The 41,182-nt window shown below is 62.4% G+C and carries 44 protein-coding genes; 19 read left to right on the top strand and 25 right to left on the bottom strand.

Annotated elements, in window-relative coordinates; genetic code table 11:
* Positions 1 to 66: 66 nt before the first annotated feature.
* Positions 67 to 372 carry an IS3 family transposase gene (locus J4E53_RS30780; RefSeq protein WP_060738273.1) on the top strand — a complete coding sequence of 102 codons (306 nt, stop codon included), beginning with the start codon at positions 67 to 69 and terminating at the stop codon, positions 370 to 372.
* Positions 369 to 1,205, top strand: a complete 837-nt coding sequence (locus J4E53_RS14805) for an IS3 family transposase (protein WP_060738274.1) — start codon at positions 369 to 371, stop codon at positions 1,203 to 1,205. The genes J4E53_RS30780 and J4E53_RS14805 overlap by 4 nt, the downstream gene beginning before the upstream one ends.
* A gap of 264 nt (positions 1,206 to 1,469) precedes the next feature.
* Here the strand turns inward: J4E53_RS14805 and hisC are convergent, their stop codons facing one another.
* The 10 genes from hisC to J4E53_RS14755 form a co-directional block, all read right to left on the bottom strand.
* On the bottom strand, positions 1,470 to 2,522 hold the full coding sequence (hisC, locus tag J4E53_RS14800) for a histidinol-phosphate transaminase (protein WP_103309015.1): 1,053 nt from the start codon (positions 2,520 to 2,522) through the stop codon (positions 1,470 to 1,472).
* A 1-nt stretch (position 2,523) separates the two neighbouring features.
* The gene (gene hisD, locus J4E53_RS14795; protein WP_103309013.1) at positions 2,524 to 3,861 is read right to left on the bottom strand and encodes a histidinol dehydrogenase; all 1,338 of its coding nucleotides are present in this window, start codon (positions 3,859 to 3,861) and stop codon (positions 2,524 to 2,526) included.
* Positions 3,862 to 3,984: 123 nt separating this feature from the next.
* Positions 3,985 to 4,620, bottom strand: a complete 636-nt coding sequence (gene hisG, locus J4E53_RS14790; RefSeq protein WP_047228656.1) for an ATP phosphoribosyltransferase — start codon at positions 4,618 to 4,620, stop codon at positions 3,985 to 3,987.
* A gap of 129 nt (positions 4,621 to 4,749) precedes the next feature.
* The gene (gene murA, locus J4E53_RS14785; RefSeq protein WP_018614024.1) at positions 4,750 to 6,015 is read right to left on the bottom strand and encodes a UDP-N-acetylglucosamine 1-carboxyvinyltransferase; all 1,266 of its coding nucleotides are present in this window, start codon (positions 6,013 to 6,015) and stop codon (positions 4,750 to 4,752) included.
* Positions 6,016 to 6,037: 22 nt separating this feature from the next.
* Positions 6,038 to 6,277 (bottom strand): BolA family protein, encoded by a 240-nt coding sequence (locus J4E53_RS14780; RefSeq protein WP_007953556.1) that lies wholly within the window; start codon positions 6,275 to 6,277, stop codon positions 6,038 to 6,040.
* 114 nt (positions 6,278 to 6,391) lie between these two features.
* The gene (locus tag J4E53_RS14775; protein WP_072410951.1) at positions 6,392 to 6,697 is read right to left on the bottom strand and encodes a lipid asymmetry maintenance protein MlaB; all 306 of its coding nucleotides are present in this window, start codon (positions 6,695 to 6,697) and stop codon (positions 6,392 to 6,394) included.
* Between the two features lie 8 nt (positions 6,698 to 6,705).
* Entirely contained in the window at positions 6,706 to 7,359 is a 654-nt protein-coding gene (locus J4E53_RS14770; RefSeq protein ID WP_060739150.1) for a phospholipid-binding protein MlaC, read from the bottom strand.
* Between the two features lie 11 nt (positions 7,360 to 7,370).
* Positions 7,371 to 7,838: an outer membrane lipid asymmetry maintenance protein MlaD gene (gene mlaD / locus J4E53_RS14765; protein WP_003178020.1), complete on the bottom strand. Its 468-nt coding sequence runs from the start codon at positions 7,836 to 7,838 to the stop codon at positions 7,371 to 7,373.
* A complete protein-coding gene (mlaE, locus tag J4E53_RS14760; protein WP_072346977.1) occupies positions 7,838 to 8,635 on the bottom strand; it encodes a lipid asymmetry maintenance ABC transporter permease subunit MlaE in 798 nt (265 codons plus the stop codon). Before mlaE ends, mlaD begins: the two co-directional genes overlap by 1 nt.
* Complete coding sequence (locus J4E53_RS14755; protein ID WP_092205009.1) at positions 8,635 to 9,444, bottom strand: ATP-binding cassette domain-containing protein; 810 nt, start codon at positions 9,442 to 9,444, stop codon at positions 8,635 to 8,637. Before J4E53_RS14755 ends, mlaE begins: the two co-directional genes overlap by 1 nt.
* A 273-nt stretch (positions 9,445 to 9,717) precedes the next feature.
* On the opposite strand from J4E53_RS14755, the gene J4E53_RS14750 reads away from it, so the two are divergent.
* The 10 genes from J4E53_RS14750 (at position 9,718) to J4E53_RS14705 (ending at position 16,722) form a co-directional block, all read left to right on the top strand.
* Positions 9,718 to 10,692, top strand: coding sequence for a KpsF/GutQ family sugar-phosphate isomerase (locus J4E53_RS14750; RefSeq protein ID WP_060739153.1), 975 nt, complete (start codon positions 9,718 to 9,720; stop codon positions 10,690 to 10,692).
* The gene (locus J4E53_RS14745; RefSeq protein WP_060739154.1) at positions 10,693 to 11,217 is read left to right on the top strand and encodes an HAD family hydrolase; all 525 of its coding nucleotides are present in this window, start codon (positions 10,693 to 10,695) and stop codon (positions 11,215 to 11,217) included.
* Between the two features lie 7 nt (positions 11,218 to 11,224).
* Positions 11,225 to 11,794 carry an LPS export ABC transporter periplasmic protein LptC gene (gene lptC, locus J4E53_RS14740; protein WP_060739155.1) on the top strand — a complete coding sequence of 190 codons (570 nt, stop codon included), beginning with the start codon at positions 11,225 to 11,227 and terminating at the stop codon, positions 11,792 to 11,794.
* A complete protein-coding gene (gene lptA, locus J4E53_RS14735) occupies positions 11,781 to 12,326 on the top strand; it encodes a lipopolysaccharide transport periplasmic protein LptA (protein WP_060739156.1) in 546 nt (181 codons plus the stop codon). The genes lptC and lptA overlap by 14 nt, the downstream gene beginning before the upstream one ends.
* Entirely contained in the window at positions 12,326 to 13,051 is a 726-nt protein-coding gene (gene lptB, locus J4E53_RS14730) for an LPS export ABC transporter ATP-binding protein (protein WP_060739157.1), read from the top strand. The genes lptA and lptB overlap by 1 nt, the downstream gene beginning before the upstream one ends.
* Before the next feature lie 164 nt (positions 13,052 to 13,215).
* Positions 13,216 to 14,709: an RNA polymerase factor sigma-54 gene (locus J4E53_RS14725; RefSeq protein WP_060739158.1), complete on the top strand. Its 1,494-nt coding sequence runs from the start codon at positions 13,216 to 13,218 to the stop codon at positions 14,707 to 14,709.
* A 76-nt stretch (positions 14,710 to 14,785) separates the two neighbouring features.
* Positions 14,786 to 15,094: a ribosome hibernation-promoting factor, HPF/YfiA family gene (gene hpf / locus J4E53_RS14720; protein ID WP_003178005.1), complete on the top strand. Its 309-nt coding sequence runs from the start codon at positions 14,786 to 14,788 to the stop codon at positions 15,092 to 15,094.
* Positions 15,095 to 15,106: 12 nt separating this feature from the next.
* Positions 15,107 to 15,571 (top strand): PTS IIA-like nitrogen regulatory protein PtsN, encoded by a 465-nt coding sequence (gene ptsN / locus J4E53_RS14715; protein WP_060739159.1) that lies wholly within the window; start codon positions 15,107 to 15,109, stop codon positions 15,569 to 15,571.
* 2 nt (positions 15,572 to 15,573) lie between these two features.
* Positions 15,574 to 16,431: an RNase adapter RapZ gene (rapZ, locus tag J4E53_RS14710; protein WP_018613998.1), complete on the top strand. Its 858-nt coding sequence runs from the start codon at positions 15,574 to 15,576 to the stop codon at positions 16,429 to 16,431.
* A 15-nt stretch (positions 16,432 to 16,446) separates the two neighbouring features.
* Positions 16,447 to 16,722, top strand: coding sequence for an HPr family phosphocarrier protein (locus J4E53_RS14705; RefSeq protein WP_060739160.1), 276 nt, complete (start codon positions 16,447 to 16,449; stop codon positions 16,720 to 16,722).
* A gap of 197 nt (positions 16,723 to 16,919) precedes the next feature.
* Here J4E53_RS14705 and J4E53_RS14700 read toward each other — a convergent pair whose 3' ends face one another.
* From J4E53_RS14700 to pmbA, 6 genes are all read right to left on the bottom strand, one after another.
* Entirely contained in the window at positions 16,920 to 17,810 is an 891-nt protein-coding gene (locus J4E53_RS14700; RefSeq protein WP_060739161.1) for a ZIP family metal transporter, read from the bottom strand.
* A 19-nt stretch (positions 17,811 to 17,829) separates the two neighbouring features.
* Positions 17,830 to 18,453 (bottom strand): superoxide dismutase, encoded by a 624-nt coding sequence (locus tag J4E53_RS14695; protein ID WP_060739162.1) that lies wholly within the window; start codon positions 18,451 to 18,453, stop codon positions 17,830 to 17,832.
* A gap of 2 nt (positions 18,454 to 18,455) precedes the next feature.
* Positions 18,456 to 18,896, bottom strand: coding sequence for a hypothetical protein (locus J4E53_RS14690; protein ID WP_060739163.1), 441 nt, complete (start codon positions 18,894 to 18,896; stop codon positions 18,456 to 18,458).
* Between the two features lie 27 nt (positions 18,897 to 18,923).
* Positions 18,924 to 20,300 (bottom strand): aspartate ammonia-lyase, encoded by a 1,377-nt coding sequence (locus J4E53_RS14685; protein WP_103309012.1) that lies wholly within the window; start codon positions 20,298 to 20,300, stop codon positions 18,924 to 18,926.
* Positions 20,293 to 20,688, bottom strand: coding sequence for a hypothetical protein (locus J4E53_RS14680; RefSeq protein ID WP_053118468.1), 396 nt, complete (start codon positions 20,686 to 20,688; stop codon positions 20,293 to 20,295). The genes J4E53_RS14685 and J4E53_RS14680 overlap by 8 nt, the downstream gene beginning before the upstream one ends.
* Before the next feature lie 280 nt (positions 20,689 to 20,968).
* A complete protein-coding gene (gene pmbA / locus J4E53_RS14675) occupies positions 20,969 to 22,315 on the bottom strand; it encodes a metalloprotease PmbA (RefSeq protein ID WP_060739165.1) in 1,347 nt (448 codons plus the stop codon).
* Between the two features lie 108 nt (positions 22,316 to 22,423).
* Between pmbA and yjgA the strand changes: the two genes are divergently transcribed.
* Positions 22,424 to 22,948: a ribosome biogenesis factor YjgA gene (yjgA, locus tag J4E53_RS14670; RefSeq protein ID WP_003197830.1), complete on the top strand. Its 525-nt coding sequence runs from the start codon at positions 22,424 to 22,426 to the stop codon at positions 22,946 to 22,948.
* A gap of 158 nt (positions 22,949 to 23,106) precedes the next feature.
* Here yjgA and tldD read toward each other — a convergent pair whose 3' ends face one another.
* The 8 genes from tldD to mreB form a co-directional block, all read right to left on the bottom strand.
* Positions 23,107 to 24,549, bottom strand: a complete 1,443-nt coding sequence (tldD, locus tag J4E53_RS14665) for a metalloprotease TldD (protein ID WP_003197828.1) — start codon at positions 24,547 to 24,549, stop codon at positions 23,107 to 23,109.
* Positions 24,550 to 24,554: 5 nt separating this feature from the next.
* Positions 24,555 to 25,418 carry a carbon-nitrogen hydrolase family protein gene (locus tag J4E53_RS14660; protein ID WP_060739167.1) on the bottom strand — a complete coding sequence of 288 codons (864 nt, stop codon included), beginning with the start codon at positions 25,416 to 25,418 and terminating at the stop codon, positions 24,555 to 24,557.
* 138 nt (positions 25,419 to 25,556) lie between these two features.
* Positions 25,557 to 29,360, bottom strand: coding sequence for a YhdP family protein (locus J4E53_RS14655; RefSeq protein WP_103309010.1), 3,804 nt, complete (start codon positions 29,358 to 29,360; stop codon positions 25,557 to 25,559).
* Between the two features lie 60 nt (positions 29,361 to 29,420).
* Positions 29,421 to 30,878 carry a ribonuclease G gene (gene rng / locus J4E53_RS14650; protein WP_018613976.1) on the bottom strand — a complete coding sequence of 486 codons (1,458 nt, stop codon included), beginning with the start codon at positions 30,876 to 30,878 and terminating at the stop codon, positions 29,421 to 29,423.
* A 56-nt stretch (positions 30,879 to 30,934) separates the two neighbouring features.
* Entirely contained in the window at positions 30,935 to 31,531 is a 597-nt protein-coding gene (locus J4E53_RS14645; protein WP_103309008.1) for a nucleoside triphosphate pyrophosphatase, read from the bottom strand.
* A 198-nt stretch (positions 31,532 to 31,729) separates the two neighbouring features.
* Positions 31,730 to 32,218, bottom strand: coding sequence for a rod shape-determining protein MreD (gene mreD / locus J4E53_RS14640; RefSeq protein ID WP_003197820.1), 489 nt, complete (start codon positions 32,216 to 32,218; stop codon positions 31,730 to 31,732).
* Positions 32,215 to 33,354: a rod shape-determining protein MreC gene (mreC, locus tag J4E53_RS14635; protein WP_103309007.1), complete on the bottom strand. Its 1,140-nt coding sequence runs from the start codon at positions 33,352 to 33,354 to the stop codon at positions 32,215 to 32,217. Before mreC ends, mreD begins: the two co-directional genes overlap by 4 nt.
* Positions 33,355 to 33,495: 141 nt before the next feature.
* Positions 33,496 to 34,533, bottom strand: a complete 1,038-nt coding sequence (gene mreB, locus J4E53_RS14630) for a rod shape-determining protein MreB (RefSeq protein ID WP_002555108.1) — start codon at positions 34,531 to 34,533, stop codon at positions 33,496 to 33,498.
* Positions 34,534 to 34,747: 214 nt separating this feature from the next.
* On the opposite strand from mreB, the gene gatC reads away from it, so the two are divergent.
* The 6 genes from gatC (at position 34,748) to J4E53_RS14600 (ending at position 40,001) form a co-directional block, all read left to right on the top strand.
* Positions 34,748 to 35,035 carry an Asp-tRNA(Asn)/Glu-tRNA(Gln) amidotransferase subunit GatC gene (gene gatC, locus J4E53_RS14625; RefSeq protein ID WP_020297123.1) on the top strand — a complete coding sequence of 96 codons (288 nt, stop codon included), beginning with the start codon at positions 34,748 to 34,750 and terminating at the stop codon, positions 35,033 to 35,035.
* Positions 35,036 to 35,051: 16 nt separating this feature from the next.
* Positions 35,052 to 36,503 carry an Asp-tRNA(Asn)/Glu-tRNA(Gln) amidotransferase subunit GatA gene (gene gatA, locus J4E53_RS14620; protein ID WP_018601844.1) on the top strand — a complete coding sequence of 484 codons (1,452 nt, stop codon included), beginning with the start codon at positions 35,052 to 35,054 and terminating at the stop codon, positions 36,501 to 36,503.
* A 10-nt stretch (positions 36,504 to 36,513) separates the two neighbouring features.
* Positions 36,514 to 37,959, top strand: a complete 1,446-nt coding sequence (gene gatB, locus J4E53_RS14615) for an Asp-tRNA(Asn)/Glu-tRNA(Gln) amidotransferase subunit GatB (RefSeq protein ID WP_103309005.1) — start codon at positions 36,514 to 36,516, stop codon at positions 37,957 to 37,959.
* Between the two features lie 176 nt (positions 37,960 to 38,135).
* On the top strand, positions 38,136 to 38,513 hold the full coding sequence (locus J4E53_RS14610; protein ID WP_060739171.1) for a septal ring lytic transglycosylase RlpA family protein: 378 nt from the start codon (positions 38,136 to 38,138) through the stop codon (positions 38,511 to 38,513).
* A 49-nt stretch (positions 38,514 to 38,562) separates the two neighbouring features.
* A complete protein-coding gene (locus J4E53_RS14605) occupies positions 38,563 to 39,624 on the top strand; it encodes a calcium/sodium antiporter (RefSeq protein WP_103309004.1) in 1,062 nt (353 codons plus the stop codon).
* Positions 39,621 to 40,001 (top strand): carboxymuconolactone decarboxylase family protein, encoded by a 381-nt coding sequence (locus J4E53_RS14600; RefSeq protein WP_025211835.1) that lies wholly within the window; start codon positions 39,621 to 39,623, stop codon positions 39,999 to 40,001. Before J4E53_RS14605 ends, J4E53_RS14600 begins: the two co-directional genes overlap by 4 nt.
* Before the next feature lie 135 nt (positions 40,002 to 40,136).
* On the opposite strand, the gene J4E53_RS14595 is transcribed toward J4E53_RS14600, so the two are convergent.
* On the bottom strand, positions 40,137 to 41,078 hold the full coding sequence (locus tag J4E53_RS14595; RefSeq protein ID WP_060739173.1) for an AEC family transporter: 942 nt from the start codon (positions 41,076 to 41,078) through the stop codon (positions 40,137 to 40,139).
* Positions 41,079 to 41,182: the final 104 nt, after the last annotated feature.

Genomic DNA, 41,182 nt, shown 5'->3' with positions numbered 1-41,182 from the left:
CTGAACTGGCCTAATAATTCCGGACACCTCTTAAGGGCGATATGATTTCGCCAACTTGGAGGTTCCATGAACGAAAGAAAGGTCTATACCCGCGAGTTCAAGCTGCATGCTGCCAGCATGGTGCTTGATGATAACTGCCCGGTACCAGAAGTTTGTGCATCTCTGGACATCGGACCCACCGCTTTACGGCGCTGGGTTGATCAGGTTCGTAAGGAACGCGAGGGCCAGCCAGTTAAAGGCACCAAGGCGATTACTGACGATCAGCGCCAGATCCAGGAGCTAAAAGCCAAGATCAAGCGCATGGAGATGGAAGCTGAAATCCTAAAAAAGGCTACCGCTCTCTTGATGTCGGATCCCGATCGTTTCCGATGATCGCAGAGCTAAGAGAGTCATTTCCGACGGCCGTGGTGTGTCGTGTTTTCGGCGTGAAGCGCAGCAGCTTTTATGAGTGGATTCAGCGGCGATCCAAGCCGCGGATCAGACGTGAAGAACTCAGGCTGAAAGTCGTTGAACTGCACAGTGAAAGTCGCGAAGCCATGGGCTCCAGGATGATCAGCAAGGGCCTGAAATCGCAAAATATTGCAGCGGGAAGAAGCCTGGTCAGAGCGCTGATGAGGGAAGCCAACATTGTCAGTAAACAACGCCAGCCGCATCCATTTAGATCCAAAGGCGTGGAGGCATTTGTCGCGCCTAATCGGCTCAAACGCAACTTCAAACCGACTGCAATCGATCAGGTTTGGTGTGGCGACGTTACCAGCCTGATGGTGGGTAAACGCTGGATTCATCTGGCCATCGTGATCGATTTGTTTGCTCGCAGGGTTATTGGTTGGGCTTTTTCTCTGGTTAATGAGGCCAACCTAGTCAGCAAAGCGCTACGCATGGCGACAGCTGTACGAACGTGTCCTCCAGGGCTGATGTTTCACTCAGACCAAGGATGTCAGTACACCAGTCGCAAGTTTCAAGAAGAACTGACCCGCCACGGCATTGTGCAAAGCATGAGTCATCGGGGACAGTGCTGGGACAACGCTCCAATAGAGCGTTTTTTCGGCACACTGAAGTCAGAGTGGGTACCTCGCAACGGCTACAGCCTGATCGAGGAGGCAAAAACGGACATGGTGCGTTTCTTCATGTACTACAACCGCACCAGGCTCCACAGCTACAACAACTACCTGTCGCCAATAGCCATGGAGCAAAAAGCGGCATAAACACCGTAATCGGTGTCCGGGATTACTTGACCAGTTCAGCCTGCTCGCGATAGCGTCAGTTCAGCCACCATGAAGTGACTGGCACTACGCCTTCGCGAGCAAGCCCGCTCCCACAAGGGATTGGCGCTGGAACGCCGATATTGCGAACACCCCAAACAACTGTGGGAGCGAGCTTGCTCGCGATAGCGTCAGTTCAGCCACCATGAAGTGACTGACACTACGCCTTCGCGAGCAAGCCCGCTCCCACAGGGTCAATGCAGGGTTTCAGAGTTCGCCGAGGGCTTCGATCAGGGCCTGGTTCTGCTCCGGTGTGCCAATGCTGATCCGCAGGAACTGGGCAATCCGCTCCTGCTTGAAGTGCCGCACGATCACCCCCTGCTCCCGCAGTTTCGCCGCCAAGCCCGCCGCATCGTGCCGGGGGTGGCGGGCGAAGATGAAGTTGGCCGCCGAGGGCAGCACTTCAAAGCCCTTGGCTTCCAATTGGGTCACGACCCATTCACGGTGCTCGATGACTAACCGGCAGGTCCGGTCGAAATGCTCGCGATCATCGAACGCCGCCGCGCCGCCGACGTTCGCCAGGCGATCCAGCGGGTAGGAGTTGAAGCTGTTCTTGATCCGCTCCAGCGCTTCGATCAGGTCCGGATGCCCCACCGCCAGGCCCACGCGCAGCCCCGCCAGCGAGCGGGATTTGGACAATGTCTGGGTCACCAGCAGGTTCGGATAACGATCCACCAGGCTGATGGCCGTCTCGCCGCCGAAGTCGATGTAGGCCTCGTCGACCACCACCACCGAATCCGGGCTGGCCTTGAGGATCCGCTCGACCGCGTCCAGCGCCAGCAGGCAGCCGGTGGGCGCGTTCGGGTTGGGGAAAATGATCCCGCCGTTGGGCTTGGCATAGTCCGCCGGATCGATCCGGAATTGTTCATCCAGCGGCACGGCGTCGAACGGGATGCCGTACAACCCGCAATACACCGGATAGAAGCTGTAGCTGATGTCCGGGAACAACAGCGGCTGGTCATGTTGCAACAAGCCGTGAAAAATGTGCGCCAGCACTTCATCCGAGCCATTACCCAGGAACACCTGGTTGCTCTGCACGCCGTAGTAGCGGGCCACGGCGCCTTTGAGCAGGTCACTGTTGGGGTCCGGATACAGGCGCAGATTGTCGTTCAGTTCGTTCTGCATCGCCGCCAGGGCCTTGGGCGATGGGCCGTAGGGGTTCTCGTTGGTGTTGAGCTTGACCAACCGGGTCAGCTTCGGTTGCTCGCCCGGCACGTAGGGCACCAGGTTCTTGACGAACGGGCTCCAGAATTTACTCATTTCAGTTCCCCTGCCCTTCAACGGATTGCTCATCAAGAATACGGTACTCGGCGCTGCGGGCGTGGGCGCTCAGCGATTCGCCACGGGCCAGCACCGAGGCGGTCTTGCCCAGCTCGGAAGCACCCTGCTCGGAGCAGAAGATGATCGACGAACGCTTCTGGAAGTCATACACCCCCAGTGGCGACGAAAAGCGGGCGGTGCCGGAAGTCGGCAACACGTGGTTGGGCCCCGCGCAATAATCGCCCAGTGCCTCGCTGGTGTGGCGGCCCATGAAGATCGCGCCGGCGTGGCGGATCTGTGGCAGCCAGGCTTGCGGATCGGCAACGGACAATTCCAGGTGTTCCGGCGCGATGCGGTTGGCGACCTCGATGGCCTGCGCCATGTCATCGACCTTGATCAGTGCCCCACGGCCGTTGATCGAGGTGTTGATGATCTCGGCGCGGTCCATGGTCGGCAGCAGCTTGTCGATGCTGGCGGCGACCTTGTCGAGGAACTCGGCGTCCGGGCTGACCAGGATCGCCTGGGCGTCTTCGTCGTGCTCGGCCTGGGAAAACAGGTCCATGGCGATCCAGTCCGGATCGGTCTGGCCGTCGCACACCACGAGGATTTCCGAAGGGCCCGCGATCATGTCGATGCCGACCTGGCCAAACACGTGACGCTTGGCGGTGGCGACATAGATATTGCCCGGCCCGACCACCTTGTCCACCCGTGGCACGCTTTCGGTGCCATAGGCCAGCGCAGCCACGGCCTGGGCGCCGCCGATCGTGAATACCCGGTCCACCCCGGCAATGCAGGCCGCGGCCAGCACCAGCTCGTTGATTTCACCCCGCGGGGTCGGGACGACCATGACCACTTCGGTCACGCCGGCGACCTTGGCCGGGATGGCGTTCATCAGCACCGAGGATGGATACGACGCCTTGCCGCCCGGCACGTACAGGCCGGCGCGGTCCAGCGGCGTGACTTTCTGGCCCAGCACCGTGCCGTCGGCTTCGGTGTAGCGCCAGGAGTCCTGTTTCTGCCTTTCGTGATAATCACGTACCCGCGACGCGGCTTTTTCCAGGGCTTCGCGCTGGGGCACGGTGATCCGGGTCAGGGCCAGTTCCAGGCGCTCGCGCGGCAGGATCAGGTCGGCCATGGACGCCACTTGCAGGCCGTCGAATTTCTGGGTGAATTCCACCAGTGCCGCATCGCCACGCTCGCGCACCGCCTTGATGATCTCCAGCACCCGCTGATTGACCGAGTCGTCAGACACGCTTTCCCAGCTCAGCAGATGATCCAGATGATGTGCGAAATCCGGATCGGCAGCGTTGAGTCGGCGAATCGAAGTGGGAGCGGTCATAGCGAGGGCCTCATTAATGGCAAATGCTCAGGCGCCCTAAGCTACCAGTCCATTCGCGTGGGCACCTGAGAAAATTGGCTATGACACGGATAGACGGGCGCGACTCAAGGTCGCGCAGGTGAATCAGCCGCGGTGTCGCGATTCCACTGCCTTGCGCAGGGTATCGATCAGAGCCTGGATACGAGCATGCTGCATTTTCATCGACGCCTTGTTGACGATCAGCCGGGAGGTGATGTCAGCAATGAAATCCTGGGGTTCCAGACCGTTGGCCCGCAGGGTGTTGCCGGTGTCGACCACGTCGATGATCTTGTCCGCCAGGCCGATCAGCGGCGCCAGCTCCATCGAACCGTACAGCTTGATGATGTCGACCTGACGGCCCTGCTCGGCATAATAACGCTTGGCAATGTTGACGAACTTGGTCGCCACGCGCAAACGCCCCTTGGGCTCCGGCGCGCCGACTTTACCGGCGGTCATCAGCTTGCAACGGGCGATCCGCAGGTCCAGGGGCTCGTACAGGCCCTGGCCGCCGTATTCCATCAGCACGTCCTTGCCGGCAACGCCCAGGTCGGCGGCACCGTGTTCCACATAGGTCGGCACATCGGTGGCACGCACGATCAGCAAGCGCACGTCGGCCTGGGTCGTGGGGATGATCAGCTTGCGGCTCTTGTCCGGATTCTCGGTCGGCACGATGCCCGCTTCAGCCAGAAGCGGCAGGGTGTCGTCAAGGATGCGGCCCTTGGACAGTGCGATGGTCAACATGGGAAACGTCAGTCCTTATCAAGGTACTCATGCCCGGTCGCAAGCGGCGCCGGACACACATCGAGGGCGCAAACACCCTCGATCTGAAACGAAATCAACGGACGCGTCCCTGCGCCCATGCAGCCGGAACTAGCCCGGCACGCGTCGGATCTTGGCGCCGAGCATCTGCAGTTTTTCTTCGATGCACTCGTAGCCACGGTCGATGTGGTAGATACGATCGATCAGGGTATCGCCTTCGGCAACCAGGGCCGAGATGACCAGGCTGGCCGACGCCCGCAGGTCGGTGGCCATGACTGGCGCGCCCTTGAGCTTCTCGGTGCCAGTGACGATGGCCGTGTTGCCTTCGACCTGGATCTTGGCGCCCATGCGGTGCAGTTCGTAGACGTGCATGAAGCGGTTTTCGAAGATCGTCTCGATGACCGCGCCCGTGCCTTCGGCAATGGCGTTGAGGGAGATGAACTGCGCCTGCATGTCGGTCGGGAACGCCGGGTATGGAGCGGTCCGCACGTTGACAGCCTTGGGCCGCTTGCCGTGCATGTTCACTTCGATCCAGTCTTCGCCGCAGGTGACTTCGGCACCGGCTTCCTTGAGCTTCTCCAGGACGGCTTCGAGGATGGTCGGATCGGTGTCCTTGACCTTGACGCGGCCACCGGTGACAGCAGCGGCCACCAGGTAGGTACCGGTTTCGATCCGATCCGGCATCACCTTGTAGGTGGCCGAATGCAGGCGCTCGACGCCATCGATGGTGATGGTGTCAGTGCCGGCACCGCTGATCTTGGCGCCCATGGCGATCAGGAAGTTCGCCAGGTCGACCACTTCAGGTTCGCGGGCAGCGTTTTGCAGCACGCTGCGGCCCTTGGCCAGTGCGGCGGCCATCATGATGTTCTCGGTACCGGTCACGCTCACGGTATCGAAGAAGAAGTGCGCGCCGCGCAAGCCGCCTTCCGGCGCCTTGGCCTTGATGTAGCCACCTTCGACGTCGATCACCGCGCCCATGGCTTCCAGGCCGCGGATGTGCAGGTCCACCGGACGCGAGCCGATGGCGCAGCCGCCAGGCAAGGCGACTTCGGCTTCACCGAAACGGGCGACCATCGGGCCCAGTACCAGGATCGACGCACGCATGGTTTTCACCAGCTCGTACGGAGCGATCAGGGTCTTGATGGTGCGTGGGTCGATCTCGACGCTGAGCTTCTCGTCGATCACCGGCTCGATACCCATGCGGCCGAACAGCTCGATCATCGTGGTGATGTCGTGCAGGTGCGGCAGGTTGGCCACGGTCACAGGACCATCGCACAGCAGGGTTGCGGCCAGGATTGGCAGGGCAGAGTTCTTTGCCCCGGAGATACGGATTTCGCCATCAAGACGAACGCCGCCGGTAATAATCAGTTTATCCATAAGAATCTCGAGGCCCTTGGGCTCAGGTGCGCTCGGCCCAGGCCGCGCTGCTGAAAAATTTCATCGTGACCGCGTGGATGCTGCCATCGGCAATCCATGGGTTCAAATGGGCATAGATGCTCTGCTGACGCTTCACTGGGCTCAATGCCGCCAGTTCATCGCTGATCACATTCAGCTGGAAGTTGCAGCCTTCGCCTTCAACTTCCACCTGCGTACCAGGCAGCTTTCCTTCAAGGAAGCTCTTCACTTCTACAGCCTGCATGCTCAACCTCAATCGGCGCCCTGTGCGCGCGGGTCGCACATCATACAAAAAAGCCCCGCGCCTGCGAACCCCGCGAAGCAGGACTCTGACGGGGGGACTTTTCCAACAATGTGGTCAGGAGTGCGCCAACAGCTCGGTCAGCTCGCTGACCTGGGCTATTTCGCGCATGTCTTCGGGCATCCCACGGATGCTCCACGTTTTGCCGGCCGCCTTGGCGTCCCGCATGAAGCACAGCAGCAGCGACAAGCCGACACTGCTGGACTTCTGCACCGCCGAGCAGTCAATGACCACCTCGGCGGCACCGACGGACTTGATCAGCGCCTGGCCCTGCTTGCGCAAGGCCGGGCCGGTGCGGTAGTCCAGCACGCCACTGAGCAGCAGCTCACCGGCGCCGCCCAGACGAACGGCCGACTCACTCACCGACTCGATCATTGTTCCTGCTTCTCTTTGGCTTCTTCGGTCACTTCCTTGGCCTTGGCGACTTCACCGGCCCAGCCGTCGATGGTCTTGTCCAGGTCGTTGCCATTGCGCTGCATCGCGTCGGCGAACTGATCGCGGAACAGCTTGCCAATGTTGATGCCGTTGATGATCACGTTGCGCACTTTCCACTCGCTGTTGATCTTCTCCAGCGTGTAGGACACAGGGTAGACCGCGCCATTGTTGCCCTTGACCTGCATGTCGACGCTGGTGCGGGTGCCGCTTTCGTCCTTGGCCGGGGAAACGGTGATGCCCTGGTTGTTGTATTCCAGCAAGGCGTTGCCATAGAACTGCATCAGGCTGCGCTTGAAGTTCTCCTGGAAGCGGGTCATCTGCGCCGGGGTTGCCTTGCGCGAGTACTTGACGGTCATGATGCTCTTGGAGATGCCATCGGCGTCCACCACAGGGCCGACGATGCCATTCAGCGCGTCATAGAACGCGCTGGGGTCCTGCTTGTATTTCTCTTTATTGGCGGCAAGGTCCGCCAACAACCGGGTGGTCGTGTCCTGGATGATGTCATGGGCCGAAGGCGCGGCCACTGCGTTGGCCATCAACGGCAGCGCCGCGAGCAGCACCAACAGGCTACGTCGCAAGATAGAGATCATTCAAAAGCTCCTCATTTGGCGTCTTTGCTAACGGTATTGAGCAGGAATTTACCGATCAGGTCCTCGAGCACCAGGGACGACTGCGTGTCATGGATGACGCCGCCGTCCTTGAGCACGGTGTCTTCCCCTCCCACGCTGATGCCAATGTATTTCTCGCCCAGCAGCCCGGCCGTGAGGATAGATGCAGTGGAGTCAGTCGGCAGGTTGTCCACGCGCTTTTCCAGCTGCAGCGTCACCCGACCGGTGAAATCCTCGCGGTTCAGATCGATTGCCGTGACCTTGCCGATGGTCACACCGGCCATGGTCACCTTGGCTCTGACCGTCAAACCGGCGATATTGTCGAAGTTGGCATAAAGTTTATAAGTATCGGTGCTTGCCGTCGGCGCCAGGCCACTGACCCGCAAGGCCAGCAGCAGCAAAGCCAGGATGCCAGCCAGCAAGAAAAGGCCGACACCGATTTCCAGGGTGCGGTTTTGCATCAGAAATCTCCAAACATCAAGGCGGTCAGAATAAAGTCAAGGCCCAGGACCGCCAGCGAGGCGTACACCACGGTCTTGGTTGTGGCACGGCTGATCCCCTCTGAAGTGGGCTCACAGTCATAGCCTTGAAACACGGCGATCCAGGTCACGACGAACGCGAACACGGCACTTTTGATCACGCCATTGAGGACATCGTCGAGGAAGTCGACACTGTTTTGCATGTTCGACCAGTAGGACCCTTCATAGACCCCCAGCCAGTCGACGGCCACCCAGGAGCCGCCCCAGATCCCCACGACGCTGAAAATCATCGCCAGCACCGGCAGGGAAATGAAGCCGGCCCACAGGCGCGGGGCAATGATGTACTTGAGTGGGTCGACACCGATCATTTCCAGGCTGGACAACTGCTCGGTGGACTTCATGTTACCGATTTCAGCCGTCAGCGCCGAACCGGCTCGCCCGGCGAACAGCAGCGCCGTCACCACGGGGCCCAGCTCACGCAGCAGCGTCAGGGCGACCATCTGCCCCACCGCCTGCTCCGAACCGTAGCTGGACAAAATGCTGAAGCCCTGCAGCGCCAGCACCATACCGATGAAGATCCCGGAGACCACGATGATCACCAGGGACATCACGCCCACCGAGTGCAACTGCTTGACCAGCAGGCCAAAGCCGCCGCCTGTCGCGTTGCGACCGAGCAAGGCGTGCATCAGGAACAGCGAGGAACGGCCCAGCACCGCCACCACATCGATGCCGGAGCGACCGAACAGACGAATTCTTTCCAACAGTGATTTCTTGCGCATCAGCGCTTCCCCAGCAGATCGGTACGGTAATCCGTGGCCGGAAAATGGAACGCCACCGGCCCGTCCGGATCACCCTTCATGAATTGGCGAATACGCGGGTTGTCCGAATCCGCCAGTTCCTGCGGTGTGCCCTGCCCCAGCACCTGGCCATCGCCGACCACATAGATGTAGTCGGCAATGCTGGCGGTTTCGGCCAGGTCATGGGAGACCACGATACTGGTGATGCCCAGTGCATCGTTGAGCAGGCGGATCAGGCGCACGAGCACACCCATGGCGATCGGGTCCTGGCCGACGAAGGGTTCGTCGTACATGAGGATCTTCGGATCGAGGGCAATCGCCCGCGCCAGCGCGACCCGCCGCTTCATGCCGCCGGACAGCTCGTCGGGCATCAGGTCGATGGCGCCACGCAGCCCGACGGCCTGCAACTTGAGCAGGACGATGTCGCGGATCATCTCTTCCGGCAGGTCGGTATGGACCCGCAGCGGAAACGCCACGTTCTCGAACACATCGAGGTCGGTGAACAGCGCGCCGCTCTGGAACAGCACGCCCATGTGCTTGCGCGCATCGAACAGGTCGCTGCGAGACAATTGGGGAAGATTCTGGCCATTGACCCAGACTTCGCCGGCGCTGGGACGCAGCTGCGCGCCCATCAGCCGCAGCAGCGTGGTCTTGCCACACCCGGAGGGCCCCATGATGCCGGTGACCTTGCCCCGTGGTATGCGAATATCGATGTCATTGAAAATGCTGCGCGTCCCTCGCTTGAAGGACAGTCCCTTCAGCTCGACCGCGTAGGCGTTGTCGGCACTCATCTAAACTCCTTGCGATGCAGCCTCACATTCGAATGCCCTGGGCAGCCGACAAGCGCCGGCACCGCCGGGCACGCGAACCGGCGGCGAACTATATCACTGCAACAGCCAAGCGCCCAAGGCCAACGCCCCGCCCGTTAAGCCTGGCTTAAGGTAAAAGCCACATTTTATGTCAAACGTTGCGGCCCCTTGAACAAAGCATGACGAACTTACGTGAGGGAATTGTTCATTACCGCTATAATCGCCGCCTTTTCATCGGGCTATACGATTTCAGACATGAGCCAATCCAGCGACCTGATTCAATCGGCACAACGTACCATCCGCCTCGAGCTCGAAGCCGTGCAAGGCTTGCTGCCCCATATCGACGCTGATTTCGTACGCGCCTGCGAGATGATTCTGGCCAGCAAGGGCCGCGTCGTCGTGGTCGGCATGGGCAAGTCCGGGCACATCGGCAACAAGATCGCCGCCACCCTCGCCAGCACCGGCACCACGGCCTTTTTCGTCCATCCGGCCGAAGCCAGTCATGGCGACATGGGCATGATCACCCGGGACGACATCATCCTGGCCCTGTCCAACTCCGGCTCCACCAACGAGATCATCACCCTGCTGCCGCTGATCAAGCGCCTGGGCATCCAGTTGATCAGCGTGACCGGCAACCCCGACTCGCCGCTGGCCAAGGCCGCCGAAGTGAACCTCAATGTGCATGTCGAGCACGAGGCCTGCCCATTGAACCTGGCGCCAACCTCCTCCACCACCGCGGCCCTGGTCATGGGCGACGCCCTGGCCGTGGCGCTGCTGGAAGCCCGGGGCTTCACTGCGGAAGACTTCGCCTTTTCCCATCCCGGTGGCGCCCTCGGCCGTCGCCTGCTGCTGAAAGTCGAAAACGTGATGCACGCCGGCCAGGAACTGCCACAGGTCGTGCGCGGCACGCTGCTCAAGGACGCGCTCATGGAGATGACTCGCAAGGGCCTGGGCATGACGGTTATTCTCGAAGCCGACGGCAAGCTCGCCGGGATCTTCACCGACGGCGACCTGCGTCGCACCCTGGACCGCACCATCGACATCCACAGTGCGACCATCGAGCAAGTCATGACCCCCCACGGCAAGACCGCCCGCGCCGAGATGCTCGCCGCCGAGGCCCTGAAAATCATGGAAGACCACAAGATCAGCGCCCTGGTGGTCGTCGATGACGAAGACCGTCCGGTGGGCGCCCTGAACATGCACGATCTGCTGCGTGCGGGAGTCATGTAAATGAACACAGACCTGTTGCAACGTGGCAAAGCCATCAAGCTGGCCGTGTTCGATGTGGACGGCGTGCTGACCGACGGCCGCCTGTACTTCCTCGAAGACGGCAGCGAATTCAAGACTTTCAACACCCTCGACGGCCAAGGCATCAAGATGTTGATGGCCGCCGGCGTACAGACCGCTATCATCAGCGGCCGCAAGACCCCGGTGGTCGAACGGCGTGCGAAGAACCTCGGCATCCCGCACCTTTACCAGGGACGCGAAGACAAACTGGTGGTGCTGGACGAGCTTCTGGGTCAACTCAACCTAAGCTATGAACAGGTGGCCTACCTCGGTGACGACCTGCCAGACCTGCCGGTGATTCGCCGGGTCGGCCTGGGCATGGCGGTCGCCAACGCGGCCAGCTTCGTGCGCGAGCATGCCCACGGCATCACCACGGCGCGAGGTGGCGAAGGTGCTGCCCGCGAATTCTGTGAACTGATCCTGCGCGCCCAGGGCCGCCTCGAAGCGGCCAACGCCGCGTACCTGTGAGCCATTTATGCTGAGCAAAAAGATTCGCACCATTGTGGTGTTTGCCTGTATCGCGGCGATTTTCGCCGCGGTGGGCTATTGGAACATCAGCCCCGAACGGTTTCTCGACCAGCCTGCGGCCCAGGTCGAGGAACGGATCGACTGGTACGCGACCAACACCCATACCCTGCAGTACCTGCCCGACGGCAAAGTGCAGTATGAGATGACGTCCGACAAGGTTGACCACGTAAAGGCCACTGACATTACGCTGGTCACCAAGCCGGACCTGAACATGTTCCGCGGCACCGAATTCCCGTGGCACGTGCAGAGCGAGCACGCCGAAGTCAATTCCGGCGGCACCGAAGTGGAGCTGATCGACTCGGTACGCGTCGCCCGAACCGACGAGAAAAACCGCACGACCATCATCACCAGCACACGCATGACCGTGTTCCCACAGCAAGAATATGCGCAGACCGAGCAACCCGTTAGAATCGACGGCGCCGGGGGTGTATCGACCGGCACGGGCATGAAAGCGTATTTGAAGGAAAGCAGGATACACCTGCTATCGAACGTAAGAGGACAGTATGAAGCTCGCTAAAACCCTCCCTATTTTGCTCAGTCTGGGCGCAGCACTGGGAAGCGCGAGCGCCTGGGCTCTTCCCAACGACCGCGACCAGCCTATCCGCATCCAGGCCGACGACGCCCAACTCGACGACAAGAATGGCGTCGCCACCTATAAAGGCGACGTGATCATCACCCAGGGCTCGATGAAGGTCACCGGCAACACCGTGACCATCACCCGCACCCCGACCGGCGATATCGATGTGGTGACCTCGGTGGGCAACCTGGCCTATTTCGAGCAGCTGCAAACCGCGGGCGATACCAAGCCGGTACAGGGCTACGGGGTCACCATCCAATACCACGCCTCCCAGGACCGCGTGGTCCTGATCGACCGTGCCAAGGTCGTCGACAAGGACAACAACGTCACCCAGGGCGAGAAAATCGTCTACGACACCGTCAAGAAACTGGCCAGCGCCGGCCGCGCCACCGGCAGCAAAGTGACCGAGCAGCGTCCGCGGATCGACATGGTGATCCAGCCTAAAAAGAAAACCGAGCAGAAGGCCCAGTAATGGCAACTCTGAAAGCCCAGCACTTGGCCAAGAGCTACAAGGGCCGGCAAGTCGTGCGTGATGTCAGCCTGTCCATCGACAGCGGCCAGATCGTCGGCCTGCTCGGCCCCAATGGCGCGGGCAAGACCACCTGCTTCTATATGATCGTCGGCCTGGTCCAGGCCGATCAGGGTCGCGTGCTGATCGACGACCTGGATGTCAGCCACCAGCCGATGCACGGCCGGGCGAAGGCCGGCATCGGCTATTTGCCGCAAGAAGCGTCGATCTTCCGCAAACTGTCGGTTGCCGACAACATCATGGCGATCCTCGAGACCCGCAAGGAGCTCGACAAGGCCGGCCGTCGCCAGGAGCTGGAAAGCCTGCTGCAGGAATTCCACATCAACCACATTCGCGACAACCTGGGCATGAGCCTGTCGGGTGGCGAACGGCGCCGTGTGGAAATCGCCCGCGCCCTGGCCACCGCACCGAAGTTCATCCTGCTCGACGAACCGTTCGCCGGCGTGGACCCGATCTCGGTGGGCGACATCAAGCAGATCATCCATCACCTCAAGGCCAAGGGCATCGGCGTGCTGATCACCGACCACAACGTGCGCGAGACCCTGGACATCTGCGAAACCGCCTACATTGTCAATGACGGCCAATTGATCGCCGAAGGTGACTCCGCCGCGATCCTGGCCAACGACCTGGTCAAGGAAGTGTACCTGGGCCATGAGTTCCGCCTGTAAGCACACGTGTCTGGCGAATTGCCCGGGCGTCGTTTAATTTTATTATGGCGACGCTCTAGGCAAACACTTCGGTTTCAGGCATATAATTTGCTTAAGTTTGGCGCTCCGGCGCCCTGTAGTGGATGGCGCATGTGCGCCGGCGAATAAGGTGTTAAGCCCCTGCCATGAAACCATCGCTAGTCTTGAGAATGGGCCAGCAGCTGACGATGACACCGCAGCTGCAACAGGCCATCCGCCTGCTCCAATTGTCGACCCTGGACCTGCAACAGGAAATCCAGGAGGCCCTGGAGTCCAATCCGATGCTCGAACGCCAGGAAGAAGGCGACGACTTCGATAACACCGACCCGCTGGCCGACAACGTCGAGCAGAAGACCAATACCGAGATCCCGGAACCGTCCTACCAGGAAACCGCCCCGACGGTGGATAACCTCGAGGATGGCGAATGGAACGAGCGCATCCCCAACGAGCTGCCCGTGGACACGGCCTGGGAAGATGTCTACCAGACCAGCGCCAGCAACCTGCCCAGCAGCGATGACGACGAGTGGGACTTCACCACCCGCACCTCGGCCGGCGAAAGCCTGCAAAGCCACCTGCTGTGGCAACTGAACCTGGCGCCGATGTCCGACACCGATCGCCTGATCGCCGTGACCCTGATCGATTGCATCAACAACCAGGGCTACCTGGACGAGACCCTCGAAGAAATCCTCGAAGCCTTCGACCCCGAGCTCGACATCGAGCTGGACGAGATCGAAGCCGTCCTCCATCGCATCCAGCAATTCGAACCGGCCGGCATCGGCGCCCGCAACCTGGGCGAGTGCCTGCTGCTGCAACTGCGCCAGTTGCCTGCCAAGACGCCATGGCTGGCCGAAGCCAAGCGGTTGGTCACCGATTACATCGACCTGCTGGGCGGTCGCGACTACAGCCAGTTGATGCGGCGCATGAAGCTCAAGGAAGATGAGCTGCGCCAGGTCATCGAGCTGGTCCAGAGCCTCAACCCGCGCCCCGGCTCGCAGATCGAATCCACGGAGCCTGAGTACGTGGTCCCCGATGTGATCGTGCGCAAGCACAACGATCGCTGGCTGGTGGAGCTCAACCAGGAGTCGGTGCCCAAGCTGCGGGTCAACGCCCAGTACGCCGGCTTCGTCAAGCGCGCCGACACCAGCGCCGACAACACCTTCATGCGCAACCAGTTGCAGGAAGCCCGCTGGTTCATCAAGAGCCTGCAGAGCCGCAACGAAACCCTGATGAAAGTGGCCACCCAGATCGTCGAACATCAGCGCGGCTTCCTGGAGTACGGCGATGAGGCGATGAAACCGTTGGTCCTGCATGACATTGCCGAGGCAGTGGGCATGCACGAGTCGACGATTTCCCGGGTGACCACCCAGAAATTCATGCATACCCCCCGGGGCATCTATGAATTGAAATACTTTTTCTCCAGCCATGTCAGCACCTCCGAAGGCGGCGAATGCTCGTCCACGGCCATCCGCGCGATCATCAAAAAACTGGTGGCCGCGGAAAATCAGAAAAAGCCGTTGAGTGACAGCAAGATCGCTGGTTTACTGGAGGCACAAGGCATTCAGGTGGCCCGCCGTACCGTCGCCAAATACCGCGAATCCCTCGGGATCGCGCCTTCGAGCGAACGCAAGCGGTTGATGTAACAGGCCACGCCACAGCGTTCCAGTGGCAGGCATTTCTGCCTGCCGCTTTATGCACTGGCAACGAAGGAGAAGCTGTATGCAAGTCAACATCAGTGGACACCAACTGGAAGTGACCGAACCCCTGCGCACCTACATCGGCGAAAAACTCGACCGGTTGGAGAGGCATTTCGACAAGATCACCAACGTGCAAGTCACGATGAACGTCGAGAAGCTGCTGCAGAAAATCGAAGCCACGCTGCATATCCCCGGCGGAGAAGTGGTCGCCAACGCAGAGCACACAGACATGTATGCCGCGATTGACCTGCTGACCGACAAGCTGGATCGCCAACTCAAAAAGCATAAGGAAAAGACCCAGAGCCTCCTCCAGGGCGCGACCGGTCGTTAACCCCCCCAATCCATGATCCGACTAGAAAAGATCCTGACCCCCGGCCGTTCCCTAGTGAACGCGCCGGGCGGCAGTAAAAAGAAAGCCCTCGAACAAACTGCCAACCTGATCCACCGCGAGGTACCGGATCTGGGAATGCAGGACGTCTTCGAGGCGCTGGTTGCCCGTGAAAAACTCGGTTCCACCGGTTTTGGCAACGGCATCGCCATTCCCCATTGCCGCCTCAAGGGTTGTACCGCGCCCATCAGCGCACTGTTGCACCTTGAAGCTCCCATAGATTTCGACGCCATCGACGGCGCCCCGGTCGACCTGCTGTTCGTATTGCTGGTTCCGGAAGCGGCGACCGATGCGCACCTCGAGCTGCTGCGCCAGATCGCCAGCATGCTGGACCGCAAGGAAGTGCGCGAAAAACTGCGCAGCGCGCCAAGTAACGAAGCTCTGTACCAGGTGGTCCTGGACGAGCAGAACGGTCATTAAACATGCGCATGATCATCGTCAGTGGCCGCTCCGGCTCCGGTAAAAGCACGGCCCTCAACGTGCTTGAGGACAGCGGCTACTATTGCATCGACAACCTGCCCGCCGGCCTGCTGCCGGAACTGGCCGAGCGCGCCCTGATCCACACCGAGCTGGCGCAGCCGCTGGTGGCGGTGTCCATCGATGCGCGCAACCTGCCGAGCCACCTGTCGCGCTTTCCCGAACTGCTCGAGGAAGTACGCAGCCGGCATATTCAATGCGATGTGTTGTACCTGGATGCCGATGAGGAGACGCTGCTCAAGCGTTTTTCCGAAACCCGCCGGCGTCACCCGTTGAGCAACGCCAACCGCTCCCTGGCCGAAGCCATCGAGGATGAAAGCCAGCTGTTGGGGCCGATCGCCGACCTGGCGGACCTGAAGGTCAACACCACGCACCTGAACCTGTATCAGTTGCGCGACACGATCAAGCTGCGCCTGCTGAACCAACCGGAGCCGGGCACGGCGTTCCTGGTGGAGTCGTTCGGCTTCAAGCGTGGCATGCCGGTAGACGCCGACCTGGTGTTCGATGTGCGTTGCCTGCCCAACCCTTATTGGAAACCGGAACTGCGCGAGCAGTCCGGGCTCGATCAGCCGGTGATCGACTACCTGGCCGCACAGCCGGACGTCGAGGAAATGTACCAGGACATCTCCAGCTACCTGCTCAAATGGCTACCCCGCTTTGCCGCCAGCAACCGCGCCTATGTCACGATCGCCATCGGCTGTACCGGCGGTCACCACCGCTCCGTCTACCTGACCGAACGCCTGGGTCAGCTCCTGCAACAATCCCTGAAGAATGTCCAGGTTCGCCACCGCGACCTCAGCTAAAGGATTCACACCGCGATGCCTGCTCAGGAAATTGAAATCATCAACAAGCTGGGTTTGCATGCCCGAGCGTCGGCCAAGTTTGTCGGAGTCGCGGGACAGTTCAAGGACACCACCATCAGGGTCGGCCGCACGCCGGAGTCCACGGTCGACGGTAAAAGCATCATGGCAATGATGATGCTCGCCGCCGGCAAGGGCACCAAGATCCACCTGAGCACTGAAGGGGATCAGGCGCAGGAAGCGATGAATGCCTTGGTAGACCTGATCAACCGATACTTCGACGAAGGCGAATAACGGCCCCAGGACTCGAATCGAGCTTGTTGTGGCAACGGGATTTTTTGTGGGAGCAAAGCTTGCTCGCGATGGAGGCGACTCGGCAACTCCGAAACCGAGGCGCCTGTATCGCGAGCAAGCTTTGCTCCCACTGATCCCTTCGCCACAGATAATAAATCCCTTCTCCGCAGGTGTCGGTGTTCTCAACGCCTTCGCTGTCACGCCAACGCCGTATCCAGCACCATCATCAGGCAAAACCCCACCAACAACCCCAGGCTCGCCAGTTTCTCGTGACCATTGCGGCGGGATTCGGGAATGACTTCGTGGGTCACCACCAGCAGCATCGCCCCAGCCGCCAACGCCAGGCCCAGGGGCAAGAGCATCTCGGCCAGGCTCACCAACCAGGCGCACAGCAGCGCGAACACGGGCTCGACCAACCCTGACGCCGCGCCAATCAGGAACGCCCTGACCCGCGACATACCCGCCGTGGCCAGCACCAGCGCGATCACCAGCCCTTCAGGGACATCCTGCAAGGCGATGCCCATCGCCAGGCTGTCGGCATCCGGCATGCCGCCGCCCGCCGACACGCCTACCGCCATGCCTTCTGGAATGTTGTGGGCGATGATGGCGAACACGAACAACCAGATCCGCGGCGCAATGATCGGGCGTCCCGGTGCCGCCACCAGCCTTTCGGGGCTGGCCGAGACCTTGCGGTCCACCAGGTACAGCCCGAACGCCCCCGACAGAATGCCAAAGCAGATAAGGCCGCTGGCCGCCCAAGGCGTGAATCCCAACTGCTCGGCCGCGGCAATGCCCGGCACGATCAGCGAAAACGCCGTGGCCGCGAGCATCACCCCGGCCCCGAAGCCCAGCAGCGAATCGCTCACGGCCTGGGGCATGCGCCGAATGACCAGCACCGGCACGGCCCCCAGCGCGGTGCCCAAGGCACAAAGTCCGCCGCCCTGAAGGGCTCGCAACAGCCTGGGCTCCAGGTCCAGCCACGCCAGGCCTTGGGCCGCCAACAACGTCATCCCGGCCAACAGCAGCAATGACCCCAAGGCATAGCGGAACATCCGCCCGCTTCCAATCGCCAGTGTTTGAGTATCCATAGTCAGCCTTGGAGGGTGTTCATGAAGGACTCGACGCCAGCGCCGCCTGATAGCGTCGGGCGACTTCAGGCCAATTGATCACGTTGTAGAAGGCGCTGATGTATTCCGGACGACGGTTCTGATAGCGCAGGTAATAGGCATGCTCCCAGACGTCCAGGCCAAGAATCGGCGTGTTGCCATTCATCAGCGGACTGTCCTGGTTGCCGCTGCTTTCCACCACCAGGGTCTTTTGCGGGGTCACGCTCAACCACGCCCAGCCGCTGCCGAAACGGGTCAGTGCCGCTTTGGTGAACGCTTCCTTGAAACGCTCGATACCACCCAGTTGCGCATCGATCGCGGCCGCCAGGGCGCCCTCGGGCAGGCCGCCGCCCTGGGGCGTCATCACCTCCCAGAACAACGAATGATTGGCATGGCCACCGCCCTGGTTGATCACCGCCGCCTTCAGGCTTGGCGGCAACTGCTCCACGCTGGACACCAGTTTTTCGACGGGCCATCCGGCGTATTCGGTGCCGTCCACCGCCGCGTTGAGGTTATTGATGTAGGTCTGGTGGTGCTTGGTGTAGTGGATCTCCATGGTTTGCGCATCGATGTGCGGTTCCAGGGCGTCGTAGGCGTAGGGCAATGCAGGCAAGGTAAAAGCCATGTTCAATGAACTCCATGATGAAGAGGGGCATTGCGCTGCCGGGGCGTAGCGGCATTGCAATGCAGCAGGCGCTGGGTGCGTGGGTACTCACCGTGCTCGCTGATGAAATTCAGCAGTTCGACGTAGGTCTTGTGGCTCTGGCGCTGAGCGGCGGCGCGCAGGGCCGGAGCCAGGCGTTCGTCCTGCATCGTCTGCAACAACCGTTGGTGGATCGCACACAAGTATTCGGCGCTCTCCTCCGGCTGGTTCAGGCGCAAGTGCAGGTCCGCCAGGTTGTGATGGGAGACGACGCAAGCAGCGACCGCTTCGTCGGCATCCGCCCAGCGCTCGAACAACACTTGGGCCAGCGCCAGGGCTTGCAGGTAGGCTTCGCGGGCATCCACCAGCTCGCCCAGCATGAAACAGCGATTGGCCCGTTCGATCGTACGTTTCCAGTGTTCCATGGTGAGTCCTCCACACAGGTGTCGGGGTTACACGCCGCCAGCGGTGAGCTTCTCCGGGTCCAGCAGGACTTCGAGTTCGCTGCGAGACAGGTCGGTGTGTTCCAGGGCGACATCGATGACTGGTCGGCCTTGCTGATAAGCCTTCTTGGCGATTTCAGCGGCCTTCTGGTAACCGATGATCGGATTCAGCGCGGTCACCAGGATCGGATTGCGCGACAACGCCTCCTTGAGCCTGGCTTCGTTGACCTTGAACGTGGCGATGGCCTTGTCCGCGAGCAAGCGGCTGGCGGTGGACATCAGGGCGATGCTGCTCAGCAGGTTCTGGGCGATGATCGGCAACATCACGTTCAATTCGAAGTTGCCCGATTGACCGGCAATGGTGATCACCGTGTCATTACCGATCACCTGGGCCGCGACCATCGCAGTGGCTTCAGGAATGACCGGGTTGACCTTGCCGGGCATGATCGAGGAGCCCGGCTGCAGGCCTTCGAGTTCGATCTCGCCCAGGCCCGCCAGCGGCCCGGAGTTCATCCAGCGCAGGTCGTTGGCGATTTTCATCAGCGACACGGCCGCGGTCTTGAGCTGCCCGGAAACCGCCACGGCGGTGTCCTGGGAGCCGATCAGCGCGAACAGGTTCTTGCCCGGGGTGAATTGCACCTGGGTCAATTGCGTCAGTTGCTGGCTGAACAACTCGGCGAAGCGTGGATGGGCATTGACCCCAGTGCCGACCGCCGTACCGCCCTGGGCCAGGGATTGCAGGCTCGGCAGCAGGTCCTGCAAGTGGCCGATATTGGCCTTGAGCTGTTGCGCCCAACCGTCGAGCACCTGGCTCAGGCGCACCGGCATGGCGTCCATCAGGTGGGTGCGGCCAGTCTTGATGAACGGGTGGACTTCTTCGGCCTTGCGCTCGATCACCTGCACCAGGTGCAACAACGCCGGCAGCAGTTGCTCATGCAAGGCCAGCGCGGCGCTGACATGAATGCTGGTGGGGATGATGTCGTTGCTGCTCTGGCCGCAGTTGACATGGTCGTTCGGGTTGATCGCCTCTCCCAGCAGGCCGCTGGCGAGGGTGGCGATCACTTCGTTGGCGTTCATGTTGGAGCTGGTGCCGGAGCCGGTCTGGAAGATATCCACCGGAAAATGATCCATGAAACGGCCTTCGAGCAGCCCCAGGGCGGCATCGACGATGGCCTTGCCCTGGGCCGCACTGATCTGTTCCAGCTCCACGTTGGCCCGGGCGGCCGCAGCCTTGGCCAGGATCAGGGCGCGGATGAACTGCGCCGGCATGCGCTGGCCGCTGACCGGGAAGTTATCCACGGCACGCTGGGTCTGGGCGCCATAGAGGGCGTCCACCGGGACCTGCAGCTCGCCCATGCTGTCGCGTTCGATACGGGTATTACTCATCGGGAGATCCTTGCACCAGTTCAATAAGGGGAATCGATGGCGCCAGGGCGCAGGTCGCCAGCGCCCAGGCATGGCTCTGCCAGCGCTTGAGGCGGCAGCGGCACAGTGATTGGCGTTCGAGGTCACGCAGGGGGCGCCAGGCCTGGTCGAGGCAGAGGCTGCGCCAATGCCAGGGCAGCGCGACATCCGAGGCGGTGTCGAGCAACAGGCGGAAGGCGGTTTCGGAGATCATCCACGGCGAGGTGGCGGTGCAGCAGGCCAGATAGCGGCCCTCGGCCAGGTAGTGCTCGATCAACCGCGGCTCGTCCGGGTTCATCGCGCAACGGATCTGACGGCTCATCCAGCGCCAGCTTTCAAGGTAGGGTTGTTCGTGCAGGGCAGAACTCATGACCGGGGCTCACTCGGCGAATGAGATTCATTATTAGATGATAATAAGAAGCAACACAACTGTAAGTCGGTACAAAATTCACCGTGGTGAGGGAGCTTGCTCCCGCTGGTCTGCGAAGCAGACCCTGTCTATCAGGGCCTTCACGTCTTTCGCTGCTGTTGAGATTTTTGCGGCTGCTGCGCAGCCGAGCGGGAGCAAGCTCCCTCGCCACAGGGGTCTGCGAACATAAAAAAAGGCGCGTCACCCCATGGATGACACGCCTTTTTTCTGCGATTGAGGGTCAGCTACCCGCCACCGTCATCCGCTCGATCAGTACCGAGCCGGTGCGGATGTTGCTGCGCAGTTCCAGGTCATTCCCCACGGCCACGATCTGCTTGAACATGTCGCGCATGTTCCCGGCGATGGTGACTTCCTGGACCGGGAACTGGATCTCGCCGTTCTCGACCCAGAAACCCGCCGCGCCACGGGAATAGTCGCCGGTGACCATGTTCAGGCCGTGGCCCATCAGTTCCGTCACCAGCAGGCCCCGGCCCATGCGCCGCAGCAGGGCGGCCTGGTCTTCTTCGCCATGGGTCACGAACAGGTTATGCACGCCACCGGCATTGGCGGTGCTCGGCATGCCGAGTTTGCGCCCCGAATAGGTGCCGAGGATGTAGGACACCAGCTCGCCTTTTTCCACGAACGGCTTGGCATAGGTGGCCAGGCCATCGCCATCGAACGCCGAGCTGCCCATGGCCTGCATCAGGTGCGGACGCTCGTCGATGGTCATCCATTCCGGGAACAGTTTCTGGCCCAGTGCGCCTTCGAGGAACGACGATTTGCGGTACAGGTTGCCGCCAGACACCGCCGACAGGAAGCTGCCGAACAGGCCACCGGCCAGCTCGGCAGAAAACAGCACCGGCACTTCGCAGGTCGGCACCGGCCGTGCACCCAGGCGGCTGGCCGCCCGTTGCGCGGCTTTCTGGCCGATGCTCACCGGATCCGCCAACAAGGTGCCCTGACGGTTGACGTCGTACCAGTAATCACGCTGCATCTGGCCGTTGGCTTCGGCGATCATGACGCAACTGAGGCTGTGGCGGGTCGATGCATAACCGCCGATGAAACCGTGGCTGTTGCCGTAGACGCGGCAGCCCTGGTGGGTATTTAGCGTCGTACCGTCGGCATTCTTGATCCGCGAGTCGGCATCGAACGCCGCCGCTTCGCAACGCAGTGCCTGTTCGATGGCCTGTTCAGGGGTGATGTCCCAGGCGTGAAACAGGTCGAAGTCCCGCAGTTCCTTGCACATCAGCGCGGCATCGGCCAGGCCCGAGGCTTCGTCTTCGGAGGTGTGCTGGGCAATCGCCAGTGCCGCGGCGACGGTTTCGCGAATAGCGTCCGGGCCACTGGCCGACGTGCTGGCCGAGCCTTTGCGCTGGCCCACGTACAAGGTGATGCCAAAGCCCTGGTCGCGATTGAATTCGACGGTTTCCACCTCGCGCTGGCGTACCGACGTCGACAGGCCCTGCTCCAGGGACACCGCCACCTCGCACGCACTGGCGCCTTGTCGCTTGGCCTCGGCGAGGATCTGCTCGACTTGTTCCTGCAGTGCCGGCAATGCTTGCGGGCCGACGCTTTGAACTGCACTCATGGTGTTCTCCACTCAAATTCTGTTTTCGGTGATGGCCATCGAGCGACCGGGCCGGACAAGCGGCCCCCGACTGGTTATCATGGCGGCGTTTCTTTGCGGACTGCCACCATGGTTGATTCTTACGACGACTCCCTCTACGAGGGTGAAAAAAGCAAATCCCAGGTCAAACGCGAGCTGCATGCTCTGGTTGACCTCGGCGAGCGCCTGACAACACTCAAGCCTGACTTGCTGGCCAAATTGCCTTTGACCGACGCCTTGCGTCGGGCCCTGGCCGATGCGCCCAAGCACACCGCGAATATCGCGCGTAAACGGCACCTGCAATTCATCGGCAAACTGATGCGCGATCAGGACACTGACGCCATCCTGGTGCTGCTCGATCAACTCGATGCCTCCACCCGGCAGTACAACGAACGCTTCCACAACCTGGAGCGCTGGCGCGATCGCTTGATCGCAGGCGACGACGGCGTGCTGGAAAAATTCGTCATCGACTACCCGGAGGCCGATCGCCAGCAATTGCGCTCCCTGATCCGTCAGGCCCAGCACGAACTGGCGCAGAACAAGCCACCGGCTTCGAGCCGTAAAATCTTCAAGTACATCCGTGAGCTGGACGAGACTCAACGCGGCTTGCGCTGATCGCTCACTGGCTCACCAAACCCTTGCCGGGGTCGCAATTACCGTGGCGAGGGAGCTTGCTCCCGCTCGGTTGCGTAGCGACCGCGTTGGGGCTACTGCGTAGCCCTGCGGGAGCAAGCTCCCTCGCCACGGTGATTCACGCAAGCCCCTGAATATTTTCATGCGCCCGTGCCACCCACGGTAATCGCATCGATCTTCAGGGTCGGCTGGCCGACGCCAACCGGCACCGATTGCCCGTCCTTGCCACACGTCCCCACCCCGCTGTCCAGCGCCAGGTCGTTACCGACCATCGACACCTTGCTCATCGCCTCCGGCCCGTTGCCGATCAGGGTCGCACCCTTGACCGGCGCGGTGATCTTGCCGTCTTCGATCAGGTAGGCCTCGCTGGTGGAGAACACGAACTTGCCGCTGGTGATGTCCACTTGGCCGCCGCCGAGGTTGGCGCAATAGATGCCTTTTTTCACCGAGGCGATGATTTCCGCCGGGTCGCTTTGGCCACCCAACATGTAGGTGTTGGTCATGCGTGGCATCGGCAGGTGCGCGTAGGACTCACGACGGCCGTTGCCGGTGCGGGCCACGCCCATCAACCGGGCGTTGAGCTTGTCCTGCATGTACCCCTTGAGCACCCCGTTTTCGATCAACGTGGTGCATTCGGTTGGCGTACCTTCATCGTCGACGCTCAGGGACCCACGACGTCCGGCCAGGGTGCCGTCATCAACGATTGTGCAGAGTTTCGAAGCGACCATTTCCCCCATGCGCCCGCTGTAGGCCGAACTGCCCTTGCGGTTGAAATCGCCTTCCAGACCGTGGCCCACCGCTTCGTGCAGCAGCACACCGGACCAGCCGGAGCCGAGCACCACCGGCAATGTGCCGGCCGGGGCCGGGATGGCTTCCAGGTTGACCAGGGCCTGGCGCAGCGCCTCACGGGCGTAGCCCATGGCGCGGTCTTCACTGAGGAAATAACGGTAATCGGTGCGCCCGCCACCGCCATGGCCGCCGCGCTCACGGCGACCGTTCTGTTCGACGATCACGCTGACGTTGAAGCGCACCAGCGGCCGCACGTCCGCCGCCAGGCCGCCGTCGGTGGAAGCCACCAGGATCCGCTCCCAGACCCCGGCCATGCTGACCGACACCTGCTGGATGCGCGGGTCGAGGGCGCGGGTGGCGACGTCGATGCGCTTGAGCAATTCGACTTTCTCGGCGCGGCTCATGACTTCCAGCGGGTTGTCCGGGGCATAGAGCTGCGCAACGTCCTGGCTGCTGAACGCCTGGACCGTGCCATTCTGCCCGGCGCGGGAGATCGAGCGGGCCGCACGGGCCGCAGCGCCGAGGGCTTCGAGGGTGATGGCGTTGCTGTAGGCAAAACCAGTCTTTTCCCCGGACTGGGCGCGCACGCCCACACCCTGGTCGAGGTTGAAACTGCCTTCCTTGACGATGCCGTCTTCCAGCGACCAGGACTCGGAAATCTGGCCTTGGAAATACAGGTCGGCGGCATCGATGCCCGGGCCGGCCAGGTCGCCCAGCACGCCTTGCAGGCTTTCAAGCGTCACGCCGCCAGGGGCTAAAAGGTGTTCACTGACTGAGGATAACAACCCGCTCATATGTTTTACGCCTTGAATTCGTCGTCTTGGACAGGCCGCTGTCGAGCGCCCTGCGAGAAAAAGCGCCGATGGCTGGCCACCGGCATGCGCGCCCGGATGGACGCTTGTTCGCTGCTGTCGCGCTCGGCCACCAGCACGGCCTCGCCTTGATCCTGTTGTGCCAGCACGCGGCCCCATGGGTCGACAATCGCGGCATGGCCAAAGGTTTCCCGAGGCCCCGGATGCACGCCACCCTGGGCGGCCGCCAGCACGTAGCACTGGGTCTCGATGGCCCGGGCGCGGATCAGCACGTCCCAATGGGCCGCGCCGGTCACCGCGGTAAACGCCGACGGTGCCGTGATCAACTCGGCCCCGGCCGCCCGCAGCTCGCTGTAGAGCTCCGGGAACCGCAAGTCATAACAAACCGTCAGGCCCACCCGGCCGACGGGAGTATCGGCAACCACCACGTTGGCACCATAAGCATAGTCATCCGACTCGCGATAGCGCCCGCGATTGTCCGCCACATCCACATCGAACAGGTGCAGCTTGTCGTAGCGCGCCACAATCTGGCCCTGGTCGTCGACCAGCAACGAACAGGCATGGGACCTGGCCTCGGGCTGGTCCACCGGCGGCAACGGCAGCGTGCCGGCCACAATCCATAACTTGAGGTCACGGGCGACCTGTTTCAACCACGGCAGGATCGGTCCCTGACCAAAGGCTTCGGCACGACCGATATCGGCAATGTCCCGTCGCCCCATCGCCGCGAAATTCTCCGGCAGCACCGCCAGCCTCGCGCCGCCGGCGGCAGCCTGCTCCAGCAGCACCCGGGCACGGGCCAGGTTGGCGAGCACGTCGCTTTGGCTGACCATTTGAATCACGGCGACTGGCATGGAGCTTCCCTCATTTTTTGCATCATTCCCCTGTGGGAGCGAGCTTGCTCGCGATAGCGCAGGATCAGCAAAGGAAATGTGACTGATACACCGCTATCGCGAGCAAGCTCGCTCCCACAGGGGTTATCCCATCGTCTGTCAGAACGGCTTGTCGAAGGTGATCTTCGGCTCTTTCCACGGCCCCTTGACGTCGTATCTTACGCTGGCAAAACGCGCCACGCGGTCGCCGATCAGTTTGTCGATCAGAAACAGTGCCCCACCCACCGCCGGTGCACCGACGATCAGCGCGGCGATCGGCAGGTTGTTGGTCACCGGCAACGTCACCAGCAGCTTGGCGTCGACGCGGTCGGCCACCATGTCCAGCGTGCCATTGAGCTCCAGGTTGCTCGACGGCCCGGTCAGGGTAATGGGCTCGCGGGTCACGTACACCCCGTCGCTCGCCACCAGCAGTCCCTTGACCCGGTCGTAGCTCAAACCCTTGCCGAACAGGTCGGAGAAGTCCAGGCGCAAGCGTCGGCCGATGGAGTTGAAGTTCAACAGGCCAAATACCCGCAACGCCTGGGCGCTGCCTTCGACTTCGACGAACTGGCCCTTGGTCAACGACGCGTCGAGGCTGCCGGAGAAGCGTTTGGTGGCGACCCACGCCGGCGAACCGGGCCAGCGACCATCGACATCCAGGCGGAAGGCCTGGCTGGTCACGCTCGGTGCGAACCCCCAGCCCTTGAGCACATCGCCCAGGTTCTTGCCGCCGATCCGTCCCTTGTACCAACTGCTGGTGGCGCCAGGGGTACCTTCCCAGCCGCCGCTGCCGTTCAACACCATGCCCTTGAGGCCCATGTCCAGGTTGTTCAGCGCGATGCCCTTGGCGGTCGGTCGCACTTGCAACGACCACGCGCCGATGAGGTCAGGGCCCTGGAACAATTGGTCGATGGCGATATCCATCGCCGGGATCTTGCCGGGATCGACCGACGCCAACGGGTCTGGGGCGTTTTCATCGGCCTGGACCGTCGGGTCTGGGGCCGGCAGGCGAACGTAGTCAAGCTTGATGCCAATCGGAGCGGCCTTGGCGTCCGGCAGGCTGACATTGCCTTTGGCCTGCTGGCTGTCGAGCCGCAAGGCCCAGGCGTTCGGCTTGCGATCCAGTTGCACAGACGCCTGGTCCAGGGTGGTGCCCATGGCCGTGAGCTTGCCGACGCTCAGATCGACGCTGCTGAGCAGTTGCTTGGCACTGCCACCCGGATCCTGGCCGGCGTACTTGTTCACCAGGTCCTGCCAGGGACTTACGTCCAGCTCCGACAATGTGCCGCGCAGTCGCAGCCCCTTGGCCCCAGGCAGCACCGCATCGCCGGCGCCCAACAGCAACTCGCCGCGACCGTCGGCGACTTTCCCGCTGGGTGCGGCGTAAGTGAAGCTGGCCAGGTCACCATAATCGACCCAATAACGCCGTTCCGGCCCCTGCAGGGTCATGCGAAACACCGTGTCGCGCCCGACATCGGCGGCCATGCCGAAGGGGGCCGGCAGGTCGACGGCCACGCCCTTGAGGCTGGAGTTGACCGACAACTGGCTGTCGGCGCCGTCGAGGATCACTTGCAACTGGTAGGGCACGACGCCCGATACCGGCAACGGTTGGGTGACGTTCAGCCAACTGGTGAGCTTCTTGATCTCCACCTGCCCGGACGCGGCGACCCGCGTGTTGAGCGCACCGGCACGGCCCTCGGCGAAAATCTGCGCGGTCACGGGCCGGTCGAATGCCCGGGCGCTGATGCCCTTGCCGCTCAGGCCTTTGTTGCTGTCGAAGCGGAAATCGCCCTTGAGCTGGGTCAGTTCCAGCGCCGGCTCGCTGAGCTTGAGACGAGCCTGGTCAGTGGCAAAGTCCACCAGGATCTTCGGTTGCTCGCCTTTGACCAGCGGGATATCCAGCTTCACGCTGCCTTTCAGGTCGCCCTCGCCTTCCCAGCCGGCAAACGTCTCGGCGGTCCCGATCGGTGCGCTCTGGAGGATTTTCAAACCATCGCCCAGCCCACCGGCGAACCCGCCGTCCAGCAGCAGATGAGAGCTCTGGCCGGTCGGTACATGGGGAATGTTCACCGAAACATCCTTGACCTGGGTATCGAGCAACTGCCCCTGGCTGGCATAGATGCGCACGCCGCTGTCTTCGACGAAGACATCGCCGCTGACCTTGCTGACCGAAGGCCAGCCCGGCTGGAACGCCAGTTCGGCGTCGTGCACCTTGAAAAACAGGCTGATGCTGCGCGCCGCGTCCACGGCACCGTGATTGAGCGAGCCTTGATACTGGAAAAAGCCTTGGTCCACCGCGCCCTTGACGATGGCCGTGCGCAGCCACTCATCCAGCGCCGGACTGAGGACCGCCGGCAGGTACTTGGCGGTGTAGCGCCCGTCACCGTCCACCAGGCCGACCCGCAGGTCCATGTAGTCCTCCTGGCTGTGGTCCAAATGCAGGCGAATCAGGAAGTCGCCGGCAATCCGGCCTTCCTCGCCCAGCACCTTCAGGTAGGGCGCGATCAGGGTGAAGCTTTGCTTGTCGAGCTTCCAGGTCAGCCGGGCATTGGCCTGCAAGTACTGCCAGGGCTTGGCGAAGATCGGGTCCAGGTGCAGGGAAAAGTCCTTGCTGTCCATGCGCAGTTCGCCGCCGCCCAGGTCGCCGCTCAGGCTCCCGGAGACGTTGCGCGCCGCCGGAGCGCCGCGATAGGCATCAAAGCCGACGGTGTCCAGGTTGGTGGCGAAGCTGACTTTCTGGTCACCGGTGTTCTGCGGCCGGTAGTCCAGCAGCACGTTGCGCAGGCCACCGGTCACCTTGAGCCGATCAATCGTCGTGGCCAGGCCTTCGGGCAACGGCGCCAGGGCATTGAGCAAAGGCGTGAGCGGGGTCAGGTCGAGGCGGTCGGCCTGCAGGTGCCAACGCTCCTCGGCCTGCTCGGTGGCGGCGGTTTGTTGCAGTTGCAGGTGCGATTCCCAGCGGGTCTCGCCCAGGTTCATCGCCAGGGAATCGAAGGTAGCGGTGAACCCTTGGCTACCGCGCTGGAAATAAGCGTTGAGGGCCAGGTTGTGGATCTGTACCGGCTTGCGTTCGCCGTAGGCACCCTGGAGCTGCGGCGCGTTCAGGCGCATGGCCGCGCTTTGCACCGTGCCCTCGCCCCAACTGAGCCAGAACTCACCACCGGCCTGGATCCGGGAGAAATTCCATTGCTGGGTCAGGCGTTTGGGCAGCCATTTGGACCAGTCGCTTTGCGGCAGGCTCAAATAGGCGTCGGCCTGGCCGTTCTTCCAGTCGCTGGCGCGCAGGCGGGTGCGCAGGTTGATCGCCACCGGCTGCCCGTCAGGCAGGGTCAGGCGTGCGTCCAGGCGCTGGCGGGTGGCGCCGGTACGCAGGCTCAAGCCGACGTAGGTCAGGGTCAGCGGCGGTTGCTCGACGGGTTGCAAGGTCACCTGGCTATCGAGCACCGAGAACTTGGAGACCACTTGCATGCGTTCGAGCAGTTGCTGCGGATCGAGGGGCTGCTCGTCCTTCACCGGCAGGCCTTCCAGCGCCCACTTGCCGTCGGCGCCCTCCTTGAGGCTGATCTTCAGGCCACTGACTTCCAGGTGGGCGATGCGCACCTGACGTGCCAGCAGGCTGCCCCACAGGTCAGGCACGGCCCGCACCTGGTCCAGGTGCAAGGCATTGGGCCCCTCGCCGACCACCACGTCGCGCGCCGCCAGGATCGGTGCCAAAGCGTCCCAACTGCCGTCCAGGCTACCGATGTGCACAGGCATGCCCAAGGCGGCACCCGCGCGGGTCTCGACCTCGGCCCGGTATTCGGCCACCAGCGGGACCAGCTCGCGACCGAGGCTGACGTACAACGCCAGCAACACCAGCAACAGGGCGCAAAGCCCCAGCCCCCAACGGGTCAGCGTCGCGATCAAGCGTGTCAGACGCTCCATGTCAGTGGGCTCCCCTGGCAAAGATAATCAAATCCGCGGGCCCGCCGCTTCCCAAGCTCTTCAGAGCAACACCACGTCGTATTGTTCCTGGGAATACATGGTTTCGACCTGGAAACGAATCGTGCGCCCGATAAACGCTTCCAACTCCGCGACATTGCCTGACTCCTCGTCCAGCAGGCGATCCACCACTTTCTGGTTGGCCAACACTCTATAGCCGGTCGCCTGGTAGGCGCGCGCCTCCCGGAGGATTTCCCGGAAGATTTCGTAACACACGGTTTCCGGGGTCTTGAGCTTGCCGCGCCCCTGGCAACTGCTGCACGGCTCGCACAGCACCTGCTCGAGGCTTTCGCGGGTGCGCTTGCGGGTCATCTGCACCAGGCCCAGTTCGGTGATCCCGATGATGTTGGTCTTGGCGTGATCGCGTTCGAGTTGTTTTTCCAGGGTCCGCAGCACCTGGCGCTGGTGCTCTTCATCTTCCATGTCGATGAAGTCGATGATGATGATCCCGCCCAGGTTGCGCAGGCGCAGTTGGCGGGCAATCGCCGTGGCGGCTTCCAGGTTGGTCTTGAAGATGGTTTCTTCCAGGTTGCGATGGCCGACGAACGCTCCGGTGTTGACGTCGATGGTGCTCATGGCTTCGGCCGGATCGACCACCAGGTAACCGCCGGACTTGAGCGGCACCTTGCGCTCCAGGGCTTTCTGGATTTCGTCCTCGACCCCGTACAGGTCGAAAATCGGCCGCTCGCCAGGGTAATGTTCCAGGCGATCGGCGATTTCCGGCATCAGCTCGGCGACGAACTGCGTGGTTTTCTGGAAGGTTTCCCGGGAGTCGATGCGGATTTTCTCGATCTTGGGGCTGACCAGGTCGCGCAAGGTCCGCAGTGCCAGGCCCAGGTCTTCGTAGATCACGCTGGGGGTGGCGATGGTCTTGATCTGCGCGGCGATCTGGTCCCAGAGCCTTCGCAGGTAGCGGATGTCCATGAGGATCTCATCGGCCCCGGCCCCTTCGGCGGCGGTGCGCAGGATAAACCCACCGGCTTCCTTGATGCCTTCTTTTTCCACGCAGTCGCTGACCACCTGCTTGAGACGCTCGCGCTCGGCTTCGTCTTCGATCTTCAGGGAAATGCCGACGTGGGCAGTGCGCGGCATGTACACCAGGTAGCGCGACGGAATCGACAACTGCGTAGTCAGGCGGGCGCCCTTGGAACCGATGGGATCCTTGGTGACCTGCACCACCAGGCTCTGGCCTTCGTGCACCAGCGCGCTGATGCTCTCCACGGCCGGCCCTTCACGCATGGAGATTTCCGACGCATGGATGAACGCCGCGCGGTCCAGGCCGATGTCGACGAAGGCCGCCTGCATGCCCGGCAGCACTCGCACCACCTTGCCCTTGTAGATATTGCCAACGATGCCACGCTTTTGCGTGCGCTCGACGTGGACCTCTTGCAGCACACCGTTTTCAACCACCGCCACGCGCGATTCCATCGGCGTGATGTTGATCAGGATCTCTTCACTCATGGCAGGGTCTCGTTCAGGCATGTTCACGATAATGGCCGCATCAAGTCAGACGGCGCTCAGCGCGCGCTCAAGGTTTGCCAACAGGGTATGCCGAAATGGCCCAGCAGTTCTGCGGTTTCGCACAGGGGCAGGCCAACCACGGCCGAATAGCTGCCTTCGAGCCCGGCGACGAACACCGCGCCCAGCCCTTGGATACCATAGCTGCCAGCCTTGTCCCGGGGTTCCCCGCTGGCCCAATAGGCCAGCGCTTCCTGTTCGGTGATGGGGCGAAAACGCACCCGACTGCGCACCACCCGTGATTCGCAGCGCGAGCCGTCCAGCACGGCAATGGCGGTCAGCACTTCATGGTCGCGACCGGACAGGCTCAGCAGCATGGACAAGGCGTCGGCCTGGTCCACTGGCTTGCCGAGAATCCGCCCCTCCAGCACCACGGCGGTGTCGGCACCGAGCACGCAGCCATCCACATCGGCGTCCAGGGCTCGCCGCCCAGCCTCGGCCTTGCCGCGCGCCAGGCGCTCGACATAGGCCGAGGGGGTTTCGTGATCCAGGGGTGTTTCATCGATGTCCGCGCCAATGGCGGTAAAGGGCACGCCGATCTGCGTGAGCAGCTCACGCCGACGCGGTGAGCCTGAGGCGAGGTAAAGCGGTTTCATCAAGACATCTCCCTCTCAAAGCACAGCCATCCAGACAAAAACAGCTTTTGTGGCGAGGGCGCTTGCTCCCGCTGGGCCGGCCCGACGCTTCGGGCGTAGCGGCCCCAACTTTTACGGTCGCTACGCAACCGAGCGGGAGCAAGCTCCCTCGCCACAGGGATGTAAGTCATCAGAAAAAGTGTAGATATCCTGACCGAATCAGTTGATTTTGAAACGCAGGCGCAGGCCACGCAAACCGAAGCTGACCCATGGCCAGAGCAAGGCACTGACCAGGGCTGGCAAGACCAGCGCCAGAGTTGGCTGGCGATTGCCGGTCAGCGCGCTGAGCCACAGCTGCACCAGTTGCGCCAGACCGAAGATCACCAGAATCACCAGGCACTGCTGCCACATGGGGAACATCCGCAGGCGTTGTTGCAGCGACAGCACCAGGAAGGTAATCAGCGTCAGGATCAACGCGTTCTGCCCCAGCAGCGTGCCGTAAAGCACATCCTCGGCCAGGCCCAGGCACCAGGCGGTGACCATGCCGACCTTGTGGGGCAACGCCAGCGCCCAGAAGGCCAGCAACAGGGCCAGCCACAGGGGGCGCAGGATTTCCATGAATTGCGGCAGCGGCGAAACACTGAGCAACAGGCCGATGGCGAAGGTCAACCAGACCATCCAGCCGTTACCGGATTGGGTACTGCTCATTCTTCTCGTGCTCCCCTGGTGGCTGGCGCGGTGGCCGGCGTGGAGGCTGGCGGTTTGGCGGCGGGCCGGGCTGGCTGAGCAGGCTGCGCGGCGGGCGCGTGGGTGGCCGAGCGGGTCGGTTTCGCAGCAGGTGCGGCCGGAGCAGCGGCCGGCGTCGTTGCCGGAGCCGCCGTAGCCGGTGCAGGCACGGGTGGTTTTGGCACGATGGCTGGGACTGGCGCCGGCACAGCCGTAGCCGGGGCGGCCGACTCGCCGCCCTGCCGGTCCTGGGCTTCCTGGGCCACGGCGGCGTCGTTGGCACGCTCTTCGGGCGTGCGGTTGTCGCTGAAGACCAGCAGCAGGTAGCGGCTGCGATTCAGCGCCGCCGTCGGCACCGCGCGCACAATGGCGAACGGCTGGCCGGAGTCATGGATGACTTCCTTGACCGTTGCCACCGGATACCCGGCCGGGAAACGCTGGCCGAGGCCTGAGCTGACCAGCAGGTCGCCTTCCTTGATATCGGCGGTATCGGCCACGTGCCGCAGCTCCAGGCGCTCCGGGTTGCCGGTGCCGCTGGCAATCGCCCGCAGGCCGTTGCGGTTGACCTGCACCGGAATGCTGTGGGTGGTATCGGTCAGCAACAGCACGCGAGATGTGTAAGGCATCAACTCCACCACCTGGCCCATCAGGCCCCGGGCATCGAGCACCGGTTGACCAAGGACCACACCGTCGCGCTCGCCCTTGTTGATCAGGATGCGGTGGGTGAAGGGGTTGGGGTCCATGCCGATCAACTCGGCCACTTCGACCTTCTCGTTGACCAGTGCGGAGGAGTTGAGCAACTCGCGCAGTCGCACGTTCTGCTCGGTGAGGGCCGCCAGCTTCTGCATGCGCCCCTGCAACAGCAGGTTTTCGGTCTTGAGTTTTTCGTTTTCGGCGACCAGTTCGGTCCGGCTGCCAAATTGGCTGGCGACACCTTGCCACAAGCGCTGCGGCAGGTCGGTGATCCAATAGGATTCCATCAACACCAGCGACATCTGGCTGCGTACAGGCTTGAGCAGCGTGAAGCGGGCATCGACCACCATCAGCGCGACCGATAGCACGGTCAGCACCAGCAGGCGCACACCCAATGAGGGGCCTTTGGCGAAAAGCGGTTTAATAGGCCGCTCCTCCCAGGCAAATGTTTTCTTTATTCATACGGCATCAGACCGGCCTGGATACGAATGACAGAAGATAAACGCCAACGGGCAGCACTGCAAAGTGCTGCCCGAGAGCGAACAACATAGACCACTGCGCCAGACTTATTCGCTGGAGAGCAGGTCCATGGTGTGCTTGTCCATCATTTCCAATGCACGGCCACCGCCGCGGGCAACACAGGTCAACGGGTCTTCGGCAACGATCACCGGCAGGCCGGTTTCCTGGGCCAACAACTTGTCGAGGTCACGCAACAGCGCGCCACCACCGGTCAGCACCAGGCCGCGCTCGGCGATGTCCGACGCCAGTTCCGGCGGCGACTGCTCCAGGGCGCTCTTGACGGCCTGGACGATGGTCGCCAGCGACTCTTGCAGCGCTTCGAGCACCTCGTTGGAGTTGAGGGTAAAGGCCCGTGGAACGCCTTCGGCCAGGTTGCGACCGCGCACGTCGACTTCACGTACTTCACCGCCCGGGTAGGCCGTGCCGATTTCCTGCTTGATACGCTCGGCGGTGGATTCGCCGATCAGGCTGCCGTAGTTGCGACGCACATAAGTGATGATCGCTTCGTCGAAACGGTCGCCGCCCACACGGACGGATTCGGCGTAGACCACACCGTTGAGGGAGATCAGCGCGATTTCAGTGGTACCGCCACCGATGTCGACGACCATCGAGCCGCGGGCTTCTTCCACCGGCAGGCCGGCACCGATGGCAGCGGCCATGGGTTCTTCGATCAGGAACACTTCACGGGCACCGGCACCAAGGGCCGACTCACGGATAGCGCGACGCTCTACCTGGGTGGACTTGCATGGAACGCAGATCAGCACACGAGGGCTGGGCTGCAGAAAGCTGTTTTCGTGAACCTTGTTGATGAAGTACTGCAGCATCTTTTCGCAGACGCTGAAGTCGGCGATCACGCCGTCCTTCATTGGGCGAATGGCCGCGATGTTGCCCGGTGTACGGCCCAGCATGCGCTTGGCTTCCGTACCGACAGCCACGACACTTTTCTGGTTACCGTGGGTGCGGATGGCCACGACCGAGGGTTCATTCAGGACGATACCGCGCTCGCGCACGTAAATAAGGGTGTTGGCAGTGCCCAGGTCGATGGAAAGATCGCTGGAAAACATGCCACGCAGTTTCTTGAACATGGGAAAGGGACCCTAGGCAACGCGTGGGTAAAAAAGTGCGGCAAACTCTAACAACGACAGGGATTTTGGGCAAGGCGCCAATATGTTAAATTGACCGCTTTTCTGCGCACCAAACCCCACAATCGCGGCCGTAGGGCCGTAGAAATGCGGTAGTGTTCCGACAATCTAACACACGGACAGACTGCGTCCGTTTTGTTTTCCACTGGAGAATCCCATGGCGCTTGAACGCTCCGACGTGGAAAAAATCGCTCATCTGGCCTGTCTGGGCCTCAATGAAGCCGATCTTCCACACATCACTTCTGCCCTGAACAGCATTCTGGGGCTGGTCGACGAGATGCAGGCGGTCGACACCGACGGTATCGAACCGCTGGCCCACCCACTGGAAGCCAGCCAGCGCCTGCGCGCCGACGTCGTGACCGAGTCCAATCACCGCGAGGCCTACCAGTCCATCGCACCAGCGGTCGAAAACGGCCTGTACCTGGTTCCGAAAGTCATCGACTAAAGGGAAAGAGCCTCTCATGCATCACATGACCCTGGCCGAGATCGCCCGCGGACTCGCCGACAAAAAGTTTTCTTCCGAAGAGCTGACCCAGGTCCTGCTGGCGCGCATCGCCCAGCTCGACCCGCAGCTCAACAGCTTCATCAGCCTCACCCAGGAGCTGGCCCTGAGCCAGGCCAAGGCCGCCGACGCCCGCCGCGCCAACGGTGAAACCGGCGCGCTGCTCGGTGCGCCGATTGCCCACAAGGACTTGTTCTGCACCCAGGGCATCCGCACCAGCTGCGGCTCGAAGATGCTCGACAACTTCAAGGCCCCGTACGATGCCACCGTGGTCGCCAAGCTGGCCGCCGCCGGCACCGTGACCCTGGGCAAGACCAACATGGACGAATTCGCCATGGGCTCGGCCAACGAGTCGAGCTACTACGGCGCGGTGAAAAACCCCTGGAACCTGGAACACGTACCGGGCGGCTCGTCCGGCGGTTCCGCCGCCGCCGTGGCCGCGCGCCTGTTGCCGGCCGCCACCGCCACCGACACCGGCGGCTCGATTCGCCAGCCAGCGGCGTTCACCAACCTCACTGGCCTCAAGCCGACCTACGGTCGTGTCTCGCGCTGGGGCATGATCGCCTACGCCTCCAGCCTCGACCAGGGCGGCCCGCTGGCACGCACCGCCGAAGACTGCGCGATCCTGCTGCAAGGCATGGCCGGCTTCGACCCGAACGATTCCACCAGCATCGATGAGCCCGTGCCGGACTACAGCGCCAGCCTCAACGGCTCGCTGCAAGGCCTGCGCATCGGCGTGCCGAAGGAATACTTCAGCGCCGGCCTCGACCCGCGCATCGCCGAGTTGGTCCACAACAGTGTCAAAGCGCTGGAGAAGCTCGGCGCAGTCATCAAGGAAATCAGCCTGCCGAACATGCAGCACGCAATTCCCGCGTACTACGTGATCGCCCCGGCGGAAGCGTCCTCGAACCTGTCGCGCTTCGACGGTGTGCGCTTCGGCTATCGCTGCGAGAACCCGGAAAACCTGATCGACCTGTACAAGCGCTCCCGTGGCGAAGGCTTCGGTGCCGAAGTGCAGCGCCGGATCATGGTCGGTGCCTATGCGCTGTCCGCCGGCTACTACGATGCCTACTACCTCAAGGCACAGAAAATCCGCCGCCTGGTGAAGAACGACTTCATGGCCGCCTTCAACGAGGTCGACATCATCCTCGGCCCGACCACGCCGAACCCGGCCTGGAAGCTCGGCGCCAAGAACAGCGACCCGGTCGCCGAGTACCTGGAGGACGTCTACACCATCACCGCCAACCTCGCCGGCTTGCCGGGCCTGTCCATGCCGGCCGGTTTCGTCGATGGCCTGCCGGTGGGCGTGCAACTGCTCGCGCCGTATTTCCAGGAAGGCCGCCTGCTCAACGTGGCTCACCAGTATCAGTTGAACACTGACTGGCACACCCGCACCCCAACCGGCTTCTGAGGAGAAACACATGCAATGGGAAGTCGTGATCGGGCTGGAGATTCATACCCAGCTCACCACCCGGTCGAAAATCTTTTCCGGTAGCTCCACCACGTTCGGCTCCGAGCCCAACACCCAGGCCAGCCTGGTCGACCTGGGCATGCCCGGCGTGCTGCCGGTGCTCAACGCCGAAGCCGTGCGCATGGCGGTGATGTTCGGCCTGGCGATTGACGCCGAGATCGGCCAGCACAACGTGTTCGCCCGCAAGAACTACTTCTACCCGGACCTGCCCAAGGGCTACCAGATCAGCCAGATGGAACTGCCGATCGTCGGCAAGGGCCACCTGGACATCGCCCTGGAAGACGGCACGGTCAAGCGCGTCGGCATCACCCGGGCGCACCTGGAAGAAGATGCCGGCAAGAGCCTGCACGAAGAATTCAACGGCGCCACCGGCATCGACCTGAACCGTGCCGGCACGCCGCTGCTGGAGATCGTCTCCGAGCCGGACATGCGCAGCGCCAAGGAAGCCGTGGCCTACGTCAAGGCGATCCACGCGCTGGTGCGCTACCTGGGCATCTGCGATGGCAACATGGCCGAAGGCTCGCTGCGCTGCGACTGCAACGTGTCGATCCGGCCCAAGGGCCAGGTCGAGTTCGGCACCCGCTGCGAGATCAAGAACGTCAACTCGTTCCGCTTCATCGAGAAGGCGATCAACAGCGAGATCCAGCGCCAGATCGAACTGATCGAGGACGGCGGCAAAGTCATCCAGCAAACCCGCCTGTATGACCCGAACAAGGACGAGACCCGTCCGATGCGCAGCAAGGAAGAAGCCAACGACTACCGTTACTTCCCCGACCCGGACCTGCTGCCGGTGGTCATCGAGGACTCGTTCCTCAATGACGTGCGCGCCACCCTGCCGGAACTGCCGCCGCAGAAACGCGAGCGCTTCCAGGCGCAGTTCGGCCTGTCGAGCTATGACGCCAACGTCCTGGCCACCAGCCGCGAACAGGCCAATTACTTCGAAAAAGTCGTGAGCATCGGCGGCGACGCCAAGCTGGCGGCCAACTGGGTGATGGTCGAGTTGGGCAGCCTGTTGAACAAGCAGGGCCTGGAAATCGATGAGTCGCCGGTCTCGGCCGAGCAGCTGGGCGGCATGCTGCTGCGGATCAAGGACAACACCATTTCCGGCAAGATCGCCAAGATGGTGTTCGAAGCCATGGCCAATGGTGAAGGCAGCGCCGACGAGATCATCGAGAAGCGCGGCTTGAAACAGGTCACCGACACCGGGGCGATCAGCGCCGTGCTCGATGAGATGCTCGCGGCCAACGCCGAGCAGGTCGAACAATACCGCGCGGCAGACGAAGCCAAGCGCGGCAAGATGTTCGGCTTCTTCGTCGGCCAGGCCATGAAAGCCTCCAAGGGCAAGGCCAACCCGCAGCAGGTCAACGAACTGCTGAAAAGCAAGCTCGAGGGCTGATGGACATGGAGCCAGTCTTGCTGTCTGGCTCAATTCCCTGTGGGAGCGAGCCTGTGGGAGCAAAGCTTGCTCGCGATGAAGACACCTCGATCTATCAGTGGACCGAGTTATCGTTCGTCGCGAGCAAGCTTTGCTCCCACTGGCTCGCTCCCACATTTGTATTTGGAAACTTTCGAATGAAGCGTCTCCTCGGCGCCTGCGCCCTGCTGTCCCTGCTGGCCGGTTGCGCCAGCCAGAGCGGGACGGTCGATCCACACGGCTACGACCAGACCGGCGTCGCCTCTTATTACGGTGCCAGGCACCATGGCAAGCGCACCGCCAGTGGCGAGCGTTTCAACCAGCACGGCCTGACCGCCGCCCATCGCCAGTTGCCGTTCGGCACTCGGGTGAAAATCACCAACCTGGGCAACAGTAACAGCGTGGTGGTGCGCATCAACGACCGTGGCCCATACTCCCGAGGCCGTTTGATCGACGTGTCCCGCGAAGCCGCCGAGCAACTGGGCATGCTGCGCAGCGGCACCGCACGAGTGCGCGTGCAAGCCCTCGACGATTGATAGACGGAGCCCGGCCATTTCCCTACTCACCGCCCTACCGCTGCTCAGCCTGATCGAATTGTTCGGCGCCCTGCTGTTGCTGATCGGCGGCGCCGAACTGCTGGTGCGCGCCGCCGTGGGCCTGGCGGCACGCTTGCAGGTACGACCGCTGATCATCGGCCTGACCGTCGTCGCCTTCGGCAGCAGCGCGCCGCAAATGGCCGTCAGCCTGCAAGCGACCCTGGCACAGAACGCCGACATCGCCGTGGGCAGCGTGATCGGCAGCGGCATCTTCAACATCCTCGTCACCCTCGGGTTGTCGGCGCTGATCATTCCGTTGCGCGTCTCGCGCCAACTGGTACGCCTGGACATCCCGCTGATGATCGGCGCCAGCCTGTTGGTGTTCGTGCTGGCCTGGAACGAAGAACTGACCCGGTTGGACGGCGTCTGGCTTCTGCTGGCCCTGGCGGTGTACCTCGGGCTGTTGCTGCGCCAGTCACGGCATTCGGGGCGACCGCACCCGATGGGGGGCGACGTGGCCCAGCTGTCCTGGGTCAAAAGTGTGTTGATGATCGCGTCGGGCCTGGCGATGCTGGTTTTCGCCGGACACCTGTTGCTGGGGGCGGCGGTGGAAGTGGCGACGGACCTCGGCCTCTCGGAACGCATCATCGGCCTGACCATCGTCGCCGTCAGCACCTCGCTGCCGGAACTCGCCACCTCGCTGATCGCCGCCTTGCGGGGCCAGCGGGACATTGCGGTGGGCAACGTGATCGGCAGCAACCTGTTCAACCTGCTGGGCGTGCTGGGGGTCACCGCCCTCGCCGCGCCCACGCCACTGTCGGTCTCGCCGAACGCCCTGGATTTCGACCTGCCGGTGATGCTCGGCGTGGCGGTGCTGTGCCTGCCGGTGTTCTATTCCGGTTACCGCGTCACCCGCGCCGAAGGCCTGTTGTTCCTGGGCTTGTACCTGGCCTACGGGCTGCACGTGGTGTCGTTCACCACCGGCATGCCCCTGGCCGGCCAACTGGAACGGCTGATGCTGTTCTATGTGCTGCCGGCCCTGCTCGCGTTTTTGCTGTTCACCTCCCTGCGCGCCTGGCGCCGCCAACACCACAAGAGGGATTTGCCATGACCGACACTCCAAAGACCGGCCTGGACATGCGTCGCCAGGTCATGGGCGACGCGTTCGTCGACCGCGCCCTGGGCAACGCCACCGAGTTCACCCAGCCGTTGCAGGACTTCGTCAACGAACATGCCTGGGGCAGTGTCTGGCAACGCGAGGGGCTGCCGCTGAAGACCCGCAGCCTGATCACCCTGGCCGCCCTCACCGCCCTCAAGTGCCCGCAGGAACTCAAAGGCCATGTGCGCGGCGCGCTGAACAACGGTTGCACGGTGGAAGAAATTCGCGAGGCGTTGCTGCATTGCGCGGTGTACGCGGGCGTGCCGGCGGCGATCGATGCGTTTCGGGCGGCGCAGGAAGTAATCGATAGTTACCAGAAGCCGGAGTGATCGTTAGATCGCTATCGCGAGCAAGCTCGCTCCCACAGTTGACCGGCGCTGAACACAAAATTTGTGTACGCCACGAACCTCCTGTGGGAGCGAGCTTGCTCGCGATTGGACCTCCAGAACACCGCAAGCCCAAGCCTAGATCCACCCACCCCACTGCAACACAAAGATCCCCAGGTTGGTGGTAATCGCCGCCATCAAGGTGGTGATCACGATGATCGCCGCCGCCAGTTCATGGTTGCCATCGGCCGCCCGGGCCATGACGAAGCTGGCGGCGGCGGTGGGGCTGCCGAAGTACAGGAACAGGATCCCCAGTTCCGCCCCGCGAAAGCCCCAGAGCCAGGCACCGAGGGTGGCCACCAGCGGCAGGCCGACCATTTTCACCAGGCTCGAACTCAGGGCCATCTTGCCACTCTTGCGCAGGGCCGCCAGCGACAGCGTACCGCCGATGCAGATCAGCGCCAGGGGCAAGGTCATTTGCGACAGGTATTTGGCCGAGGTCTCGAACCAGTTGGGCACGCCGATCTGCCAGTAGGCGAACGGCGCGGCGACGATCACGCTGATGATCAGCGGATTGCTGATCACGCTTTTGCAGATGCTCCACGGATCGGACTTGATCACCGGGCTGTAGACCGCCAGCACGATGGTCGACAAGGTGTTGTAGAACAGGATCACCAGCGCCGCGAGAATCGCCCCCAGGGAAATCCCGTAGTCGCCATACATGCTCGCCGCCAGCGCCAGGCCGATGACCCCGTTGTTGCCGCGAAACGCACCTTGGGTATAGATGCCGCGATCTTCCCGCGGGCAACGCCAGATCGCCCAGCCCCAGGCCATCGCAAAGCTCACCAGGGTGGCGATGGAAAAATAGATCAACAGAGCCGGCTGCAACGCCGCGTGCAGGTCCGCGTGCAGGATGCCGAGGAACAACAGCGCCGGCATGGTGACGTTGAACACCAGGGACGAGGCGATGTGGATGAAGTTGTCGTTGATCCAGTCGATGCGCTTGAGCAACACCCCCAGAAACAGCATGGCAAACACCGGCGCGGTGACGTTCAGGGTTTCGAGGAAAATTGCCAGCATGCCGGGGACCTTGAGAGGGGTGTCGTTAGGTGGCTAATGATAAGCCACTCACGGCACTGGCGTCTGGTGAAGTGCTATCGCGAGCAGGCTCGCTCCCACATTGG

Source organism: Pseudomonas sp. FW305-28, assembly GCF_017351395.1.
Taxonomy (GTDB): domain Bacteria; phylum Pseudomonadota; class Gammaproteobacteria; order Pseudomonadales; family Pseudomonadaceae; genus Aquipseudomonas; species Aquipseudomonas fluorescens_AA.
Note: the sequence above shows the minus strand (reverse complement) of the source record. Positions and strands in the feature narration are given on the sequence as shown.

Coding starts and splice junctions, on each gene's coding strand:
- J4E53_RS30780 (WP_060738273.1), top strand. CDS start 67: ATGAACGAAAGAAAGGTCTATACCCGCGAGTTCAAGCTGCATGCTGCC.
- J4E53_RS14805 (WP_060738274.1), top strand. CDS start 369: ATGATCGCAGAGCTAAGAGAGTCATTTCCGACGGCCGTGGTGTGTCGT.
- hisC (WP_103309015.1), bottom strand. CDS start 2,522: ATGAGTAAATTCTGGAGCCCGTTCGTCAAGAACCTGGTGCCCTACGTG.
- hisD (WP_103309013.1), bottom strand. CDS start 3,861: ATGACCGCTCCCACTTCGATTCGCCGACTCAACGCTGCCGATCCGGAT.
- hisG (WP_047228656.1), bottom strand. CDS start 4,620: ATGTTGACCATCGCACTGTCCAAGGGCCGCATCCTTGACGACACCCTG.
- murA (WP_018614024.1), bottom strand. CDS start 6,015: ATGGATAAACTGATTATTACCGGCGGCGTTCGTCTTGATGGCGAAATC.
- J4E53_RS14780 (WP_007953556.1), bottom strand. CDS start 6,277: ATGCAGGCTGTAGAAGTGAAGAGCTTCCTTGAAGGAAAGCTGCCTGGT.
- J4E53_RS14770 (WP_060739150.1), bottom strand. CDS start 7,359: ATGATCTCTATCTTGCGACGTAGCCTGTTGGTGCTGCTCGCGGCGCTG.
- mlaD (WP_003178020.1), bottom strand. CDS start 7,838: ATGCAAAACCGCACCCTGGAAATCGGTGTCGGCCTTTTCTTGCTGGCT.
- mlaE (WP_072346977.1), bottom strand. CDS start 8,635: ATGCGCAAGAAATCACTGTTGGAAAGAATTCGTCTGTTCGGTCGCTCC.
- J4E53_RS14755 (WP_092205009.1), bottom strand. CDS start 9,444: ATGAGTGCCGACAACGCCTACGCGGTCGAGCTGAAGGGACTGTCCTTC.
- J4E53_RS14750 (WP_060739153.1), top strand. CDS start 9,718: ATGAGCCAATCCAGCGACCTGATTCAATCGGCACAACGTACCATCCGC.
- J4E53_RS14745 (WP_060739154.1), top strand. CDS start 10,693: ATGAACACAGACCTGTTGCAACGTGGCAAAGCCATCAAGCTGGCCGTG.
- lptC (WP_060739155.1), top strand. CDS start 11,225: ATGCTGAGCAAAAAGATTCGCACCATTGTGGTGTTTGCCTGTATCGCG.
- lptA (WP_060739156.1), top strand. CDS start 11,781: ATGAAGCTCGCTAAAACCCTCCCTATTTTGCTCAGTCTGGGCGCAGCA.
- lptB (WP_060739157.1), top strand. CDS start 12,326: ATGGCAACTCTGAAAGCCCAGCACTTGGCCAAGAGCTACAAGGGCCGG.
- J4E53_RS14725 (WP_060739158.1), top strand. CDS start 13,216: ATGAAACCATCGCTAGTCTTGAGAATGGGCCAGCAGCTGACGATGACA.
- hpf (WP_003178005.1), top strand. CDS start 14,786: ATGCAAGTCAACATCAGTGGACACCAACTGGAAGTGACCGAACCCCTG.
- ptsN (WP_060739159.1), top strand. CDS start 15,107: ATGATCCGACTAGAAAAGATCCTGACCCCCGGCCGTTCCCTAGTGAAC.
- rapZ (WP_018613998.1), top strand. CDS start 15,574: ATGCGCATGATCATCGTCAGTGGCCGCTCCGGCTCCGGTAAAAGCACG.
- J4E53_RS14705 (WP_060739160.1), top strand. CDS start 16,447: ATGCCTGCTCAGGAAATTGAAATCATCAACAAGCTGGGTTTGCATGCC.
- J4E53_RS14700 (WP_060739161.1), bottom strand. CDS start 17,810: ATGGATACTCAAACACTGGCGATTGGAAGCGGGCGGATGTTCCGCTAT.
- J4E53_RS14695 (WP_060739162.1), bottom strand. CDS start 18,453: ATGGCTTTTACCTTGCCTGCATTGCCCTACGCCTACGACGCCCTGGAA.
- J4E53_RS14690 (WP_060739163.1), bottom strand. CDS start 18,896: ATGGAACACTGGAAACGTACGATCGAACGGGCCAATCGCTGTTTCATG.
- J4E53_RS14685 (WP_103309012.1), bottom strand. CDS start 20,300: ATGAGTAATACCCGTATCGAACGCGACAGCATGGGCGAGCTGCAGGTC.
- J4E53_RS14680 (WP_053118468.1), bottom strand. CDS start 20,688: ATGAGTTCTGCCCTGCACGAACAACCCTACCTTGAAAGCTGGCGCTGG.
- pmbA (WP_060739165.1), bottom strand. CDS start 22,315: ATGAGTGCAGTTCAAAGCGTCGGCCCGCAAGCATTGCCGGCACTGCAG.
- yjgA (WP_003197830.1), top strand. CDS start 22,424: ATGGTTGATTCTTACGACGACTCCCTCTACGAGGGTGAAAAAAGCAAA.
- tldD (WP_003197828.1), bottom strand. CDS start 24,549: ATGAGCGGGTTGTTATCCTCAGTCAGTGAACACCTTTTAGCCCCTGGC.
- J4E53_RS14660 (WP_060739167.1), bottom strand. CDS start 25,418: ATGCCAGTCGCCGTGATTCAAATGGTCAGCCAAAGCGACGTGCTCGCC.
- J4E53_RS14655 (WP_103309010.1), bottom strand. CDS start 29,360: ATGGAGCGTCTGACACGCTTGATCGCGACGCTGACCCGTTGGGGGCTG.
- rng (WP_018613976.1), bottom strand. CDS start 30,878: ATGAGTGAAGAGATCCTGATCAACATCACGCCGATGGAATCGCGCGTG.
- J4E53_RS14645 (WP_103309008.1), bottom strand. CDS start 31,531: ATGAAACCGCTTTACCTCGCCTCAGGCTCACCGCGTCGGCGTGAGCTG.
- mreD (WP_003197820.1), bottom strand. CDS start 32,218: ATGAGCAGTACCCAATCCGGTAACGGCTGGATGGTCTGGTTGACCTTC.
- mreB (WP_002555108.1), bottom strand. CDS start 34,533: ATGTTCAAGAAACTGCGTGGCATGTTTTCCAGCGATCTTTCCATCGAC.
- gatC (WP_020297123.1), top strand. CDS start 34,748: ATGGCGCTTGAACGCTCCGACGTGGAAAAAATCGCTCATCTGGCCTGT.
- gatA (WP_018601844.1), top strand. CDS start 35,052: ATGCATCACATGACCCTGGCCGAGATCGCCCGCGGACTCGCCGACAAA.
- gatB (WP_103309005.1), top strand. CDS start 36,514: ATGCAATGGGAAGTCGTGATCGGGCTGGAGATTCATACCCAGCTCACC.
- J4E53_RS14610 (WP_060739171.1), top strand. CDS start 38,136: ATGAAGCGTCTCCTCGGCGCCTGCGCCCTGCTGTCCCTGCTGGCCGGT.
- J4E53_RS14600 (WP_025211835.1), top strand. CDS start 39,621: ATGACCGACACTCCAAAGACCGGCCTGGACATGCGTCGCCAGGTCATG.
- J4E53_RS14595 (WP_060739173.1), bottom strand. CDS start 41,078: ATGCTGGCAATTTTCCTCGAAACCCTGAACGTCACCGCGCCGGTGTTT.